Source organism: Thalassospira sp. MCCC 1A03138 (assembly GCF_002115785.1).
Taxonomy (GTDB): Bacteria; Pseudomonadota; Alphaproteobacteria; order Rhodospirillales; family Thalassospiraceae; genus Thalassospira.
Genome location: NZ_JFJY01000002.1, coordinates 1 through 57146, shown reverse-complemented (window position 1 = coordinate 57146; position 57146 = coordinate 1). Strand labels below are relative to the sequence as shown.

Sequence of the window (57146 nt, the reverse complement as noted above, 5' to 3'; positions counted from 1 at the left end):
CACTGGGCCATCCGATTGGTGCGACCGGCGCGCGTCTGCTGGTGACTTTGATCCATGCACTTAAAGCCCATGGTGGAACCAAGGGGGTGGCATCACTTTGCATTGGTGGCGGCGAAGCAACCGCGGTCGCCATAGAGCTTTTGTGAGGCAGATTAAAGTTGTTCTAAAAATCGGTGATTGGGGCTACCAACTTGCGCGAATTCACCCTATTTTGTCGCCAGAGTGATTGACGAGGATGAGGGAATTCGCGTGATGTCAAAACCGACAGTCGACCGGATGCTTGCCGGATTTAAAAGCTTCAAGGCGATGTATTACGAGCAACGCCCTGAACGCGTAGAAGATTTGGTCAATATGGGCCAAAAGCCGGAAGTTCTGCTGATTGCCTGTTCGGATTCACGTGTCGATCCGGCCATTCTGACCAATGCAGAGCCGGGCGAGATGTTCGTGATCCGTAACGTTGCAAACCTTGTTCCGCCTTATGAACCCGATGAAAATTATCACGGGACGTCGTCGGCGATCGAGTTCGCGGTTCGTGACCTCAGGGTCAAGGATATCGTGATTCTGGGGCATTCGGCGTGCGGCGGCATGCAGGCACTGGTCGAACATGGTGAAGCGGGCAAGGTGCCCGATCGTGATTTTATCGGCGAATGGGTCAGCATTGCGAAATGCTGCCTCCATCACGGGCCGGATGTGGACAAGGTGTCGCGGCATTCGATCCGTAATTCGCTTGAAAATCTTATGACTTTCCCGTTCATCAAGGAACGGGTCGATGCCGGTGACCTTAACCTGCACGGGTGGTGGTACGGCATGAAAGAAGGAATCCTGTGGCGCTTTGATGCCGAGCAGGACAAATTTGTTCAGGGCGAAGAATAGGCCCGGCCTGACGAAACGATCTTCTGATCGCATGGCTGGTGCATCGCCCAATTGGGAGGGTGACCGCCATGCGGTTGGAAGAACATCAGATCATGGTGCGCGATACCGCGCGCGAGTTCGCCGAAAATGAACTCAAACCTCATGCCGCAAAATGGGACATCCACCATACCTTTCCGGCCGAAGCGATTGCCGGATTGGGAGAACTTGGCTTTTTGGGCATGCTGGTGCCCGAAGAATATGGCGGGGCGGGCATGGATCACGTCGCCTATGCGCTGGCACTCGAAGAAATAGCTGCTGGCGATGGGGCAACATCGACCATCATGTCGGTGCATAATTCGGTCGGGTGTATGCCGATCCTGAAATTCGGTACCGAAGATCAGAAAGAAAAATATCTGGTCCCGATGGCGCGTGGCGAAAAGATCGGCGCATTTTGCCTGACCGAGCCGCAAGCCGGATCGGATGCAAGTTCCTTGCGGACGCGTGCCGTGCGCGACGGAGATGACTGGATTATCAACGGCTCCAAACAATTCATCACGTCTGGCAGTGAGGGTGATGTGGCGATTGTCTTTGCCGTTACAGACCCGGAAGCAGGTAAACGCGGTATTTCGGCCTTCATCGTGCCAACCGATACGCCGGGCTATGTCGTTTCGCGGGTCGAGGAAAAGCTTGGCCAGAATGCATCGGACACCTGCCAGATCACCCTTGTCGAATGCCGGGTGTCCGGTGAAAACATGCTGGGTGAAGAAGGGCAGGGCTATAAAATCGCGCTGGCGAACCTTGAAGGTGGGCGCATCGGCATTGCCGCCCAGTCTGTCGGCATGGCGCGTGCCGCATTTGAAGCCGCTCGCGACTACGCCAATGAGCGCGAGACGTTCGGCAAAAAGATCATCGAACATCAGGCGGTGGCATTTCGCCTTGTCGATATGGCCACCAAGATTGATGCCGCCAGGCTTTTGGTCCATCGCGCTGCCGAACTTCGCGACGATCACAAGCCCTGTTTGACCGAGGCCTGCATGGCCAAGATGTTCGCATCCGAAATCGCTGAAGAAGTGTGCTCGTCGGCAATTCAGATTCATGGCGGTTATGGCTACCTTAAAGACTTTCCGGTGGAGCGCATTTACCGTGATGTGCGTGTGTGTCAGATTTACGAAGGCACGTCCGACATTCAACGCATGGTGATTGCAAGGTCGCTTGCCGATTGATGGCAAACCAGCAATAAAGGGGTACGCAAAAGTACCCCTTTTCAGGATTAAACAGTGTCGCAATCAGAACTGATATTGCAGTCCAATCATGAACTCATGTGCCCGTAGGTCAAACCGGGCAGGCTCCACGCTGGTCGCCGTCCCCACCGAATTAATAAATTTGTCGCCACCGCGAGCTTCGCCCATGTCAAGGAAGCGGTAGGACATGTCGAGCGTCCATTGGTCGGAAATCGCGTACCCGACACCCGCACCAATCTGCCAGGCCAAATCGTTATGCGTGTCGCCGGTAGTGTAACTATCATTGTCGTTTACAAAGAACATTTTTTCCGTCTTGTTCCGGGCCAAGCCGATACCGCCTTGCACGTAGGGTGAAAAGGCACCGAGATCAACGCCAGCAATACTTAATGGGTCAACATAAACGTTCACCATTGTCGTCCAGTTGGATGTTTCGAAAGCACCGTCATTTAGCTTGTTGCCTGATTTGTTCGGGATGCCATCCGCGTCACGATAGTCATCTGCTGCGGACAGTCGATTACCATGAGATACCGTGATGTCGGTTCGCAGATAGTCCGTGAGCTTGAGCCCCGCACCGATCTGGTAGCGCGATCCTTTATAGCTTGTCATTTCGATCGAATCGCGTTCAACCGGGTCGTCAAATTCGGCTCTATCGTCAACCGTGATGGAATACCCCAGATCGGCCCGCAGATAGGGTGCGAACAACCAGTCATCTTCCGCATGTGCCGTGCTCGGCGGCAAGGTGGGGAAGAGAAAAGCTGGGATGAGTAAAACGCAGATCGTGCGGCAGAGACGAACCATCGGAGATTTCATCATGGCGGGGCTCATTGGTTTTGACCTGCATTATTTTGAGATAATATTAGAAATTTAACTTACAATTTCATCGTGCTGTCAAAATGGCAACTTGAATCAATCATTGGCCGCTACGCTGCGGAGCTCAGGACATCTGATCGCGTATGTGACCCGGCAAGTCTTCTGTTCGGGAAACAACGCTCGGCGATGCTTGCGCACATGAAAACGGCGGGCAGTGGGCTTGGGGCGGACGTCACTAAGAAGCGCTCTGGCTCGGTTGCCTTGGGGGCGACGAAAACCGATCCAGAAAACGTCGTGCACGCGGCAGCGCATCGTGCAGGAATTGTTGCGGTTCACGGAGCCATAATCCGTCAAATTCGCGGGATTTGTGTTCCGATATCAGAACGTCACGTGGGAGTGGTATTATGTCGGCATCCCACCCCGGCCAACGTTGTCGGGCGCGTCGGAAGCAATGATCCATGAGGCGCTTGTGGTTGCTGTATCCGTGATAGTCAAAGACCCAATCTCCGCCTGAGACGATGATGTGATTGCCGGGAAGGTTATCTTTCGGATGGAACCAGATTGGAGTGAGTTCGCCGGTCGCGTCAAAGCGTTCGATGAATGCGTGGGCAAGGATATGGCAGGCACCACACGCAAAGAATACTCTGTCAGGCAGGTTCCAGCGCATTGCCGGGTCGCTCTTGCGATAGTTTGGGGTGCGGGGCTGATACATGCTTATGGTCCTGAGCGCCCCGGCAGCAGATCGTATTTTTCCAGAAGTCGACGGAACTGATGGTAGTTCAGATCAAGCGCCTTGGCGGCTTCGGTCTGGTTATTCGCGTTTCGACGCAGGGCGCTTTCAAGCAGTTTGATTTCAAATTCTGCAACCTGAGATTTGAAATCTGTTGTGCCGGTGGGGGCAGGTTCTTCGGGTGTGCCTGCTGTGGTAGGTGGTGCATCACGGTTGGTTTCGGTCCAGATGCCTTCGAATGGGTCGAGTACGATATGCGCAAGCGGATTTTCATCATCTTCAGCCAGATAAAGGCTGCGTTCGACCGCATTGCGCAACTCGCGGACATTGCCGGGCCAGGAATGGCTGAGGAGTTGGCGCGCCGCTGTTGGTGTGAAGCCGGCAAAAACCTGTCGTGACAGGCGTTTAGTCATTTCGAGCGCGAACTGTTCGGCAAGTGGCAAGATATCATCAGACCTTTGGCGCAGCGGCGGAACAGCGATCACGTCAAAGGCGAGGCGGTCGAGTAGGTCGGCGCGAAACTTCCCGGTTTTGGCCAGTTCGCGCAGGTTTTCATTTGTCACACCAATGACGCGGGCATCAACTTCGATCACTTCGGAGCCGCCAACACGTTCAATCTCGCCATATTCAACAACGCGCAGGAGTTTTTCCTGCACCACCGGGCTGGCGGTGGCGATTTCATCGAGAATGATGGTGCCGCCATGCGCGCGTTCAAATCGCCCGACATGACGTTTGGTTGCCCCGGTAAAGGCCCCGGCCTCGTGCCCGAACAGTTCGGTATCAAGCAGGGTTTCAGGTAGGGCCGCGCAATTGACCTTGACCAGCGGGCCTCCCCAGCGTCGGGAGAGGTAATGCAGGCGTGATGCAATCAGTTCCTTGCCCGATCCTCGCTCCCCGATCACAAGGCATGGCCGTTCGATCGGTGCCAGACGTGAAACATGTTCAAGGGCGGCCAGAAAAACGGGGTCTTCGCCCAATATCGGTTGCAAGCTATCCATTTCGCGAAAAACGTTATCGAAAAAAGACAAAATTGTCGCGATAAAAGTTAACTGGATAAGGTCGATAATTCTAAGTCATTGATTTTATTAGATGTCAAAACTGGCACGGCATTTGAAATAGAGAGATCAGAATTTTTACGTCCCCCGTATTTTTAAGGAGATCAGACAATGGGCGTGTTTTCGCGTTTGTCCGATATCGTAAATGCCAATATCAACTCGCTTCTGGATCGTGCCGAAGATCCGGAGAAAATGGTTCGGTTGATGATCCAGGAAATGGAAGATACCCTGGTTGAAGTCCGTTCCGCCGCGGTCAAGGCGATTGCCGACAAGAAAGAAGTCGAGCGCAAGCTCAAGAAGCTTCATGACGGTCAGCTTGAGTGGGAAGGCAAAGCGGAATTTGCCATTTCCAAAGGCCGTGACGATCTGGCGAAAGGTGCGCTGATGGCGCGTCGCCGTCTGGCCGATCAGAGCATCGTGCTGGAGCGCGAGCTTGAAGTGATCGAGGAAACGCTTGGCAAGTTTGACGATGACTTGAACAAGCTTCAGAACAAGCTTAACGAAGCCAAGGGCAAGCAGCGTGCGGTTGAAATCCGCATGCAGACTGCCGAAAAGCGTGTCAAGATGCGCGAAAAGCTGCATTCGGGTCAGATCGATGAAGCATTGCTGCGCTATGAGCAGATGGAACGCCGCATTGACGAGCTTGAGGCCGGTGCGGACTCCTGGGATCTTGGTCGCGGGCAGAGCCTTGGAGAACAGTTCGAAGACCTTGAAGCCGAGCTTGGGATCGAGGACGATCTGAAAGAGCTTAAAGCACGGGTCAAGAAAGACAAATAATCAGCGGTTCGCGTGTTTCGATGCGATAAGCTGCAACAAAGGTTGAGCTGACAAAGATGTGGGCGATTGCTGTACCGTTAATTGTGTTTGTTGTCGTTGTCGGCCCGGTTTGGGTTGTGTTTCACTACATAACACTTTGGAAACGGATGAAAGCCGAACAGCAAAAATCCAGTCCGGAACAGGTGGCGAAGGAAAAGGAAATCGTCGTCACGCTCAAAGGCCGGGCAGAACGCCTTGAAAATCGTGTCGAAACACTTGAACGCCTGTTGGATGCCGAGGTTGCCGAATGGAGGAACAGGATATGACTGCACAGCAAGCTGCTGCCGGTGCCGGCTATCAGCGCGGTCACAAGAAACATCGTCATGGCGGTTGCCGCTTCCGGCGTGAGGGCCAGGACGGCAAGGAGTGCGGTGGCGTCATTCGCCGCACGACCCGGGGAATTGCCGAAAAGTTTGGTATCCCACGCAAAGGTGTGCTGATCGCCTTTATCCTGATCCTGATTTTCAGCTTCCCTGTTGGCGTGATGCTGTTTGCCCTTGCGTGGGCCTATGTGCATCATCCGGAATGGTTTGACGGTCTGCGCGGCAGGTTTCGCGGGGCCGGTCGGCCGGGATCATATAATGCCTCGACCGCGCATACAGACGCGCCAGAAGAGCGCCCGACCATGGGTGTCGATTTTGAAGAGCCCTGGATGGAAGACCTTCGCGAGAAATTCGATGACCTTGAACGTCGAACCGGTTCAATGGAAGGTTATGTTGCTTCCGGTGATTACCGGCTGGCCTCGGAACTTGAAAAGATGAAAAAAGACGATGCCAGCGGCAAGAAAGACGCCGATGGCAGTGACGATGATGCTTCGACCTCCCCCAACGATAAAGCGTAACCGATGCTGCGATGACATCGGTATCAATCCCCCCTGCTTCGCAGTGATATTGAGTTATCCCGCAGCTTCACCTTTCGAGCCGGACCTGTTTCTACGGGTTCGGTTTCTTTTTTGTGTTCATGTTCGTGATCGCAACTATTTGCTGAAAAATAACCAAATAGCATTTATCACTATACCTAATTTAAAGGTTTTCTGACTAGCTTGGTGTCCTCTGGTGATATCTGGCGGGAAAGCCTGCCAGCAAAACGGGGGGATATGGCGGCCATGATCGAGCATCCGGGCGAACAGGATTTTCTGCATCGGTTGATGCTTGATAATCCGTGGTGGGATGGCATCACCGATGATCTGGTTCATGATCTGCCGCAGCGTGCGTTTTTCAAACGGTTCTGGGCCGCAATTGAAAAAAACGACGGAACAAAGGCCGTTGTTTTAACCGGGCCGCGTGGGGTGGGTAAGACCGTCATGTTGCGTCAGGCCGTTGCCGAATTGCTTAATGCCGATACACCACGTCGACATGTTTGCTATATCTCGCTTGAGCACCCGCTGTTTCTTGAAATCGATTTGCCGCGACTGCCAAAAATACTCCGTTCCATGCGGGGCATATCGGCAGATTATCCGCTTTGGCTGTTTATCGACGAGGTGTCCTATCAGCGCGATTGGGAAGACCGGGTTGCAAAATTGCTGGTGGCGGACCCGATGTTGCGCGTGGTTGCGGTTAGTGCGTTGGCACCCAATCCAAACGCGCTTGGTCATATTCAAGGCCTGTTTTTACCGCCTTTCAGTTTCGCCGAATATCTTGAGCAGCGGGGGATCGCGCCGTCAGACGTCTTGCCGCAAACACCCAATGTCGGGCGCTATACCGCCGATATTCCCGATGGCCTGATCGAGCTTAACGACCTGTTCGAAGCCTATATTAACGAAGGCGGCTTCCATGATCGTGACGGCGAGGCGGGGGCAATCCATCGATCGCTTCATTCTGATCTTCCCGGGTTGCACGGCATTTCAAGTCCATCGGATTTGCACCGTCTGTTTGTGTTGCTGGCCTATAACACCGGTGCGGAATTCTCGATCGAGACCTTGGCGCGGGAACTTGATATCGCCAAAAATACGCTGCGCCGTTATCTTGAGTATCTTGAAAGTGCATGGCTGGTGCGCAGGCTGGAACGTGTCGATCAGGATGCAAAACCGTTTCAGCGCGCGGTGGCATTTAAGGTCCATCTGATTCACCCCGGGCTTCGTGCCGGATTGATCGGTGCCAAGGCCGCGGACAGTGGGACAATTACAAGACTGGCGGAAACCGCGATCCAGACCCAGTTCCTGACGTCAAGTGTCGGGCTTGAAAGCCTTTATTACGCGCGTTGGGGGCATTACGAGGTGCCTTTCGTTTTCCTTGACCGGCGAAGCGGAACACCGCTTTTTGCCTATCACTGCCTGTGGTGTGATGAAGGCATTCGAAAGCCCAAGGAAATCCGTGCATTGGTCAATTTCCGCACCAGTCATGCCTTGCCGCTAGGGGCATTCGTGCTGACCAAGGCGCAATGGCATGGCGGCAAAATCGGTGGCGTGCCAATGCGTTTTGAACCTGCGAGTGTCCTGGCACTTCGGATCGGGCTGGAATTCTCGCAGCTTTGAGCGGCGTCACAGTGCTGGGTTGATGGCGTCTGTTCCGGGCAGTATGCCGCAGCCCTGATGGTGGCGGCAGGAACTGCTAGGACAAGGCAAAGGAGGTCGTTTATGACGACACTTTCAAAGCTCTCCCATACTTTTGTCGCCGCGATCCTGCTGGTTTGGGGGCTGTTGATGATCAATGCCACATCCGCGATGGCTCAGGTCGTGTGCCCGGTCGGTACGATCACAAATGTGGGGCTGCCCGACATCAATGGCGATCACGTTTTCTGTGGCGAGATAAACAGCAAAGGCAAGGCTGTCGGTTTCCATTCCCGTCCCGGCGGAAACAACCCTGCGGGTGGGGGGATAACGAATGTCGTGATCACCCAGCCAGCGAATCCGATGGGAATTTACAACATATCCTTTCAAAAGAACGGGGTTCAGAAATCGATTTCGACAATGTTCCCGGACAGCTGTTCCCAGGATGAGGTTGTGAACTCCATTCTTTATGCCGAGGCCAATCAGGAAGCCTGTCCGGCCGGAGCACCCGGCTGGGTGGTGTGCGGGAAAAATCGACCGGATCCGGTGATGGCTACACAGGGGCCGTATTGCGAAGGTGACGACGATTCAAACCGTTTTTACATCGCGGTTGGGGTAAATGGCGGAAGCATCAACACCGCGTTCCCGCTGCGTTAACCTTGAAATGTGAGGCTTGAAAATGGCAGGCGGTGAAATGATGGTACCTGATTGGCCCGGCAGGATTGTTGGCGATGAAGGGCATGATCGCATCGCCGCCTGTCTTGTCATGGATATTCAGAATGCCCCGGAATGGGCGCAAATCGTGCTTGATCGGCTGGATGCAGTGATCAATAGCGGCGAAGGCCATTGGGAGATGGCAATGAATGCCTATATTTTGAAAGTGGATCCGGCCATTTGTGAAATTGCCCCGGCATATGAAGAGCACGGCGAAGAAATTGTCTGGGTGCCGTCTTCCGAATTTCGGACGGCACTGGTCACATGGATAAAACAGATGGATAAATCAACGGGTTAATCAGCCGATAAACAATTTCATCAATGCTGGTGCCAAATTTGACGTTTTGTGGGGACAAAGTCGTGACTTCAGGGTTTTGGCGGCGTTTGGTGCCGGTATTATTTCTGCTGCTTGTCGCAGTATCGGTGCCGTCGGCGGCATATGCCGAGGAAAAAAACGAGCCCGATGATCCGCTTGTCAAATTTTTGCGGCAATATGTCGAGCAGGCCGGTTTGCCGGGTGCAGTAATCGGCATTGGTTATGGTGACGGTCAGATGCGCTTTGCCGCAACCGGGTATGCATCGGTAAATCCCGACACAGGCATGACGCGCGAACGGCAGTTCTATATCGGGTCGCTGACCAAAATGATGACTGCGGTGGTTGTGTTGCAGTTGGCATCTGAAAAGCGGATCGACCTTTCCGATCCGATTGCCAAATGGATTCCTGCGGAATTCCGCGACAAGATTGCCAATGCCAATGTTGCGACCGTTCGTGATCTTTTGCGCAATAGTTCAGGCATTCCCGATTATCTGGATGGGGAATTTTTCTTTGAGCTGGTCGGGCGCGATCCCCAGCACGGCTGGCGCAATCGCGAATTGCTGCCGCTGATTGCGGGCCGTGAAGCACATTTCAAACCCGGTACCCAATATAACCCGTCCAACAGCAACTATATCCTGCTGGGGGTCCTGATAGAACAGGTCGAAGGCGATCACATCGAAGCGGTGTTCAATCGACGGATTTTTGAGCCAGCCGAAATGCGCAATACATCCTTTGGCCGGTATCCGCGCCCCGATGATCTTGCGCGCGGCTTTGATGACGCCAATGGGGATGGCAAGCTTGAGGATGTGACCGATTTTGATGTCGGCGATCAGCTTTCAGATGGTGGGGTGATTTCAACCGCAGAAGATCTTTTGAAATTTGGCCGGGCGCTGTTTGCGGATGGTATTTTGCTGGGCGCGAACGCGCTGGAGCGGGCCACGACGGATACATTGTTCGCCGGCGAAGGTTCCTATGGCTATGGCATGATGATCGGCAAAACCGATTGGGGACCTGTTTGGGGGCATGACGGGGTTTATTTCGGTTATTCCGCGGAATTTTCGTGGTTCCCCAAACAGGATGTCGCGATTGTTTTCTTGTCCAATGGGCGCGCGTTGAACGAGGTGCCACCTGTAACGGGCCTGCTGTTGTCGGGCCTGTTTGGCAAGGCGCAATAGCTCAGTACAATTTAAATAATTGAAAATAATAGATTAATTATTCATCGCGAGCATGCGGGCGGACATTCATGCTTACAGTGCATAACTGATAGGATTATAATAGTTAGAATTCTATCTAATTTCTCTGTTATGCTTTGCATCATGGAAAACAATGATCTTGATACCCCTTATCTGAGTCTTGGAAGCACGTTGATGCGTGTCGCGCGTTGCTGGCGTCGCGAGATCGACAGCACATTGCAATCGCACGGCTTGTCTCAAACCATGGTGATGCCCCTGATTGTTCTCAATCGGGCAGCCGGTCCTGTACGGCAAGGTTTGATTGCGGATGAAATCGGCGTCGAAGGCCCGTCTCTTGTGCGGGTTATTGATGCGCTGGAACGCGACGGACTTATTTCGCGTGTTTGCGATCTGAGCGACCGGCGCGCCAAAATGGTTGCACTAACGGCAGCAGGTAAAGACAAAGCGGCCGAGATCGAGATCATTCTTGCCGACATCCGCAACGAACTCACGGCCGATATCGACCCCGAAAATCTTGCAACTACTCTTGATGTCATGCAGCAATTGCTTGGCAAACTGGCGCAACGCGATGGCGACGCTTAGGGTGCGGGGGATAAGATGTTTGCAAATATTCTTGCCCTGCGTCCCAAAGGTGCTGACTGGCTGTTTTCGGCAAAAACGTTTGCCGCGGCGGTTCTTGCATTGTTCATTGCGCTGGCCTTTGATCTTGATCGGCCTGTCTGGGCGATGGCAACGGTCTATATCGTTGCCCATCCTTTGTCCGGTGTTCTGGCGTCCAAGGCACTTTATCGTGTGATCGGAACGATCATTGGGGCGGTTGCGGCGATTGTAATGGTGTCCAATCTTGTGAATGCGCCGGTTTTGCTATCGCTTGCGCTCGCACTTTGGGTTGGGGGCTGTCTTTATCTTTCCCGACTGGACAGGACTCCCAAAAGCTACCTTTTCATGCTGGCGGGCTATACCGCGGCGATTGTCGGTTTTCCGTGCGTAACGGACCCCGGGATTATTTTTGATACGGCCGTTGCGCGCGTTCAGGAAATTTCGCTTGGCATTATTTGTGCCACGCTGGTCAGTCATATCATTTTTCCCCGCCATGTCGGCCCGGTCGTTGCGGCACGGATTGATGGCTGGATGAGAGATATTGCCGACTTGGCAAAGCTAAGTTTTGATGCCGGTTCTGATCCTGAAAAGTTGCATCAGGACCGGACACGCATCGCGGCAGATATTGGCGAATTGCACGGGCTTTCTGTTCATCTGGGATATGAAAAGTCCCGATTTGCTGGGCGAACCCGCCAATTGCAGGCCCTGCAAAGCGCGATAGCCGCTCTTTTGCCTGTGCTTTTCGCCGTGCATGACAGAATAACCGCGCTTGTCGATTACAGTGGGAGCATCCCCAAAGATTTGCGGGCCATTCTTGATGATGTGGCGATCCATATGGCAACCGGCCACTACGATGGTTTATCAGCGCAGGCGCTTCATGCGCGAATTGCCGCATATGGTGCCGAGTTTTCGAATGCATCGGAATGGGATGGCCTGTTGCAGTTTAATCTTTGTAATCGTCTGCATCGGCTTTTGAATTTTTATTCCGATTGCTGCCGGTTGTGGGATGGGTTGCGTGTCGACAATGTTCCAGCCGACGTCGTGGATCGCTGGCGTGATAGTGCGCAGGAGCGGGCTTTGCATCGCGATTACGGTGTTGCGTTCCGGTCCGGCATGACGGCAGTGATTGCAACCTTGCTTGTATGCGGTTTCTGGATCATGACGGCATGGCCTGCAGGCGGGACGGCGGCGATGATGGCAGCAGTCGGCGCCAGTATCATGTCGTTCCTTGATAATCCGGTTCCGGCATTGAAAGGCTTCATCCGTTATACCGCGATGGCAATTGTTGTCGTGATTATCTACAGCCTTGCGATTCTGCCCGGCATTGATGGCTTCCCGCTTCTTGTTGTCGCGTTTGCACCCTATTTCCTTCTGCTGGGGGTGTTGATGACTTCCCCGCAGACATACGGGTTTGGTCTGGCGATGCTGGTCAATGTCGTGATGATCCTGAATGTCGATACCAGTTACAGCAGCAACTTTGCCACCCTGCTTGATAGCGGTCTGGCATCGCTTGCCGGTTTTGCTGTCGCGGCACTTGTTACGGCCTTTGTGCGCAGCGTGACAGTCGATGCCAGCATTCGGCGGCTGGTGATGTCAAACTGGCGCGACATTAGTGCTATTGCGCGCGGGACGCTCCGTTTGCCACGCATGGTCATGATCCGCCGTTTACTGGATCGGCAGGGTTTGATTTTGCCCAGATTGGCATTGGCACCAGACCATCGCGATACTTTGATCCGCTCAATGCCGGAGGTCTCGATTGCTGCCAGCATTTATGACCTGCATCGTTTCAAGGCGCTGGCGGATCAAAGGATCGCAACCAAGCTGGATGTGGTTTTGCGAAACATGGCGCGTCATTTTGACAATCGCCGTCGAGATTTTGGCGCACTGCCCGATCCTGTGATCCTTGATGAAGTCGATAATATCCTGCGTGAAGTTGTGGCAATTTCACCCACACCGCTTCGCGCTAAATTGCTGGTCCCGCTGATTGCGCTGCGCCGTGCCTTATGCCGCGCGGGCGCACCGGTGCTGAATCGTCAGGCAGATAAGGCATTCGTGCCCGATCTGCCATCCCTGATCGGAGAAACCGCATGATCAATCCGACGGTCGATATTTATGGCGTGTTTGTACCCGCCTTTCTGGTGATGGCGCTTGGCGCCTGGTTCTTTCTGAAAGTGCTGCATGTTGGTCTTGCGCGGATCGGTTTTTACAAGATAACCGCGCATCCAGCTTTAACGGATCTGGCCATGTTCGTGCTGATCCTGACGGCACTTTCGGTTCTGTTTGTTCAATAGGTGACGATATGAAACCGACTTTTGCCAATTCCCTTCGCGTTCTGGTGACGTTTGTTCTTGTTCTGACGGCATCTGCTGGCGGTTATCAGCTTTATGACTACTACATGAATTCTCCTTGGACCCGGGATGGACGGGTCAGTGCCGACGTTGTAGCAATTGCGCCGGATATCGCTGGTCTGGTCAGTGAGGTGCATGTTACCGATAACCAGATTGTTCACGCCGGGGATTTGCTGTTTTCCATTGATCCCGCCCGTTACCAGGTGGCCGTCGATCAGGCACAGGCGAAGCTTGAAAGTGCCATCGCCGCACGGGATCAGGCCCAGCGTGAAATGAAACGCTACAAGGGGCTTGATAGCGACGTTGTGTCGCGCCAGAAAAAAGAACAGGTTGCAACCAATCTCGCGACCGCACAGGCAGATATGGATCTGGCCAAGGCGGATCTTGATCTTGCCGTTTTGAATCTGGCACGCACCAAGGTTGTTGCCCCGGTTGATGGCATCCTGACGAATTTCTCGTTGCGTCGGGGGAACTATGTTGGTGCAGGGCAGGCGATTGCTGCTCTGGTCGATAGCCAGTCATTTTATGTCGCTGGCTATTTCGAAGAAACCAAACTGCCGCGTATCGCAATCGGCGATCAGGTTGAAGTCCGTCTGATGGGTGAAGATAACGCTATTTACGGCCATGTCGTCAGCATCGCAGGCGGTATTCAGGATAGTGAACGGTCGGGTGCAGGGGGAACCCTTGCAAATGTCAAACCGACCTTTAGCTGGGTTCGCCTGGCGCAACGTGTGCCGGTGCGCGTATCGCTTGATAACGTCCCTGAAAGTGTCCGCCTGGTTGCCGGGCGCAGTGCGACGGTGACGGTGATGGAGGCACGTGGTGCCACTTTCCCGAGCCTTTGATGGGTGGGATTTTTAGGCCGTTTTCTGATCGGCAATATTATGCCGCAGCGCAAAAGATGGCTTGCAGTGCAAAACAAGTTTCGGTAATTTTCGGAAACAATATTGATAATTATTGAACAAAAATTATCAAACGGGAGATGACAGATGGCTGCAATCGCACGTCCACGCCGCAGTGTTCTTTATATGCCGGGTTCAAACGCCCGGGCACTGGAAAAGGGGCGCAGTCTGCCTGCTGATGGCCTGATCCTTGATCTTGAGGATGCAGTGGCACCCGACGCAAAGGATGTTGCCCGCGATCAGATCGTTGCCACGCTGGCAGAAGGTGGTTATGGCAAACGTGAAATCCAGATCAGGACCAACGGATTAAACACCCCGTGGGGATATGCCGATATCGTGGCTGCGGCCAAAACATCGGCTGATGCCATTCTGCTGCCCAAGGTCGAAAGTGCCGATACGGTCCGGCAGGTCGCGACCATCATGGAGGCCGAAGGCGCGCACGCAGATATGCGTATCTGGTGCATGATGGAAACGCCACTTGCGATGCTTGATGCCAGGGAAATCGCAGGTGCTCACCCGCGTCTTGGTGGTTTTGTGATGGGAACATCCGATCTGGCGAAGGATCTGAACTGTGCCCATACGCCTGATCGTTTGCCGATGATCACAAGCCTTGGCCTTTGTCTGCTGGCAGCACGTGCCTATGGCCTTGCGATTCTTGATGGCGTTCATCTTGATCTTTCGGATGATGATGGTTTTGTTGCGTCCTGTAAGCAGGGGCGCGAAATGGGATTTGATGGCAAAACGCTGATCCATCCCAAAACCATTGCGGCTGCTAATACCGCATTCGCCCCAGCCGAAAGCGAGATTTCCTGGGCACGCAAAATCATTGCCGCCCATCAGGAAGCGGCACAAGAGAGCAAAGGCGTTGTCGTGGTCGATGGTAAACTGATCGAGAATTTGCATGTTGTTTCGGCCAAGCGTCTGGTCGCAATGGCAGATCAGATTGCGGAAATGGACGCGGCTTAAGCCCGGTCACATAGCCGGATAAAAAGCGCGAAAAGCGCCGGTTTCAAACCATCAGACCAAGCGCCATACATGCAGGGAGGCACCATGGCATCGAAAACAAATACAGGAAATTACTTTGAGGATTTCCGCATCGGTCAGGAAATGCGCCACGCAACACCGCGCACGATCACGAGTGGTGACGGTGCGCTTTATACCGGGCTTTATGGTTCCCGTTTTGCGGTGCAGTCGTCTGATGAGTTTGCCCGGCGGATCGGGTTTGATCGTGCGCCTGTGGATGATTTTCTGGCGTTTCATATCGTTTTTGGCAAAACCGTGCCGGATGTGTCGTTAAATGCGGTTGCCAATCTTGGTTATGCTGGTGGGGTGTTTGGCGTGCCGGTCTATCCGGGCGATACGGTCAGTACGGTATCGACCGTGATCGGGCTCAAGGAAAACTCGAACGGCAAGACCGGTGTGGTTTACGTCAATTCCGTCGGTCGTAATCAGCGTGGCGAGATGGTGCTGGATTACAATCGCTGGGTCATGGTGCGCAAACATGACGAAAGTGCCCGGGCACCTGAAACAGTTCTTCCTGAATTGCCAGGGGTTGTTGCGCCAGAGGCATTGCAGATCCCCAAAAGCCTTGATCTGTCGGCCTATGATTTTGAACTGGCCGGATCGCCCCATCGCTGGGATGATTATGCGATTGGCGAGAAAATCGATCACATTGATGGCATGACCATTGAGGAAGCCGAGCATCAGATCGCCACCCGGCTTTACCAGAACACTGCCAAGGTCCACTTTGATCAGGTCGCGGCATGTGCCGGGCGGTTTGGCAAGCGGCTGATTTATGGCGGGCACATCATTTCATTGGCACGGGCATTGTCCTTTAATGGGCTTGGCAACGGTTTCCGAATTGCCGCGATTAATGCGGGTGCGCATGCCAACCCGGCCTTTGCCGGGGATACGGTATTTGCCTGGTCCGAGGTGCTCGACAAGTTTGAAATTCCCGGCCGGCGTGACGTCGGGGCCCTTCGTTTGCGTCTAGTTGCGGTGCGGGATGGTCAGGCATCTGACTTTCCGTTACGTGACGCCGAAGGAAAATATGACTCCGGCGTTCTTCTGGACTTTGATTATACGGTTTTAATTCCCAGATAATCTGGCAGCTGTAGTCTTGCGTAATAAGGTCTAATTGTGCGATTGCTAAAAGCACGTTACGCCGTTTTCTGCGTAAAGGGGAAACCCTTGGCCTTCCCGCGGGTCGCAAACGGCATATGAGAGGTCAACCTACGTAGTTTAACCGAGGCGAAAACGGAATTTGATCGCGGATTTCTTTGGATTTCAAAGGTGTCTAGATTGACTCAATCCCGTTGCATGGGTAAATAAACCCTGCTTTCCCGCCAGCTACTTTGAGAAGAGGCAAATCCGCTATGAGCAAAGCCAATCGGCCGCTGTCTCCGCACTTGCAGGTGTACCGGCTTCCGATGGCAGCCAAGATGTCCATTTCGTTCCGTGCGATGGGTGTCGGTCTTGCCATTGGTTTCGTATTTCTGGCGTCCTGGCTGATTGGTGCCGGCGCTGGTCGTGACGCCTTTAACGGCTATCACGCATTTTTCACCTCGTGGTTTGGTCTGCTGCTGCTGTTCGGTTGGACGGCGGCATTTTATTACCATGCTTGCAACGGTGTCCGGCACCTTGTCTGGGATACCGGTCGCGGCCTGACGAATGAGGGCGCCAGAAAAGGCAACCCGATCGTCTTTGGCGCGGCAATCGTGCTGACCATTCTTACCTGGATTATCGGTCTGGCCTAAGGCCGGGCAAGAGGGGACAAACCTGTCATGAAAATGCAATCCGATCTGGGCCGTGTTCGCGGCCTCGGTTCTGCTAAAAGTGGCTCGTCGCACTGGTGGACCCAGCGCGTTACCGCTGTCGCAAACCTTCCGCTCGGCATCTGGTTCATCATATCGATCCTGTCTGGCCATACGGCCGACTATGATGCAGTCCGTGATTGGCTGAGTTCGTATTTCCATTCAACCATGATGATCCTGATGATCATCAGTGTTTCGGTGCACTTCACGCACGGCCTTCAGGTCGTGATCGAGGATTATGTGCACAACCGTAAAGCAGAAATCGTATCGCTGTTCCTGATCAAGGCTGTGGCCGCCTTCCTGTCGGTTGCCGCCATCGTGTCGGTCATGCGTATCGTTTTTGCCGGAGCCTGAACCAATGAGCGAATCATATAAAATCATCGACCATAACTACGACGTCGTTGTTATGGGCGCAGGCGGCGCCGGTCTTCGTGCGACGCTTGGTACGGTCGAAGCCGGACTGAAAACCGCCTGTATCACCAAGGTCTTCCCGACCCGCTCGCACACCGTTGCGGCGCAGGGCGGCATTGGTGCATCACTTGGCAACATGTCCGAAGATCACTGGCAGTGGCATATGTATGACACCGTCAAGGGCTCCGACTGGCTCGGTGACCAAGACGCGATCGAATATATGTGCCGTAATGCTGTTCCGGCTGTTCATGAACTTGAACATTACGGCATGCCGTTCTCGCGGACCGAAGATGGTAAAATCTATCAGCGCCCGTTCGGTGGTCATACCCGTGATCACGGTAAAGCGCCGGTCGAACGTGCCTGTGCTGCGGCTGACCGTACCGGTCATGCCATGCTGCACACCCTGTATCAGCAGTGCCTGAAACACAAAGCCGAATTCTTTGTCGAATATATCGCTCTTGATCTGATCATGGGTGAAGACGGATCGTGCAAAGGTCTGGTCGCCTGGGATCTTGACACCGGTGAAATCCATCGTTTCAACGCCAAAATGACCATTCTGGCGTCGGGCGGTTATGGTCGCGCATTCTTTAGCTGCACCTCGGCCCATACCTGCACCGGTGACGGTCATGGCATGGTCGCACGTGCAGGCCTTGGTCTTCAGGACATGGAATTCGTTCAGTTCCACCCGACCGGCATTTACGGTTCTGGCTGCCTGATCACCGAAGGTGCGCGTGGCGAGGGCGGTTATCTTACCAACTCCGAAGGCGAACGTTTCATGGAACGTTACGCACCGACCGTTAAGGACCTTGCATCACGTGACGTCGTTTCGCGCGGTATGGCACAGGAAATCCGTGATGGTCGCGGTGTTGGCGAACACGGTGAATACATCCACCTGCACCTTGAACATCTTGGTTCGGAAGTGCTGTGGGAACGTCTGCCGGGTATTACCGAAACCGCAAAAATCTTTGCCGGTGTTGATGCGACCAAGGAACCGATCCCGGTCCTGCCGACGGTCCATTACAACATGGGCGGCATTCCGACCAACTATAAGGGCGAAGTTCTGCGTCCGACCGCCGACAACCCGAACGCAATCGTTCCGGGTCTGATGGCGGCCGGCGAAGCGGCCTGCGTGTCGGTCCACGGTGCAAACCGTCTTGGCACCAACTCGTTGCTCGACCTTGTTGTTTTTGGTCGTGCATGTGGCTTGCACGCCGCCGAAGTCGTGGATGCCAAGGCATCCTACAAGGAACTCAAAACCACCGATGGCGACGAGGCTATTGCACGTTTCGACCGTCTGCGTTGGGCAAAGGGTTCTCGTCCGACCGCCGAAATCCGTCTGGAAATGCAGCGCGTCATGCAGGGCAATTGCGGCGTGTTCCGTACTGCCGAGATTCTCAAGGAAGGTGTCGACAAGCTTTCCGCGACCGCAGCAACGCTTCCTGATGTTGCCGTGTCGGATCGTTCGCTGATCTGGAACTCCGATCTCGTCGAAACGATGGAACTCGAAAACCTCATGGTCTGCGCTGCTGCAACCATGAATTCCGCCGAGGCCCGTCACGAATCACGCGGGGCACATGCCCACGAGGATTATCCGAAGCGTGATGACGAAGTCTGGATGAAGCACACGATTGCGACTGTCGATTGGGACAAAGGGTATGGCGTTGATCTGACCTATCGTCCGGTCAACAACTTCACCCTTACCGATGAAGTGTCGTATATCGAGCCGAAAGAGCGCGTCTATTAAGGCGCGGCAAGAGAGGATTTGAGAGATGGTAGAATTCAATCTTCCCGCCAATTCGGTCGTTAAAGAGGGCAAGTCGTTCTCTGCACCGGCTGACGCGAAAAACACCCGCAGCTTCAAGATCTATCGTTACGATCCTGACAGCGGTGATAACCCGCGTACCGACACTTACGATATTGACCTTGATAAGTGCGGTCCGATGGTTCTTGATGCGCTGATCAAGATCAAGAACGAGATCGACGCGACCCTGACATTCCGTCGTTCTTGCCGCGAAGGCATTTGCGGTTCGTGCGCGATGAATATCGACGGTCGCAACACGCTTGCGTGTCTGAAACCGATCGAGGACATCAAGGACGAGGTCAAAATCTATCCGCTGCCGCATATGCCGGTGGTCAAGGATCTGGTGCCCGATCTGTCGCAGCCTTATGCACAGCTCGCCTCAATCGAGCCGTGGCTGAAGGCCGATAGCCCGACTCCGCCCGATGGTGAACGTCTGCAGTCTCGTGAAGAACGCGCGAAGCTTGACGGTCTGTGGGAATGCATCCTGTGCTTCTCCTGCTCGACCGCGTGCCCGTCTTACTGGTGGAACTCCGACCGTTATCTCGGCCCGGCTGTTCTGTTGCAGGCTTATCGTTGGCTGGCTGACTCGCGTGATGAATATACCGGTGAACGTCTCGACGCGCTCGAAGATCCGTTCCGCCTGTATCGTTGCCACACGATCATGAACTGCACCAATACTTGCCCGAAAGGCCTGAACCCGGCATTGGCGATCACCGAAATCAAAAAGATGATCGCAGAACGCCGCGCCTGATCGGCTTAGACCATAAAAAAGTCTTTTTAAGACAAAAAGTTAAAGCCGCCGGAGATCGGATGATCCCGGCGGCTTTTTCTGTTTTAATACCTTTCATGAAGACAACCTGACCCGGATAATCGGGCACGAGCAAAGGCAAACCGATGAAAAAAGCGCATTGGCTGTTCCCCCTTAGCGGCGCGGCATATGGCTTCGCATTCTGGTATCTGATCGATTATCGCTGGGAGGATGACTATCTTCTGGCGAGTCTGATGACCTTTATTGCCGCACTGGCCTATTGCAGCTGGTTTGCCATTGGCGTGCGTCGTCTGCGTGATGATCTTGCGGTGAGTTTTGTTCTACCAACCCTCGCAGCCCTTCAGGTGCTGGCACTTCAGCATCTGGTCGGGTTCGACCATACCGATGATGCTGCTATTTTCGGTTTGCTCGCCTGTCAGGCGTTTTGGGTCGGGGGTGCTGTCGCCATATGGCGGATATGGGGGCCGTTGCAGACGACTGTTTTACCAAACTATCCGGATCGGGCGGCACTGGTGCCCGAAATCTGGTCAATCAAGCTGGCATTGGCATTTGGTTTGGTCGGGGTTGGTGTCGTCTGGCCCGTTCTTTATGCCTTGTCTTCGTTGTTTATGCTGGTGGGTATCGACCAGATTTGGGACCTGATCAGTGAGGCGTATGTTGCGATGCCCCTTTCGGGCGCGGCCTTTGCCACAGGTATCCTGATTGCCCGTGAAAAATCAGGGCTTCTGATCCCGGTTCGCCAGGTGATTGGCGGAATGTTCCGCATTCTTTATCCGATTCAGGCTCTGGGGCTTTTCCTGTTTCTGATTGCGGCGGCATTGGGTGGCTGGGAAGTTCTGCTGGATCAGGAATTTGGTGTCTGGTGGACCGTGATGGCCGCTGCAGCAGGGTTAAGTTACCTACTGTTTGGGGCGGTGCAGGCAGGCGAAGGTGTAACCTTGTTTGGCCGGATCGGTGATCGTGTCTTTCGCTTTACATTGTGGATGGCACCGATCTTTGCCCTGATTGCGATGGCAACGATTTATATCCGGGTGCGTGAATATGGACTGACCCCATCGCGGATTTATGCGATCTGGGCGGCGGTATTTGTCTTGATGGCGACGATATGGCTTTCGGTGGTGGCATTTGGCCGTCGCCAGTCAACCCCGGTATCGTTGCGCCGGGCTTTTGGTCATATTGCCATTTGCGGGACCCTGACGGCCTTTATCATACATCTGCCGTTGCTTGACCCGGTCAGCATTTCGGCGCGCAATCAGCAAAGCCGTCTTTTGTCGATGGCAGACTGGGATATGGCTGATCTTGCTTTCATTGCCCGAAATCTTGGAATGCCGGGTGAAGAAGCACTTGCCGAACTTGATGCCGCAAAGCCCGATATGGTGCCGCCACTTGCCGAATTGCGCAGCTATTTCGATCCTGATACCGGACGGGTGATGGTCGAAATTGACAGTATTCCGGTTTATCCTGTGGAATATCGCTTGCCTGGGGAAGCCGTAACCAGATTGCTTGAAGCACAGCTTGAATATGATCGCCGCTTTTGCCGCAAGGAAGGTTCAGGCACAGGAACCCCGGACCAGTGCGCATTGTTGCTGGTCGATCTTGACGGCGATGGAATGGAAGAAGCAGCCTTTTTCACGACGCGTGATTATGTTGATATCTATCGTTATGAGGTCGCGGATGATGATTGGCAGATTGTGACCAGTTTCTTCCATGGCCAGAACGAAATCGACCATGCTGCAATGTTACGTGATCTTGCCGATGGTAATTTCAAAGCGGTTTCGCCCCGTTATTCCGATCTTTTGATCGGTGGGGTGCCGTGGGGCCAGTATCGTTAACGCCTGCCTAATCGGGACAGGCTATGCTTTGTCATCACATGAAACAGCATCAGGGAATGACTGCTTTGTTGATCCGGACACATCATCTCATTGCGGGCCTCGCCCTTCTAACGCTGGCGGCCTGCGGCGATACCTCTGCGAAATGGGAACCCCAGGATATGTTCGCAAGCCCGGCGGAAAAGCCGGTTGACGAACGATACCGGGCGATGATTGATTTCAAGGCATTGTCGCGTGACGAGGCCGGGGTTGAATATGCCGCTGGACCGAGTGCCACCGTGCTGGGCGCTGTTGAGGAGTCTGTTGCTCTTTGTCAGGAAAAAGGTGGAAAGGGATGCAAGGCGGTCCGTGTTGGTCTGACATGGGTTGATGGTCTTGACAGCGATAGCATCAAGGCGGTGATGGAAACCTATCGCAACACCATGCTGGCAGAAGCAACGCAGGCATCGAATGCGGGGAATGCCGGTGCGGCGAACTGGCTTGCCTTCCATTATGCGGTTCGCGGGGAAAATTTGGGTGAAGCAGAACGTCTGATCAAGCGTGCCTTGCAGGTTGCACCCGATGATCCCGGTGCGCTCGATACCTACGGGCTGGTGCTTTATAAGCAGGGCAAATATCAGGAAGCAGAAGAGATATTTGTGGCTGTAAACAAGGCCATGCCGACGGCTGAACATCTTGCGCATTTTGCCGACAATGCCCTTGCGATGGGCAAAACCGAAATGGCACGCGCGGCTTATCAGCGCGCGCTTGAGGCGCAGCCAAGTGCGGTGCTGTCACAGGAAATCCAGAAACGGTTGCTTGCCCTTGATCTGGGTGGCGGCGCGGCAACACAATGATCAATCTTGTCATCTTTGATTGCGATGGGGTGCTGATCGATAGCGAAGTGCTGTCGTTTGCCGTCGATGTTCAGATACTTGCAGGCTATGGCATTGAAGTCTCATCGGATGATCTGGCGCGCCGTTTTGGCGGTGTGTCCTATGCCGGGATGGTCGACAGCCTGAATGATGAACATGCAACCGCGATTGACGCCGCGCAGTATCAGAAAGAATGTGAAGATTTGCTCGCACATCTTTTTGAAACCGATCTTCGGGCAATTAGCGGTATCGACACCTTGTTGAAATCGTTGAGCGTGCCGGTTTGTGTCGCATCAGGCAGCGATTTGGCGCGACTTGATATGTGTCTTGGGATTACGGGGCTGCTTGATTTCTTCGGGGCGCGGATTTTCTCGGTCGAGGAAGTGGAAAATGGCAAACCTGACCCGGATATCTTCCTGCATGCGGCGCGCGAATGCGGTGTCAAACCGGAAAACTGTCTTGTGATCGAAGACAGCCCCGCTGGGATTATTGCCGCCGGGGCGGCCGGGATGCGATCCGTCGGATTTCTTGGTGGCGGCCATCGCAATCCGCAAGATGCCGAAATGTTGATGCAAGCCGGTGCCGAGGATGTCGTCGGCGATGCCAGCGAACTGCACCGATATCTTGCAAATCTGCGTTTGGCAAACCGACCCTGATCGAAATCGATCAGGGTGCGATGTCTTGGTGATGCGATATCAGGTCTGCGGCCAGTCAAGTGTGACGGTGGTGCCATTGACCATCGGCAGATCAACCTCATTCAGGTTGTTGCCCGGCCCGCTGCGATCCACGATCAGAAAGTCGCTTTCTGGTTCAAGCACCAGAAGCGGGTGGTGCCAGACATTCTTGGCATAGGTCACACCCTGCGATCCATCCGAGATAAAGGCACGCAGATTTTCGGGGACGGGGGTGTCTGAACCGTCTGCCACAACGATCAGGAACTTCTGACCGCTTAGTGGCATAAAGGCCTGCGAGCCCAGCGGGTGGCGTTCCATCATTTTGATTTCAATCGGCATCGGGCGCGGTGTACCACGAAAAATGCTGATGATTGGTGCACCACCTTCATCCCCGACATCAACGCGCGATATATCGTGAAACCGCGTCGTTGTGCCCAGATTGATCTTGTATTCGTCCCGAGCTGTGGCGGTGGATATCACCTCGCCAAATGGGGCAAAGGACGCCGGTGTTAGCGGTTCGACTTTCAGTTTCATCGTTCTTATCGCTTTGCCGGTTTACCAAGAATGCGTAGGCGGCTGATCCCGCCATCGGGAATGGAATTGACGCGCAAATGCGATACCGGGCCAAGCTTTGCGATCACTGACGCATCAAATTCGTGGATATGATCGGCCTGCATTTTCTGTTCGGGCAAAATGGTTTGCCAGAACATGGATCGTGCGCGCAGCGACTTGTCCTTTTCACCATCGACATAAGCGGCCTGAATGGAAACCCGGTCGGGATAGTTACCCTTGAAATGGCAGGTATCGACGATGATTTTTTCAATCTCGCCAGGATGGCCGAGTTCAACAATCAGCCATTCGTTACCGGGTTCCCGACGACGCCGGGTTTCCCAGCCATCACCCATATTGATGCCTCTGCCCGGGACCAGAATGGCATTCGGGTTGCCATAATGGGCATCCGACCATGTCAGGACCACACCACCATTAATCATGGCTGCCAGATCAACCTGATCGGCACTGCTTGCCATTTTTGACCAGTCGCGATCCGGGCGTCCATAAACGCGTAGGCGGGCAATACCGCCATCGGGATAGATATGCAGGCGCACATGGGTGAAAACGCCCTCTGCCGTGACTTCGGCATAATGGTGGGCTTCTGCACCAACACCGGCACGTAGCCCGATCGGGGCGACGATTTCGGTCCAGGTCGCATCATCTGCGGGATCGCCATCCGGGCAATAGCATGCCTCAAGCGATGCGGCGGGCGGGAAGTTGCCGGTGAAGTGGCTGGTATCAATATCGACACCATAAATCCGGCCCGATGTTGCCAGCCGCACCACACAGTAGTCATGACCTTCCACACGTTTCCGGCGGCTTTCCCAGCCATCCATCCACTTGCCATTGTCATCGTATTTGTCCGGATAGAAAATGGCATCGGTGGTTTGCAGCATGCGTTGCTTGTCGGCAAAGAAATCATCGGTTGCAAAGATTGCCTCTGCGCCCAGACGTTCATCTGCCAGATTGACAAAACGCCGGGTAAATTCCGGGGCATCATGGTTTGTGTGGTGGCTCATGGCTTTTAAATCCTGATTATTGGTTATTTTGTTCAGGTCGGTCATTGGCGATCAAAGGGCTTCGAGGCGCAGCTTGGCGATACGATGTACCTGATGGATGGCCTCGTTAAATTCGGTTTCAACATCGTTTTTAACGCGGCGTTCGAATGCGTTCAGGATGTCGGTCCGATGGAACCCTTTGACAGCAAAAATGAACGGGAAACCGAACTTCTTCTTATAGTCGTCATTCAATTGCGTAAAACGGGCAAGTTCGTCTGGCGTGCATTGATCAAGTCCGGCACCGGTTTGTTCATTCTGCGAGGAATGCGTCAGTTCCGCCAAGGCAAGCTTGCCTGCAAGATCAGGGTGGGCGCGAAGCAGTGTCAGTTTGTCATCGTCAACCGCGCCATTTACCACGGCTGCCATGGCGTCGGCGAGTGCATCGGGGGTATCAAGGGCAGACGTGATGCCGCGATCATAAAGCTGCTTTGCGATCCAGGGGGAATGTTCGTAAACCCCGCCATACAGCGAGACAAAGGCACTTTGTGCCAATGTGCTGGGTGGTCGGGTTTCGAACAATGATTTTTCAGGTTTGGTCATAACGGCCATTTCAGTTCTTGTTTTTCTTGATGCTTATTTGTTTTCGGTAAACGGATGATGTTCACGCCAGTGACGCGCAATATCGACGCGACGTGCAAACCAGACATCATCATGACCGCGCACATAATCGACAAAGCGTTTCAGGGCTGCAAACCGCCCCGGCCGGCCGACAAGACGGCAATGTAAACCAACCGATAGCATCCGCGGCGTTTCGGCACCTTCTTCGTAAAGCGTGTCGAAGCTGTCTTTCAGATACTGGAAATACTGTTCGCCGGAATTGAAGCCCTGTATGGCGGCAAAGCGCATGTCGTTGACGTCAAGCGTATAGGGAACGATCAGATGCGGTGTGTCTGTCTGAGTTGACCAGAAAGGCAGTTCGTCGCTGTAATCATCGGCGTCATATAGGAAGCCGCCTTCTTCGGCGACAAGCCGCCGGGTGTTCGGGCTTGTACGCCCGGTATACCAGCCAAGCGGGCGCTCCCCGGTCACATCCCTGATGATGTCGATGGCCTTGTGAAGATGTTCGCGTTCAAGTTCTTCCGGGAAGTATTGATAATCGATCCAGCGATAGCCGTGCGAGCAGATTTCATGACCATCGCGCATCGCGACTTCGCCAACCTTCGGGTGACGGGCCAGTGCCATGGCAACGGCAAAGATGGTGATCGGAATTTGCCGTTCGCGGAACAGGTTCAGGATGCGCCAGACACCGACGCGCGAACCATATTCGTAAATCGACTCCATGCTCATATGGCGAACGCCTTCGCGCATGTCGGCACCGATGATTTCCGACAGAAATGCCTCGGACGCGCGATCCCCGTGCAGGACGCAGTTTTCACCGCCTTCTTCGTAATTCAGCACGAATTGGACCGCAACACGGGCCTTGCCCGGCCAGTTGGCCTTTGGCGGATTGGGGCCATAACCAATCAGGTCGCGTGCATAATTTTGTTGGGTCATCTTTGGCCTCTCCTGATATCGCAACGCCCGGCTTTGTCATGCGGGCTGTTTGGTGTAGCATTAACCATAGGTCGCAGCGCAGCAAGGAAGAACTCCTGCGCGCTGATTGATGGATGATCATGCCGCACTATCAATATGACTTTGATAATGTTCCTGGACGGGAAATCGCTTTGGCCGGTTTTTTGTTGGCTTTTAAAAGCTTTTTATCCGGCTTTGATAGTATTCTGCACGAAGCTGTGGCAATCGTTTTTCAAAGAATTATTGATATAGTTTCACTTTATCACCTCTTTCCACGATCCGTGTCCTAATGCGACCTTTTTGAAACGCTATAAGTTCGTTCGGCATAAAACGATCAATCAGATAAGCCGACCAGGGAAGAAGCGACCGACCACCGCATGAGAGAGAAAATAGGAGGCCCGGCATGGGACGACTGACTACCCATGTTCTAGATACGGCAAAAGGTTGCCCGGCGGGCGGCATCCGGATCGAGCTGCACCGTTTTGGTGACGGCCATGATGATCTGGTCGCCGAAGCTGTAACCAATGCCGACGGGCGAACCGATGCGCCAATGCTTGATGGTGCCTCGTTCAAGCCGGGCGAGTATCAGCTTGTCTTTCATGCCGGTGCGTATTTCGATGCCATCGGTCTTGATCTGCCGGAACCGAAATTTCTTGATCAGGTTGTAATCCGGTTCGGTATTTCAGATGCGCAGGCGCATTATCATGTGCCGCTGCTGCTTTCGCCGTTTGGCTATTCCACCTATCGCGGTAGCTGAGGCCATCATGACCAAACCGGCCCTTGATAAGCGCGATGATATCCGGTTTCTGTTCGGAAACGAAGAACGCAGCCTGCGTGATATCGATCCGCAAATGACGGTTCTGAACTGGCTGCGCTTAAACGAGCGCAAGACCGGAACCAAGGAAGGCTGTGCCGAGGGCGATTGCGGTGCCTGCACGGTTATTCTGGGCGAACCGGATGGAATGGGCAGCATGCGTTACCGGACGGTCAATGCCTGTATCCAGTTTATGCCGACCCTTGATGGCAAGCAGCTTCTGACTGTGGAACATCTTAAATCCGATGATGGCAGCCTTCATCCGGTGCAGCAGGCCATGGTAGAAACCCACGGTTCGCAATGCGGTTTCTGTACGCCGGGTTTTGTCATGAGCCTCTATCAGCTTTGGCTGGATGGGGGCGAGGATGACCGGGGGGCCATCAATGACGCCCTTGCCGGGAACCTTTGCCGTTGCACCGGTTACGGGCCGATCATCGAGGCCGCTCGCAAGGCTGGTGGCATAAGCGCAACCGATCCGGTCGAACAAAAACGCCGTTCCGATATCGCGACCCGATTGACCGCTATGATCGAGGGTGCAGGCATGCTGGCACTCGAAATGCCGGTGGGTCGTTACTTCGCCCCGCGCAGCAGCGATGAACTGGCCGCACTTTTGGTGGCCCATCCCGATGCGACGGTGCTGGCGGGCGGAACGGATGTCGGGCTTTGGGTGACCAAGATGCTCAAGCGGATTGATCCGATCATTTATATCGGGGATGTCGCCGATCTTAAATCGGTCCGCGAAAAGGACGGTGCTCTGACCATCGGTGCCGGTGTGACTTATAGCGATGCTCATGCTGCGCTTGGCATGATTGCCGGTGATGTCGGGGAGCTGGTCCGCCGGATCGGGTCACGGCAAATCCGCAATGCGGGGACGGTTGGTGGCAATATCGCCAATGGATCGCCGATTGGCGATACACCGCCTGCCCTGATTGCGCTGGGCGCGCGGATTGTTTTGCGCATGGGCGATATCCGTCGCGAAGTTGCCCTTGAAGATTTCTTTATCACCTATGGCAAGCAGGACCGGGCTAAGGGCGAGTTCGTTGAAAGCATCATTGTTCCGAAACCGGACGCTGGGGTGCAGTTCAAGGCCTACAAGATTTCCAAGCGGTTTGATCAGGATATTACGGCGGTTCTTGCGGCCTTTGCCATTTGGGTTGACAGCGGCAAGGTGGTCGAGTTCCGAGCGGCATTTGGCGGCATGGCTGGAACACCGATGCGGGCCAAAAAGTGCGAGGCGGCCCTGATTGGTAAGGATTGGAACGAGGCCAGTCTGAACGCTGCGCAACTGGCCCTGACCAGGGATTTTGCACCGATGTCTGATATGCGGGCATCAAAAGAATACCGCATGCTGGTCGCGCAGAACCTTCTGACCAAACTGTTTATCGAAACAACGGCACCTGAAATTGCCACCCGTCTGGTTGGCAGGGAGGCCGCCCATGTCTGACAACGCATCCAAAGCCATCGATACCAAGGACCCGGGTGAGCTTCTAGCGCCGACACCGGGGCTTTCGGGTGGGGTTCGCTCCGCCAGCAAGCATGACAGCGGTCCGAAGCATGTCGCGGGCGAAGCGGTTTATGTTGACGATATTCTTGAACCGTTCGGCACTCTTCATCTGGCCCCCGGTGCGGCGACAATCGCACATGGCAGGATCACGAAGATGGATCTGTCAAAGGTGCGATCCGCCCCCGGTGTGGTTTGTGTTCTGACCGCTGATGATGTGCCGGGTGTCAATGACGTGTCGCCCGCCCATACCCATGATGATCCGGTTCTGCCCGACGGGATTGTTCAGTTTTACGGTCAGCCGGTTTTCTGTGTTGCCGCTGAAACCCGCGAACAGGCACGCAATGCTGTCAGGCTGGCCGAGATCGAATATGAAGAACTGCCCGCGATCCTGAGCGTCAAGGAAGCACTGGAAAAACAGCAATTCGTTGCACCACCCCATGTTATTGCGCAGGGTGACGCCAAATCGGCACTGGCACGTGCCAAACATCGTCGGTCCGGGGTGATGGAAATCGGCGGGCAGGACCATTTCTATCTCGAAGGTCAGATCACCTTTGCCATTCCGCAGGAAGACGGTGATGTGCTTTTGCATTGCTCGACCCAGCATCCGTCCGAGGTTCAGCACAATATCGCCAATGTCCTTGGTCGTCCCGCCAATGCGGTAACCGTCGAAGTGCGCCGTATGGGCGGTGGTTTCGGTGGCAAGGAAACGCAGGCATCACAATGGGCGGCACTGGCGGCGATTGTTGCGGTTAAAACCGGTCGCCCGGCGAAAATGCGTTTGGACCGCGATGATGACATGGTCATGACCGGCAAACGCCATGACTTTATCGTCGAATATGATGTCGGCTTTGATGATGATGGCCGGATTTGCGGGTTGGATATTCAATATGCTGCCAATTGCGGTTTCTCGGCTGATCTGTCGGCCGCGATCTGTGATCGCGCGATGTTCCATACCGACAATGCCTATTTCCTTGGCGATGTCGAAATCCGGTCCTATCGCTGCAAAACCAATCTGGTGTCCAATACCGCGTTTCGAGGCTTTGGCGGGCCGCAGGGCATGGTTGCGATTGAACGGATCATCGATGAAATCGCCATGATGATTGGCCGCGATCCGCTTGATGTGCGGATCGCCAACTATTACGGGACAACCGACCGCAACACGACGCCCTATCACATGACGGTCGAGGATAACGTCCTTTCGGAACTGACCGATGACATTCTGGCATCTTGCGATTATCGCAAGCGCCGCAAAGAAATCGACGCGTTCAATGCGCAAAGCCCGGTGATCAAGCGCGGCATTTCAATCACGCCGGTCAAGTTCGGCATTTCCTTTACCACGACCTTCCTTAATCAGGCCGGTGCGCTGGTCCATATTTATCAGGACGGATCGGTGCATCTGAACCATGGGGGGACGGAAATGGGGCAGGGTCTGTTTATCAAGGTCGCCCAGGTCGTGGCCGAGGAATTCCAGATTGATCTCGACCGGATCAAGATCACGGCAACCAATACTGGCAAGGTTCCCAACACATCGGCAACCGCAGCCTCAAGCGGCGCGGATATGAACGGCATGGCCGCGCGCGACGCCGCGATAACTATTAAATCCCGCCTGATTGCGTTTGCGGCTGAGAAATACGGTGTTGCCGAGGCTGCCGTCCGGTTTGTTCCGGACCGGGTGATTGTTGGTGATGTGACCGAACTGGAATTTGCCGATCTGGTCAAACAGGCTTATCTGGCGCGTGTTTCGCTTTCGGCTACGGGCTATTACGCAACACCGAAAATCCATTATGACCGTGAAACCGCATCGGGTCGGCCGTTCTATTACTTCGCCTATGGCATGGCCTGTTCCGAGGTGATGATCGATACCCTGACCGGTGAATACAAGGTGACCCGCGTTGACATCAGCCACGATGTCGGCCGGTCGCTGAACCCGGCGATTGACCGTGGTCAGATCGAAGGCGGCTTTATTCAAGGCATGGGATGGCTGACATCCGAGGAATTGTGGTGGGATGATGCAGGGCGTTTGCGCACGCATGCGCCGTCCACCTATAAAATTCCCGCATGTTCGGATCGTCCGGATGATTTCCGGCTTGAGTTATGGTCATCCGGAAGAAATGTTGAAAAAACCATTCACAGATCCAAGGCAGTTGGTGAGCCGCCCCTGATGCTGGCGATTTCAGTGCATCGTGCAATTGCTGATGCGATTGCATCGGTCGGGAATTACAAGGTGATCCCGATGCTCGATGCGCCGGCAACCCCCGAAGCCGTCCTGAATGCGGTCGCAAATGTGGCAAAGGGCATGATCGCCCAAAGTCATGATGCGGTTCCGGCGGCGGGGGAATAGCATCATGCGCCTGTCCCATGACGCCCATATTGCTGTGTTGCAGTCCCCTGATCCGGTGATGCTAATCAGTGTGGCGGCCATTCGCGGGTCCACCCCGCGGGAGGCTGGGGCGTTTATGCTGGTCAGCGAAAATGCCATTGCCGGAACGATTGGCGGCGGCAATCTGGAACATCAGGTCACATTGCGTGCCCGTCAAGCTCTTGCATCGCAGGGCGATATCATTGCGGAACTGGTTCCTTTCCCCTTGGGGCCGGGGCTTGGGCAATGTTGCGGGGGCGCTGTCGATATTACATTTCACCGGCTGAACCCGATGCAAAAGCATCAGCTGGCCACCGCAATAAGCAGCACACAAAACCGCGTCGGTACTGGTCATGGTGACTGGGTATTGTTGCCGATGGGCGAAAGCCGACATCTTGAAACTGCCAGTGCTGCGGATGCCGAAGCACTGGATCGTCTTTTTACAGGTGTGCGCGGCGGTTTGTCGGGAGCGGGCGAAGAACGGAAACTTTGCCTGCGGCTTGACGACGGTGCAACACCGCTTTGGCTGTTTGGTGCCGGGCACGTCGGGCAGGCGATTGTTCAGGCACTGGCACCCTTGCCATTCGATCTTCATCTGATCGATTCGCGTGATGAATACCTGACCCTGCCAGAAACAGCAAAACTGCATCTGCATCAAAGCGATAGGCCACAGGACGAGGTGGGCGACATGCCGCTTGGTGCCTTCGCGCTGATCCTGACGCACAGCCACGCGCAGGACTTTGATATCTGTCGGGCGGCTTTGATGCGGAATGATCTTGGTTTTGTCGGCATGATCGGAAGTCAGACCAAACGTGCGCGCTTTGTCCGGCGATTAAAAGATCGCGAGTTGGGGGATGCGGAAATCGGTCGTTTGACATGCCCGATTGGAATTCAGGGCATTAGCGGCAAACAGCCGGCAATCATTGCGGCATCGGTCGCGGTGCAATTGCTGTCCGTGCGTGAAGCACGTCTGGCGCAATATCCGGTGAACAGGGTCGCACAAGATGGCCTTGCCGGATGATAAGGCCTTCATTGCAAGGCATATAAATGATAAAGGGCCGCGCCAATAGCGGCCTGATCAGGAGGATCCGTTTACCGGATCAGGAGTTCATATAGGGAGATTTGGCTGTGTGTGATGCCAAGCATAAACACATGCTCCATGCCGTGAATTTGTCGCGGACGAAAATGGAAGAAGGCTGTGGCGGTCCGTTCGGGGCAATCATTGTCAAGGACGGCGAAGTCATGTCCGAAGGCTGGAACAAGGTAACATCCAGCAACGATCCGACCGCCCATGCCGAGGTCAGCGCCATCCGCGCGGCCTGCGAAAAGCTTGGTACCTTTAATCTTGCCGGATGCGAAATTTACACCAGTTGCGAGCCCTGCCCGATGTGCCTTGCGGCGATCTATTGGGCCCGTCTTGATCGAATCTATTATGCCAATTCCCGCGAAGATGCCGCGGCAATCGGCTTTGACGATCAATTCCTGTATGATGAAGTGGCAAAACCGATCCGGGATCGGAGCCTGCCGTGCGAACATCTGGATTTAGGGGAAGCGCGTGATGTCTTTGCGGCCTGGGATGCCAAAGAAGATAAAATCGCGTATTGAGACCGTTTGATTAGCAAACCGTGAACGGGTAATACCTTCGGTGTGCGTGATCGGATCGCAATTTAGGGGTGGCAGCAGTGACGTCGACGACCGGGAATACCGGATCAGATACAGGCTTGGCTATGACAGGCGGGTCAAAACCAGCGCAGCTTGAAGTGCGCGGTGTGACCAAGGCCTTTCCGGGCTGTCTGGCAAATGACGATATCAGTTTCCGTATCGAACCTGGTGAAATCCATGCCCTTCTGGGGGAAAATGGTGCGGGTAAAAGTACGCTTGTAAAAATCATCTATGGTGTGCTGCAGGCAGATCTGGGCGAATTGCTGTGGGAGGGCAAGCCAGTCACGATCCATAGCCCGCATGACGCGCGCGAAATGGGTGTTGGTCTGGTGTTCCAGCATTTCTCGCTGTTCGAAACCATGACGGTTCTGGAAAACATCGCACTGGCGATGAATGACGTGCGCGATATGGCCGCCCTGCGTCAGCAGGTGATCGAGGTCGAAAAGACCTATGGCCTGCCGCTTGATCCTGATCGCCATGTTTACACACTTTCGGTTGGCGAACGGCAGCGGATCGAAATCGTCAGATGTCTTCTGCAAAATCCCAAACTGCTTATCCTAGACGAGCCCACATCGGTTTTAACCCCACAGGAAGTCGAAAAGCTGTTTGAAACATTGCGCCGTCTTGCCGATGAAGGTTGCGCGATCCTGTACATCAGCCACAAACTGCACGAGGTCAAAGCACTGTGTCAGAAGGCGACGGTATTGCGCGGTGGCAAGGTTGTCGGCGGCTGTGACCCGCGCGAGGAAACGGCGAAATCCATGGCCGAAATGATGATTGGCCAGAAACTGACAGCACCCGATCGTAGCGGTACCCGCAAATTCGGTGATGTGCGTCTTGATATTTCCGATCTCTCACTGATCAGCGACGAACAGTTTGGCACAGACCTTAAGGGGATTGGCCTTAAGGTGCGGGGCGGCGAAATCATGGGCGTTGCCGGTGTTGCCGGAAATGGCCAGAACGAGCTGTTTCAGGCACTGGCTGGCGAAACCGAGATTATCGTCGCGCCGGACTGCATCAAGATTGATGGCAATCCGGTTGCACATTTTGGTCCGCGCCGCCGTCGTCGGCTTGGCGCGGCTTTTGTGCCCGAGGAACGCAACGGGCATGGAGCGGTCCCTGACATGAATCTTGCGGAAAACGGGTTTTTGACCGCGTTCCGGCGCATGGCGCTGTCTGCACGTGGTTTGATCCGCGAAGTCCCAACCCGTACATTTGCCGACAAGATCATCAAGACGTTTGATGTACGCACCACCGGTGCCTCTGCCGAGGCTGGAAGCCTGTCGGGGGGGAACCTTCAGAAGTTTATCGTCGGGCGTGAAATCCTTCAGGATCCAGGCGTGCTGGTGATTTCCCAACCGACCTGGGGTGTGGATGCCGGTGCGGCAAGTGCCATCCATCAGGCATTGCTTGATCTGGCGGCGAAGGGCACGGCGGTTCTGGTGATTTCGCAGGATCTGGACGAAATTTTCGCCATCTGTGATCAGGTGGTGGTGATGGCCGAAGGCAAGATGTCCGCCCCGCGGGCGATGGCCGACGTCAGTGTCGAGGAAATCGGTTTGTTGATGGGGGGACTTCACGATCTGGACGGCGACGTAACCCTGAAGACGAAAGAGCTTATCGAAGGAGATCGCGTTGGTCAGGCTTGAACCCCGTCGCCAGCATAGTCAGGCGATGGTCTATCTGTCGCCGGTTCTGGCAATTCTCATGACGCTGATAGTCGGCGGGATCATCTTTTCCTTTATGGGCAAGAACCCGTTTGATGCGCTTTACACATTTTTCATCCTGCCGATCAACAACAGCTATGGCATTTCTGAACTGTTTGTGAAGGCAACCCCGCTTGTGATCATCGCAATCGGGCTGTCGATGGGGTTCCGCGCCAATGTCTGGAACATCGGTGCCGAGGGGCAATTGACCATGGGCGCCATATTCGGCGGTGGTCTTGCGCTTTATTTTTATGACAGTGAAAGCATGTTCCTCCTGCCCGCAATGTTTGTTCTTGGGGCAATCGGCGGGGCGTTCTGGGGGGCGATACCGGCGCTTTTGCGCACCCGATTTAATGCCAACGAAATCCTGACCAGCCTGATGCTGACCTATGTCGCAACGCTGTTTCTAAGCTTCCTTGTGCATGGTCCGTGGCGTAACCCCGAAGGATTCAACTTCCCTGAATCCCGTCCGTTCCCGGATGCAGGTCTGCTGCCGGTGATTTATGACGGCACGCGCGTTCACCTTGGAACCGCCTTTGCGGTGCTGGTGGTGATTGCCGGTTGGATTTTACTGTCAAAATCCGTAATCGGGTTCCAGCTGCGCGTGGTGGGCAAGGCCCCACAGGCTGCCCGCCATGTCGGTTTCCGTCAGAAGCGCATGGTCTGGTTTACCCTGTTGCTGGGCGGCGCACTTTCCGGTCTTGCCGGTTTGTTCGAGGTCGCCGGGCCGATTGGTCAGTTGCAGCCCGCCATATCTCCCGGTTACGGGTTTACGGCAATTATCGTTGCCTTCCTTGGGCGGTTGCATCCGCTGGGTGTCCTGTTTGGCGGGCTGATTATGGCGCTGACCTATCTGGGCGGGGAATTGGCCCAGATTACGCTGGGGCTGCCAAATGCGGTGACCGGCCTGTTTCAGGGGATTTTGCTGTTCTTCCTGCTGGCCTGTGATGTTTTGACCAAGTACCGGGTTCGTTTCGGAACCCCGGCAGCCAAAGGGGAGGCCGCATAATGGATTGGCTCATTCCACTGATCCTGACCGTGATTACGGCATCGACCCCGCTTCTGCTGGCATCGACCGGCGAACTGATTACCGAAAAATCCGGGGTGCTTAACCTTGGTGTCGAAGGCATGATGCTGGTCGGTGCGATTTCCGGGTTTGCGGTCACCGCATCAAGCGGCTCTGCCATTCTGGGCATTCTGGCGGCGATCATTGCCGGGATGCTGATGTCGCTGATCTTCGCCTTTCTGACCCTGACCCTGATGGCCAATCAGGTCGCAACGGGTCTGGCGCTGACCATTTTCGGGGTGGGTTTTTCAGCCCTTGTTGGTTCCGGCTTTGTCGGCTTTGCGATCGAACCGCTCCCGGGGTTGCATATCCCGGTTCTAACCGATATTCCGCTGGTTGGCGAAATCCTGTTTGGTCAGGATTTTCTGGTTTATCTGTCGATTGTGATGGTGATTGCGGTTGGGTTCTTCCTGTCGCGTACGCGTGGGGGGCTGATCCTCAAGGCGGTTGGTGATTCGCATCATTCCGCGCATGCCATTGGTTATTCCGTGATCAAAATCCGCTATATGGCGACCATGTTTGGTGGGGCAATGGCGGGGCTTGCCGGGGCGTATCTGTCACTGTCATATACGCCGATGTGGGCCGAAAACATGACAGCCGGGCGCGGCTGGATCGCGTTGGCGCTTGTCGTGTTTGCAACCTGGCGTCCGGGGCGTTTGTTGGCGGGGGCCTATATGTTCGGGCTTATTTCGGTATTGCAGCTTCATGCGCAAAGTGCAGGCGTGCATGTGCCGTCGCAATTCATGTCGATGCTGCCATATCTTGCGACCGTGATTGTGCTGGTGATCATTTCCAGTGATCGCGCAAAGATCAGACTGAATGCACCTGCCTGTATCGGGCAGGCGTTCCGGCCCGCACAATAGGGCTGGTGAAACGGGATCGGGGTGCGTCAAAGGATACCCCGACCCGGTGGGAGGAAGTGCGTATCGGACCAACACTCAATCAAACCGGTCTTGTGTCATGCGGCCGGTTTGGCTGAGTCTTGGTCTGGACAAGAACACGTCATTGATTGCGTAAACAATTGGGTTTAAATCCTGATTAGCTGATTAACAGGGAGACCAGATAATGAATGCAAACCTCGTGAAGCGCACGCTTGCCGCCGTTGTGGCAACCGGTGCACTTGCACTCGGCATGGGTGCAGCCCAGGCTGAAGACGTCAAAGCCGGCTTTGTTTATGTCGGCCCGATTGGTGACCACGGCTGGTCCTATCGTCACGACATCGGTCGTCAGGCGATCGAGGCGGCCCTTGGTGACAATGCCACCACCAGTTACGTCGAAAGCGTTCCGGAAGGTGCCGATGCTGAACGTGTGATCCGTCAGCTGGCTCAGACCGGCCATAACCTGATTTTCACCACCTCGTTCGGTTTCATGAACCCGACTGTCAAGGTCGCCAAGCAGTTCCCGAATGTGAAATTCGAACATGCAACCGGTTACAAACGTGATGCAAACGTTTCGACCTATGCCGCGCGTTTCTATGAAGGTCGTTATGTTGCAGGCGTAATCGCTGGTAAAATGACCAAATCGAACATTGTCGGCTATGTCGGTTCGTTCCCGATCCCGGAAGTTGTTCGTGGCATTAACGCCTTCATGCTTGGTGCATGGTCGGTTAACCCGGACGTTAAAGTCAAAATCGTCTGGGCAAACACCTGGTACGATCCGGGCAAAGAAGGCGACGCAGCCAAGGCCCTGATTGATCAGGGTGCTGACATCATGGTCCAGCACACAGATAGCCCGGCTCCGCTTCAGGTTGCCGAGAACCGCGGTGTTGTTGGTTTTGGTCAGGCATCCGACATGATCAAATTCGCCCCGAAGGCACAGTTGACCGCGATTGTTGACCATTGGGATGAATATTATGTCGCACGCGCCAAGGCTGTCATGGATGGTACTTGGGAATCAATCGACACATGGGGCGGTATTGATTCCGGTATGGTGGACATGGCACCTTACACCAACATGCCGGACGACGTAAAAGCACTGGCCGAAGAAACCGAAGCCAAGATCGCATCGGGTGAAATTCACCCGTTCGCAGGCCCGATCTATGATCAGGCTGGCGAATTGCGGATCAAGGAAGGCGAAGATGCAACCGACGAAATGCTTCTGGGCATGGACTGGTACATCAAAGGCATCGATGCCGAACTGCCGAAATAATCACGATCTGCAAGCCTCTTGAGGGCTGCACGACGAACAACCCCGCATCTGGTGCGGGGTTGTTTCGTTTCAGGATTTCTTGATGCTTGTTTCCGGATCCCCCGGGCGGATGCGTTTCGGGCTGTCGTCGATTTTTTCGTAGGCGATCATTTCCATTTTCGGGTGCAGCAAGGCATAAAGTGCAGCGCGCCAGAATTTCAGTTTGACCTTGTGCTCGCGCGTCTTGCCAGCCCATCGTTCACGGAAAAGCTCCATATCCTCCCGCCGGGAAAAATAGATCACCAGATCGACGATGGGGGCGGATTGGGTCGCGCGCGGCAGTTCGATATTGCGAATGCCCATGGTCCATCTGTCGCTGCGGATATTCTTGTCCAGCCAGTCAAGCACGCCCTGGGCGGAGCGCTTTTCATGGATCACCACGCGAAATGGAAAGTCCCGAAGATCTTTTGTCATGTTGCTTCCCTGCAGACACCCCCTGATCAGAAGATCAAAAGGATGACCGCCTGACAAGACATGATCGTTGGTCGATCCTACTATTGTATGTTGGGATTGTGGGGGCCAATTATATTTATCTAATTTTTATCATCATGCTTAGTCTATGTATCACATGGATATTTTACATTTATCATTCGCGGATATATCGTTACATGGTATCCGGGCATTCAAACTGCTGTGATCTAAAATAGCAGGTAATCGGACAGAAAATCGGGGAAAGAAACGTGAGCCAAACGCCAGTCAGGGCCAAACCAACGGGCAAGGAACGTCATTTCGAGCCGGAAGAACTGATCGTCAGCAAAACTGATCTTAAAGGCCGGATTACATATGCTAACGAGGTTTTCCTGCGTCTATCTGACTACCATGAAAAGGAAGTTCTCGGGCAGCCTCATTCGCTTATTCGTCATCCAGATATGCCGCGCTGTGTTTTCAAATTGTTGTGGGATGAAATCGCCGCCGGTCACGAGATTTTCGCCTATGTCGTCAACATGTCAAAGAACGGCGATCATTACTGGGTGTACGCCCATATTACGCCCAGTCTTGACGCGAATGGCAAAATCATCGCCTACCACTCGAACCGTCGGGTGGCGGATCCAAAGGTTCTTAAAGACACGATCATCCCGCTTTATGCGGAACTCCGCCAGATCGAAGAAAGCACCGCCAACCGCAAGGACGGCATGATCGCCGCGGAAAAAGCTCTGGCGCAAAAGCTTTCAGATGCCGGTCTGGCATACGACAAATTCATTCAAAGCCTTTAGGCTGTTTGCTAATTCGAGGTTTCAAAATGTCGCTATTTGGTGGTTCTAGCAAATCGGGGATCAAAAAGGCACTGAACGTTGTTCTGGCCGCGGCCGAAGGGGATTACGAAGCGCGCATTACCAATGTCGACAGTCATCCCGACATGCGCGAACTTTTCATCGCGATCAACAGACTGATCGACCGCAATGACGCCTTCCTGCGGGAAAGTGCGGCATCGATGGGGGCTGTTTCTGAAAACCGGTATTATCGTCGGATTGTCGAAACCGGGCTTGTCGGGGCCTATCTGACTTCGGCACAGAAAATCAATGCGGCGACCGCGTCGATTGAGCAAAAACTGACCGGTTTCAATACCATCGTTGAAGAATTCAAAAGTGGTTCATTCGAAGCCGTTGATCAGATTGCCGAGGCCGCGGGCGCGCTTTCAAGCGCATCGGGTGACGCCAATCGTATTGCGCATGAAACCAGTTCGCGTTCGACAAACGTTGCCGCCGCGGCCCGTCAAACGGCGGCCAATGTCGCTGGCGTGTCCGAGGCATCCGAAGAACTCAATCAGTCGATCCGCACTGTTGCCGATCAGGCCCGTGAATCGGTAGAAATTGCCAATCGTGCAAATGGCCTGGCACGGGAAACGGATGGGCGTATCGGCCAGCTCGAAGCAGCTGCAGGCGAAATTGTCGAAGTCGTCAGCTTTATCCGCGATATCGCGGCACAGACCAACCTTCTGGCTCTGAACGCGACCATTGAGGCCGCCCGTGCAGGCGAGGCGGGCAAGGGATTTGCCGTGGTTGCAAATGAGGTCAAGGGCCTTGCCAATCAGACCAGCAAGGCAACGGAATCGATCGAGGAAAAAGTACAGGACATCCAGAATGCGATCGGAGCTTCTGTCAATTCGATCCGCGAGATTGCATCTGTCATTGATGATCTGGCCATCCGTTCGGATCTGATTTCTAATAATGTTGAAACCCAGACGGCATTGTCATCAAACATCACCCGCAATGTCGAACAGGCGTCCAGCGGCGCACAGGAAGTGACCGACAATATCACGGTGGTTTCGGAAATGGCCGGTCAGACTGGCGAGGCTGCCGATACCACCCGCGATATGGCGGGCAAACTGGCGCGGGAGTCTGAAAATCTGCGCAAGCAGCTGGGCGGGTTCCTCGATACCATCGCCGAACTGCTTTACAGCACCGCGCGCAAATAGCTACCTGTTAAGAACTTTCTGCTACGATAAGGGGATAGATGCCCCTTATCGCCTTTGCCGGAAAGGAAGTCAGTCATGCGTGTGTTTTTTAATTCCCGCCACGATGCCCATGACGGGAATGGTGAAATGCACCATGGGCGTTTGATTCCATGCTTTGAAAATTCCCGCCGTATGGCAATTATCCGTGATGCGGTGGCCCACTCGGTGCAGGCGCAACTTGTTGATCCGGCCGATCACGGCATGGCACCGATTGCCTCAATTCATGATGCGGATTATCTGGCCTTTCTTGAAAACGCATGGGCGGACTGGAATGCGGCGGGCAACGACCACGACGCTTTTCCCTATGTCTGGCCAACAGCCGGATTTTCAGGCGGCAAACCCGCCCATATCAGCGCGCGTCTTGGACAATATGCCATTTCGTCCGACACCCCGATTACCAAGGGAACGTGGAAGGCGGCCTATTGGGGCGCGCAAACCGTGGTATCGGCGGCCGATGCTGTCTGGAACGATGGCGAGGCATCCTTTGCCCTGACCCGCCCGCCGGGACATCATGCGCATGCCAATCGTTATGGCGGATATTGCTTCCTCAATAACTCGGCCATTGCTGCCCAGCAGATGATTGCCAAGGGTGCTAGAAAGGTTGCGATACTTGATATCGATTACCATCATGGCAACGGAACGCAGGATATTTTCTATGACCGTGGTGATGTTCTGACTGTCTCGATCCATGCCGACCCGAAACACCAGTTTCCGTTCTTCATGGGCTATGAAAACGAAACCGGTCGTCTGGACGGGCACGGGGCGAACCTGAATATCGTGCTTCCCGGCGGATCGGATTTTGGGCCGTGGTCACAAGGTTTTTCAAAGGCCATTCAGAAAATCATCACATGGCAGCCCGAAGCCCTGGTGATCGCCCTTGGCGTTGACGCTCACGAAGCGGAAACGCTGTGCGATTTCAGACTGCAAACCGATGATTTCAAACGGATCGGACAAATGATCGGGCGATTGGGATTGAAAACCGTCTTTGTCATGGAAGGTGGTTATGCCCATGACGTCATCGGGTTTAATGTCGCGGCTGTTCTGGGTGGGTATCTGTCGGAAATCAAAAAGTAATACAAACAAGAGCCGCAAAACGCCTTGCATCTATTGGGGCGTTTTGTGGATATACGGATTTGTATTAGCTCTTGTCCCATGGCGGTGTCCCGCCAAACTCGCTTACCAGAAAATCGACAAAGGCCCGCACACGTGTTGGCAGGTAACGGTTTTCGGGATAAAGCGCGTAAACCGCATGGGCTGGCGGCGTGTAATCGGGCAGAACCACCTGAAGCTGGCCGTTGCGGATATATTCGCCGACTTCCCAGTAGGATTTAAGGGCGATGCCATGCCCGTCAAGGCACCAGCGGGTCAGCACTTCACCATTGTCTGAATCCATGGATCCCGAAACCGACAGGGTCACCGGGCCTTCTTCCTGTGAGCCGAGCAGGGTCCATTGATATTGACGTGATCCCGGAAATCGCAGCAACAGGCAGTTATGATGCAACAAGTCGCCCGGCGCCTTGGGAATGCCATGTCGTTTCAGATAGGCTGGGCTTGCCACCAGCGTGCGTTTGTTGGCCGCAAGCTTGCGCACGATCAGCGAGCTTTCCTTTAACTCGGCAATGCGAATGGCAAGATCGACCTTGTCCTGAAGCAGGTCAAGCAACCGGTCGGAAAGGTGCAGCCTGATCTGCACATCGGGGTTCTTCTCAACAAATTTCGGGATGATCGGTGCGACATATTTATTGCCAAACGCAATCGGGCAGGTCAGCGTTACTGGGCCGCGCGTGGTGTTTTTCTGGTTGGCGATGGCGTTTTCGGCTTCCTGCATTTCAGCGAGAATTCGCAGGCAGTGTCGGTAATAAACATCGCCCTCGGTCGTCAGATTGACCCGGCGTGTGGTGCGGTTCAAAAGCCGTACACCTAGCCGTTCTTCAAGGCGTGCAATCCGGTTTGAAACAACCGCCGCCGAATGGCGCAGCTCGCGCCCGGCGGCAGACAGGTTTCCAAGTTCGGCTACGCGGACAAAAATCTGGATGTCCTCAAAGTCGGACATGGTGCGGGTGCTCCTGATATGGCGTTCTTGTTTTTGCTTTTTCGAATTTCAAAGCACTGTGCCATTTTAAAAAATAACTTGAAAGTCATTTCGATTATGCATCTGCCCTTAATAATAGAGCACCCGGATATGCTATGTTAGGACTCTGATTGGAATAATTCCGGATCAATGTGGTCAGATGTGTCGCATAACCGGCAAGGGGACAGCAGGGCAGTATGAGAGATGCCCTGCAAGACGGAGGTTTCAACGGGTGGATATTCTGTTTCAGGACTGGATCAATCTGATCCTGCGCTGGGCGCATTTGATTACCGGTATCGCGTGGATCGGTTCATCCTTTTACTTCGTCTGGCTGGATCTGAGCTTGCGCAAACGTCCGGGCATGGATGAAGGCGTTTATGGCGAAGCTTGGATGGTCCATGGCGGCGGGTTTTACCATGTCAATAAATGGATGGTTGCGCCGAAATCCATGCCGCCAGAACTGCACTGGTTCAAGTATGAGGCTTATTTCACTTGGCTGACCGGTTTTGCGCTTCTGGTGACAATGTATTACTGGAGTGCCGAAAGCTATCTGATCGACCCGAATGTCATGCCGCTTGGCAAATGGGATGCGATCCTGATCGGGCTTGCCAGCCTGTTTGCCGGTTGGGTGATCTATGACATCATCTGCAAAAGTGCGATTGGTAAAAGTACCGGCAAGCTTGCGTTTGCATTGTTCATCCTGATCATGGCAGCGAGTTATCTGTTTACCCATGTCTTCAGCGGTCGCGGGGCGTTTATTCATGTCGGTGCGATGATTGGCACGATCATGGCCGCCAACGTGTTTCGCATCATCATTCCCAACCAGAAAAAGGTCGTCGCTAGCCTGATGGCGGGCGAAAAACCCGATCCGGCATTGGGATTGCAGGCCAAGCAGCGATCCACGCATAACAACTATCTGACTCTTCCGGTCTTGCTGATGATGATCAGCAACCATTATTCGATGCTGTTTTCCCATGATCAGTCGTGGCTGATTGTCGGCCTGATCCTGATCATTGGCGGGTTGGTGCGCCATTTCTTCAACACGCGTAATGCCGGGGGCCGCGGTAAGGCGATTGCATGGCAACTGCCATCGGCTGCGGTGGGCATGGCGATCTTGGCGATGTTTGCATCCTATGATCCCGATGCCGCCAAGCTGGCCGATCAGGAAATCATCACCGGCGATCATGCGCTGGCGATTGTTCAGACCCGCTGCACGGCCTGTCATTCTGCCAACCCGACCGATGAAGGCTTTGACGAGGCGCCGATGGGCGTAATGTTTGATGACATCGCGCAAGTCAAAGCCAATGCGCAGCGTGTTCTGGCCCAGTCCGTTATCGGGCGTGCCATGCCGCTTGGCAACATGACCGAAATGACGGACGAGGAACGGGTACAGCTGGGGCAGTGGATCCGTGCCGGGATGCCGGAATAGCTGGTTTTGTCGAAAAAGGAAATCAAAGGGCGGCCTGCGTGACGCAGGTCGCCCTTTTTTCGTCTGGCGTCTTAAGCGCGGGTTGGGGAAGTTGGATCAGACGTCAGCGCGATAGTTCATCGGCACCCAGTCAAACATCGTGCTGTCTTCGATGACATGCCCAATACCCGGGAAGGCGATATGGCACCCGGCAACCAGATATTTTTCTGATACGGCTTCGGCAAAGGCAGCCTCGCGGGTGGTTATGGCCTGATCTGGATCGACATCAAACGCAATCGAGACGCCCGGTTCGTCAAACTGGATGACATCGCCATGGGTGATGTCGCCCCAATAAACGAACTTTTCACCTTTGCTTTCAAACCAAAGTGCACTGTGGCCCGGTGTATGACCCGGACGATGCGTTGAATTGATCAGACCTGGAACGGGTGATGCATTGACCTCGTAAGTCGAAAGCGTACCACTTTCGCTATAAAGCTTTGTCGATAAGACGGCCTGATCAAAATATTGCTTGGCACTTTCCGGGGCCTTGTTGCGATTTTCCGTGCTTAGCCAGTATTCGGCATCAAGTTTCTGTACATGCACCGTGGCGTTGGGAAAGACTTTCTTGCCGTTAAACGTCAGTCCGCCAGTGTGGTCGGTATGAATGTGGGTAATCACCACATCATCGATTTGATCGGGGTGATAGCCCGACGCGATGATATTGGCCGGTAATTTGCCAAGGGCCGGTCCCAACAGGTCGCTGGTCCCGGCATCCAGCAGCACAAGACGATCGCCGAAGTTCATAAGATAGGCGTTCACGGATGTCGTTGTCGGCGTGCCCTGGAAAGCATTTGCAAGGGCCGTGCGTGCGTGTTCGGGGCTGGTATTCAGGTACAGATCGGCAAGCGGAAACTGCCCGGTGCCATCCGAAAGTGCGGTAACTTCTACGTCGCCCACCATCAGGCGGTAATATCCGGGGGCCTGAGTACCGACCAGTGGTGCCTTTGCGCTAGCGCGCAACGGTACAAAAACGGTGCTGGCCGTCGCCCCGATGGCAGCGGCAGCAAGCGAACCTTTAAGCATGTCTCTGCGTGACAGCATCAGAATATTCTCCCTCAATCAAATGCCGGGATTTAACCGGCGGCTTGTAACGCGATAGGGAAAGGCTATATTCCAATCAGTCAGTAATCAAATCGATGCGGGTCATGGATACTATTGATCATTTCAATTTAAGGTCATTTGACCTCAATCTCATGATTGCATTTGACGCAATGATGCAAGAGCTAAGTGTCACAAAATCTGCGGAAAAGTTGCGGATTGGGCAGTCCGCCATGAGCCACAATTTATCAACGCTCCGCATACTGTTGCAGGATGATCTTTTTGTCCGTGTCGGACAGAAAATGCAGCCAACCGCAAAGGCACGTGCATTGGCCGGGCCGGTTCGGGCCGCATTGACACAGGCACAAAGTGCTCTTCAGGCGACTGACAGTTTCGATCCGGACACGGCAGATCGCATTTTCCGGATCGGTATCACCGGCGAAATGGAAATGGTTCTGTTACCGGCATTGGTGCACCATTTGCAATCAACCGCACCCGGTGTGCGTCTGGTGAGTCGTTCGATTACTGTCGAGACGGTCGATCTGATGCTAAATGCCGGGGAAATCGATCTGGCAATCGGATGTAAGGAATCCCGCCAGATCGGCGAAGTGCTGTTTGAATCCAGTGTGGCCTGTTGCTTTAATCCCGATATTTGCAAACTGACACTGCCGTTATCTCGAGAGACATATCTGGGCGCGCGCCACGCGGTTCTGTCCCAGACGGGAAATGTCGAAGGCTGCGTTGGTGATGCTTTGCAGGCGATTGGCATTGATCTTGATGTCGTTCTGGCTGCGCCGGATTTCATGCCGTTGCTTGCCTCGGCCCGGAATGCCCCGATTGTCGCGACCGTGCCGCGCCGGATCGCAGTACAATATGCGCCGTTATTTGGTTTGGTGTTCTGTGAGATGCCCATTCCGCTGAATTTTCCGCCAGTGACCATGAACTGGCCGATCTGGGCGGATAAGGATGTCGGACTGGTCTGGCTGCGTAATCGGATCAGATCGGTGATCGGCGACATTTCAACCGATCTGCCTGCCATTGCGGCACAATGATTGACCCGTTTACTGCATATAAGCAACACCGCCGGCGAACCGGTGGGGCGGGATGCTTCGGCCTATGGGCATTGTGGTGCAATAACCGCAGAAAGGCGAAACTTCCGCCCCTCAGATAAGGGCTGTGAGGGTGTAGGTCAACGTGATTAAAAAATAATCAAATTTTAATTAATGATCGAAAAGTGATCATTGAAATCGCGTGTAGCGCAAATATTTTCCATTTTCTGCCTGTTAAATAGTTGGATATTGCGTTGAGTCACCGCGATTTCTGGCGCTGCAGCATAATATTCGGAATCTGGCACGATTTTAGCAAGCACCACTGCGGTGCAATAAACTCGCAGTGGAGGCAATAGAATGAATAAGAAGCTTCAGGCGCTTATGGGCGCTGGGGCCTTGGCTTGGTCGGCAATGACCATGTCAAATGCCCAGGCCGCTGATACGATTAAAGTCGGCGTTCTGCACTCTCTCTCTGGGACGATGGCTATTTCGGAAACCACGCTGAAGGATACGGTCCTGATGCTGGTGGATGATCTGAATAAAAATGGCGGCCTGTTGGGGAAACAGGTTGAGGCAGTTGTTGTCGATCCGGCTTCGGATTGGCCGCTTTTTGCCGAAAAAGCACGTGAGCTGATTGAAAAAGACAAGGTCGATGTCGTGTTCGGCTGCTGGACCTCGGTCTCGCGCAAGTCGGTACTGCCGGTCTTCGAAGAACTGAACAGCATGCTGTTCTATCCGGTTCAGTATGAAGGCGAGGAAAGCTCGCGCAACGTGTTCTATACCGGTGCCGCGCCGAACCAGCAGGCAATCCCGGCTGTTGACTACCTGATGAGCGAAGATGGCGGCGGTGCCGAGCGTATCGTTCTTCTGGGAACGGACTATGTCTATCCGCGCACGACCAACAAAATCCTGCGTTCCTATCTGAATGGCAAGGGTATCTCCGATGAAGACATCATGGAGAATTATACCCCGTTCGGTCATTCCGATTGGCAGTCTATTGTTGCCGATGTGAAGGCATTTGCATCCACCGGCAAGAAAACCGCCGTGGTTTCTACCATTAATGGTGATGCCAACGTGCCGTTCTACAAGGAACTCGCCAACCAGGGCATCAAAGCCGAAGACATTCCGGTTGTTGCCTTCTCGGTCGGTGAAGAAGAACTGGCTGGTATCGATACCGCGCCGCTGGTTGGTCATCTGGCTGCTTGGAACTACTTCCAGTCGGTTGAGTCCGATGCGAACTCGGCCTTCATCGAAAAATGGCATGCCTTTATCGGTGACGAGAAACGCGTAACCAACGATCCGATGGAAGCAACCTATATCGGCTTTAACATGTGGAAACAGGCTGTTGAACAGGCTGGTACCACCGATGTTGATGCCGTCCGTCAGGCCATGTATGGCCAGAAAGTTGCAAACCTGACCGGCGGTACCGCTGTCATGAACACCAACCATCACCTGTCCAAGCCGGTTCTGATCGGGGAAGTGCAGGACGATGGCCAGTTTGACATCGTTTGGGAAACCGAAGGCACCGTCGTTGGCGATGCATGGTCGGACTTCCTGCCCGAAAGCGCAAAGCTGACCGCCGACTGGACCTATCCGTGGGTCTGCGGCAACTGTGAAAAACCGATGTATTGATCGGGATTGGACAGGCTGGCTGTTGATACAGCCAGCCTGTTTTTCGTTGCCCTGATGATTGGGTAACCATTCTTTTTGTAATTTTCTGACATCCGATTTTCAAAGGCTTGGTGACCATGCGTACTGTCATGACCGCTGTCCTGTGCCGTTTCCGTGTCCGCGCGAACAACTCCGTGCCTGTCCTGTTTGCCCTGGCCGCAATTTTTGCGGTGATGGTGCTGGCATCGCCGCGATCGGCACACGCATTTAGCGACGAAGAACTGCGCAATGTAACGGAACAGCTCAACCATAAAAGTTCGACCAAAAAGGTTGAAGCAATCGAGGCCATGGCCGCCGATGGCGACCCCCGCGTCGCGCCGATCCTGAACGCGATGCTTGAAGGCAACCTGTTTGTCCGCGCCAGCGATGAGCACGTCGTGATTGGCGAGAAAAAGGGTAAGGTCTGGAACCATATCGACGTCGTCAGCGGCGAGGTTGTGGGTGAGAGCGGTTCCAAGGAACTCGACAAGATCAAGATCAACAACCGTCTGCGTGGCGCGCTGCGCGATGCGTTGGCCGCCCTTAACCTGTTTAGTCAGGATATCGGCATCCGTACTGCCGCCGTCGAGCAGGTCATGGACGCCCGCGATCCGTCGATGTTGCCATTGCTGATCCGCGCGATCGAGCGTGAGGAAGATGCGACGCTTCTGGCGCGGATGGAACTTGCACGGGCGACCATGGCGCTGGCGGCCGGTGAAACCACCGAGGAGCGTCTGACCGCCATCGAAGTGCTGGCCAGCGAAACCACACCGCAAATCCGTGCGGTATTGTCGCAATTCGTTGCCAGTGCCGAAGCCGAAGGTTACCAGCCCGAAGTTGTTGCTGCGGCCAAAGATGCGCTTGCCGAGGTCGAGGGTCGGCTTTCGATGTGGCAGACGCTGGGGGATGTATATCGCGGCATCAGTCTTGGATCCGTGCTGTTGCTTGCCGCGGTTGGCCTTGCCATCACCTTTGGCGTGATGGGCGTGATCAATATGGCGCACGGCGAAATGATAATGATCGGTGCCTATACCACCTTTGTCGTGCAGCAGATTTTTTCATCTGTCATTCCGTCGGGGTCGCCATGGTCTTTGGTGATTGCGGTGCCTGCGGCATTCGTTGTTGCCGGTCTGGTCGGCATCGTGATCGAACGCTGCGTGATCCGGTTCCTGTATGGTCGTCCACTTGAAACGCTTCTGGCGACTTGGGGTGTCAGCCTTGTCTTGCAGCAGGCGATCCGAAGCCTGTTTGGCGCAACCAACCAGCAGGTTACCGCCCCTGATTTCATGAGTGGCGCGCTTGAGCTTTCAAGCGGTCTGGTGCTGACCTACAACCGGCTGTGGATCATCCTGTTCAGTCTGATTGTGGTGGGTGGGATTGCGATAGTGCTGCGCTATACCGCCTTTGGCCTTCAGATGCGCGCCGTCACCCAGAACCGCCGCATGGCCGGATCGGTCGGCATTCGCACCGGGTATGTCGATGCCCTGACTTTCGGGCTTGGTTCCGGGATTGCCGGGATTGCCGGTGTCGCACTCAGCCAGATTTCAAACGTAAGCCCAAATCTTGGCCAAGCCTACATCATCGACAGTTTCATGGTCGTGGTGTTTGGCGGGGTTGGCAACCTTTGGGGCACGGTCCTTGGTGCATTCAGCCTTGGCATCGTGAACAAGTTTCTTGAACCGGTGGCCGGTGCGGTGCTGGCGAAAATCTTTGTTCTGATTGCGCTGATCCTGTTCATTCAGAAACGACCAAAGGGGCTGTTTGCCCTTAAGGGTCGCGCGGTGGAGGCCTGATACATGACCGACTATCGCACGAAATACCAAATGACGCCGGTGATCGGGTGGCTGTTGCGTGATCGCGGCGGGATGATCCTGCTTGCGATCCTGATTGCGGCCTCCATCCTGATCCCGGTCGGCAATCTGCTCGTGCCCGAAGGATCGGCCTTTCATGTTCCGACATGGATGATGAGCCTGCTTGGCAAGTACCTTTGCTATGCGTTGCTGGCGCTTTCGGTCGATCTTATCTGGGGGTTCTGCGGGATTCTAAGCCTTGGTCACGGGGCGTTCTTTGCGCTTGGCGGTTATGCCATGGGCATGTATCTGATGCGCCAGATCGGGGACCGCGGGGTTTATGGCAACCCGGAACTGCCAGACTTCATGGTGTTCCTGAACTGGACCGAATTGCCGTGGTACTGGTACGGCTTTGACATGTTCTGGTTTGCCATTGTGATGGCGATGTTCGTGCCGGGGCTTCTGGCCCTTGTGTTTGGCTTCCTTGCCTTCCGGTCCCGGGTGACGGGGGTGTATCTTTCGATCATCACGCAGGCGATGACCTATGCGCTGTTGCTGGCATTCTTCCGCAACGATATGGGATTTGGCGGCAATAACGGCCTGACCGATTTCAAGGATCTGCTTGGTTTCTCGTTGCAGGCCGATGGAACGCGGGCGGCCCTGTTCATTGCATCCTGTGTGATGCTGGGCATCTGTTATGTCGTGGCGCGCTGCATTACCAATTCGCGTCTGGGCAAGGTTCTGATTGCGATCCGCGATGCCGAGGCGCGTGTGCGGTTTACCGGTTACCGGGTCGAATATTACAAGCTGTTCGTCTTTACCGTATCGGCCGTGATGGCCGGGATTGCCGGATCGCTTTATGTGCCGCAGGTCGGCATCATCAATCCGGGTGAATTTGCCCCGGCCCTGTCGATTGAAATCGTCATCTGGGTGGCGGTTGGCGGGCGTGGCACGCTGTATGGTGCGGTGCTGGGAGCGTTCATTGTGAACTATGCCAAGACCTTCTTTACCGGTGTGATGCCTGATTTCTGGCTGTTCTTCCTTGGCGGGTTGTTCATTGCCGTGACCCTGTTCCTGCCAAAGGGCGTGATTGGTGCGGTGCCGGCATTTGGGGCACCCGACCGGCAATCGGCGTTTAGCACCCTGCGCAAGCGTTTCCTGAACGGGCGTGCAAACGAAGGAGGCAAGGCATGAGCGAGGCAGCCGCAATCGAGATTGAAAAGGCCGAACGCAAGGCCGCCAAAGCCAATACCATCCTTTATGTCGATGGGGTTTCCGTCACTTTTGACGGGTTCCGGGCGCTCAATAGCCTGTCCTTTTATGTCGAGCCGGGCGAACTTCGCGCGATTATTGGGCCGAACGGCGCGGGCAAGACGACGATGATGGACATCATCACCGGTAAAACCCGGCCCGATACCGGCGATGTGATGTTCCGAAGCGAAGTCGATCTGACGAAGCTTGATGAGGCCGAGATCGCGAACCTTGGCATCGGGCGCAAGTTCCAGAAACCGACCGTGTTTGAAAGCCATACGGTGTTTGACAATCTGCTGCTGGCCTGTTCGGGCGGGCGCGGCGTGTTTCAGGCGCTTTTCCATCGTTTGGGCAATGCTGAGAAGCTTCGCATTGAGCAGACGCTTGAAACCATCATGCTGACCGACAAGCGGGGCGAGACGGCAGCCAACCTGTCGCACGGGCAAAAACAGTGGCTTGAGATTGGCATGCTGCTGATGCAGGAGCCGGAATTGCTTCTGGTGGATGAACCGGTCGCGGGCATGACGGATTCCGAAACCGAGCAGACCGCGAAATTGCTGCGATCCATTGCAACGGATCGGTCGGTTGTGGTGGTCGAACATGACATGGAATTTGTTCGCGACCTTGATTGCAAGGTGACGGTCCTGCACGAAGGGTCGGTTCTGGCCGAAGGCCGCCTTGACCATGTTCAGAAAGACCCGCGGGTCATCGAAGTATATTTGGGGCGCTGATCATGCTGGATGTAGCCAATATCGATCTGTTTTATGGCGCGTCGCATGCGCTTCGCAAGGTGTCGCTTAGTGCGGAAACCGGCAAGGTCACGGCGGTTCTGGGGCGTAACGGCGTGGGGAAAACATCGCTGATGCGCGCCGTTGTCGGGCAACATCCGATTGCCGATGGCGACATCACGTGGGAAGGCAAAAACATTTCGCGTGATCCGGCGTGGAAACGATCAGCCTCGGGGATCGCGATTGTCCCCCAGGGGCGCGAGATTTTCCCGCTTCTGACCGTGAAGGAAAACCTTGAAACCGGGTTTGCCGCCCTTCCGCGCGCCCTTCGTCATATTCCCGACGAAATTTTTGAACTGTTCCCGGTCCTGCGCGACATGCTGGGCCGTCGTGGTGGCGATCTTTCGGGCGGGCAGCAGCAGCAGCTTGCCATTGGACGGGCGTTGGTCACACGTCCGCGGCTTCTTGTGCTTGACGAGCCGACGGAAGGCATTCAGCCATCAATCATCAAGGATATCCAGCGCGTCATCAAACAGTTGGCGGATCGTGGCGATATGGCGATCCTTCTGGTCGAACAGTATTTTGATTTCGCCCATGAACTGGCCGACGAGATCGTCGTGCTGGAACGTGGCGAGGTGGTGCTGGCGGGGTCCAAGGATGCGTTGGATCGCGAAAAGGTGCGGTCGTATCTGACTGTTTGATCAGCATTTGCCAAAATTTTGCGCATGGGTGAATTGGGGCCGGTGCGGTAAATGGCGCGATTGCGGGCTGTGCGGTTTGGCCCGCATCTTGCTGTGTTTGCCGATGGGCCAGCCGGTCTGACCGCGGGTTAACCGGTTGTGCGACTGAAATATTCAGGTGGCTTTGTGCAGCTTCGCAAACTCGAAAACCCGGTCCGCAGCGATTTGAAGGCGGAACCGCAAATGTCAGACGCTTCCAACCCGATCGTCACCGACGGCCGGGCCGAGGTCGCGTTCAAGCCGGGCCCTGAGTCTGCGGATAAACCGGGTTTTGCGGCCCTTGATCATCTTTATTACCGCGATCCGATGAAAATCCTGTTCCCGCGTCCGATGGCCGGGGATCTGGTGACTGCCGTTCTGGTGACGACATCGGGTGGCATGGTGGGTGGCGATCATCTGGCATTTGAAGGCCGGGTCAAGGCAGGGGCATCCGCCCTGTTTACCGCTCAGGCCGCAGAAAAGATTTACCGTTCCGCCGGGCCGGATTGCGTGATGTCGGTTGAGCTGGCGGCCGAAGATAACGGCTGGCTGGAATGGTTGCCCCATGAAACCATCCTGTTTGATCAGGCGCGTCTGCGCCGCAAGACGAAGGTTTCCGTTGCCGGTTCCGGGCAGGTGATGGCCGGTGAAATCATGGTGTTTGGCCGCCTTGCGCGCGGCGAGGTTTTCACAACCGGTCTGGCACGCGATGCGTGGGATGTGTCGATTGACGGGCGGCCTGTCTGGCGCGATGCGCTGCATCTGGAAGGCGATGTTTTGCGCATGCTGGATCATCCCGCAGCCTTTGATGGGGCGCGGGCGGCGGCGACCGCCATTCTGGTCGGGCAGGGTGCCGAAGAAAAACTTGATATTGCACGCGATTGTCTGGCGCGCGCATCCGAGGGTTTGATGGATAGGGATGTGCTGTGCGCGGCAACCGCGATGAAGGGGGTTGTGATCACGCGTTTCATGGCGCGCGATCCGATGAAATTGCGCCGGGTTTACGGCGCGTGGTGGAAACAGTTCCGCCATGAAACACGGGGACTTCCGGCGCGCCTGCCGCGTCTTTGGGAAATTTAGGAGAACGGCATGAATCTGACGCCACGCGAAAAGGACAAATTGCTGGTTTCAATGGCCGCCATGGTGGCGCGACGCCGCCTTGAACGCGGTGTGAAACTGAACCATCCCGAAGCCATCGCCCTGATCACGGATTTTGTGGTCGAAGGCGCGCGCGATGGCAAATCGGTTGCCGATCTGATGCGTGACGGCGCGACCGTGATCACGCGCGACCAGGTGATGGATGGCATTGCCGAAATGATCCATGAAATTCAGGTCGAAGCGACATTTCCCGACGGGACCAAGCTTGTGACCGTTCACGAACCGATCCGCTAGGCAAAGGAAACAGGCCATGATTCCAGGTGAAATCATTACCAAAGAAGGCAGCCTGATCCTTAATCAGGATCGCGAAACCAAAACACTGACCGTCGCCAATACCGGGGATCGCCCGGTGCAGGTCGGATCCCACTATCATTTTTATGAAACCAATCCGGGCCTTGATTTTGATCGCGAGGCTGCACGTGGTTTCCGTCTTGATATCCCGGCCGGAACGGCTGTGCGGTTTGAACCGGGCCAGACGCGCGAGGTCAATCTGGTGAAATATGCCGGGTCGGGTGTGGTCTATGGCTTTAACGCCAAAATCAACGGCAAGCTGGGAGCGTAAAAATGGCTTATGAAATTGATCGCGCATCCTATGCCGCCATGTTTGGCCCGACCGTCGGCGACAAGGTTCGACTGGCTGATACCGAGCTTCTGATCGAGGTCGAACAGGATTTCACGATCCTTGGCGAGGAAGTCAAATTCGGTGGCGGCAAGGTCATTCGCGACGGTATGGGCCAGTCGCAGGCATCGCGCGACGAAGGATCGGTCGATACCGTGATCACCAACGCGCTGATCCTTGATTATACCGGCATCATCAAGGCCGATATTGGCATTCGCGATGGCCGAATTGCCGGGATCGGCAAGGCCGGGAACCCCGATGTGCAGCCCGGTGTCGACATCATCATCGGTCCGGGGACCGAGGTGATTGCCGGTGAGGGCAACATCATCACCGCAGGCGGTATTGACGCCCACATCCACTGGATTTGTCCGCAACAGGTCGAAGATGCGCTGTATTCCGGCGTAACCACGATGCTGGGCGGCGGGACCGGCCCGGCAGCGGGTACCAACGCCACCACCTGTACGCCCGGCCCGTGGCACATTGCCCGCATGTTGCAGGCAGCCGACGGATTGCCGATGAATATCGGTTTCTTTGGCAAGGGCAACGCGACCCTGCCGGGGTCATTGATCGAACAGGTCAAAGCCGGTGTTTGCGGGCTTAAATTGCATGAAGACTGGGGCACGACCCCGGCGTCGATTGATACCTGCCTGTCGGTGGCCGATGACCTTGACGTGCAGGTGATGATCCATACCGATACGCTGAATGAAAGCGGCTTTGTCGAACATACCCGTGCATCGTTCAAGGGCCGCACCATTCATACCTTCCACACCGAAGGGGCCGGTGGCGGCCATGCGCCCGATATCATCAAGCTGTGTGGGGAAGCGAACGTTCTGCCAAGTTCGACCAACCCGACACGTCCCTTTACGGTGAACACCATCGACGAGCATCTTGATATGCTGATGGTGTGCCATCACCTTGATCCGAAAATTCCCGAAGACGTCGCCTTTGCCGAAAGCCGCATCCGCCGCGAAACCATTGCGGCCGAGGATATCCTGCATGACCTTGGCGCGTTTTCGATCATTTCGTCGGACAGTCAGGCCATGGGCCGCGTGGGCGAGGTCATTTCGCGCACCTGGCAGACGGCGGACAAGATGAAAAAGCAGCGCGGCAACCTGTCGGAAGACGGGCCGGGGAATGATAATTTCCGTGCCAAGCGTTATGTCGCGAAATACACCATCAACCCGGCAATCGCACAGGGCATTGCATCCCATGTCGGATCGATCGAGGTCGGCAAGATTGCCGATATCGTGGTCTGGAAACCTATGTTCTTTGGCGTCAAACCCGACATGATCATCAAGGCGGGCATGATCATCGGGGCGGCGATGGGGGATCCGAATGCCTCGATCCCGACACCGCAGCCGGTTCATTATCGTCCGATGTTTGGCGCCTATGGTTCGGCATTGTCGAAATCGAGCTTCTCGTTCGTGTCCCAGGCCGGGATCGATGCCGGAATTGCCGCCGAGTTTGGTTTGGCAAAGCAGCTTCTGGCGGTTTCGAACACGCGCAATATCGGCAAAAAGGACATGAAACTGAACGATGCCCTGCCGAAAATGGAAGTCGATCCGGAAACCTATCAGGTGCGTGCCGATGGCGAACTTCTGACCTGTCAGCCGGTCGACCGTGTGCCGATGGCACAGCGTTATTTCCTGTTCTAGGAGCCCGGATCATGCGTCGCGCGATTGAACATATCCCGGTCAGCCAGTCCGACACTTCCGAGGTGCGCGGTACGGTAACACTTGCCTTTGCCGACCGTCACCGGCGGCGCATCCGGCTGATGGATGATGCCGGGGATGCGTTCCTGCTTGATCTGCCCCATGCGGTGCGGTTGGGCGATGGTGACCGGTTGCGTCTGGTTGATGGCGGGGTGATTGTGGTACGCGCGGTAGCCGAGGACGTCCTGACCATCACCTGTTCCGGCCCGATTGCGACGGCCAAAATGGCATGGCATATCGGCAACCGTCATACCCCGCTTCAGGTCCTGAAAGACGGGCGGCTTCGCATCATTGATGATCATGTCATGCGCGACATGGTTCAGGGGCTGGGTGGTGTTGTTTTTGCCGAAGTCGCCCCGTTCGATCCGCTAAACGGGGCCTATCACGGGCTGGGTGGCGATGGCGGTCATGGTCACGGCCACGGCAATGATCATTTCGAAGACCCGCATGATCATGACGATCACAATCATGACCACCGGCATGATCACGGCCATGACCATAGCCATGCGCATTCTCACGGGGATTCCCATTCTCATGCGCACGCCCATGCAATCGGGGAGCCGCATGACCACTGAACTTGATCCCCGTTCCCCCGCCAATCTGACGCCGGGTGGCCTGATGCGGTTGATGACATGGCTTAGCCCGTCATTCCCGGTCGGTGCCTATACCTATTCCCACGGTGTTGAATACGCGGTCGAGGATCGCCGGGTTATAAGTGCCGAAAGCCTGACAATCTGGATCGAAGGGGTTCTGGAATTCGGTGCGGGGCGGATTGATGCGGTGCTGTTTTGTGCCGCATGGCGCGCGGCACGTGCGGGGGATCTGGACGCGCTATTTGATATCGGGGTTGATGCCGATTGCTGGCGCGGGACGGCTGAAATGGCGTTGGAGGCAACCGCACAGGGGCGTGCCTTTGTCTCGACCGCGCAAAAGGTCTGGGGCGATGGCATTTTGACCCTTTGGGCCAAGCGAATGCGCGATGATGATCGTCTGCCATCCTATCCGGTTGCGGTTGGTATTGCCGCGGCCGAGGCGGATGTGCCGTTGCGTGATGCGCTGAGCGCGTTTTTGCACGCGATGGCGGCCAATCTGGTATCGAGTGCGGTGCGTCTGGTGCCGTTGGGGCAGACCGATGGCGTGCGGACCCTGGCGTCCCTTGACAAGGCGGTGGCGATGGCGACCGAAACCGCGATGAATACCGATCCGGTCAATCTGGGGGCGGCTGCCCCGATGGTTGACTGGACGTCGATGAAACACGAAACCCAATATACGAGGCTTTTCAGATCATGAGCTCACCCCTTCGCATTGGTATCGGTGGCCCGGTTGGTTCGGGCAAAACCGCCCTTCTGGAACGGCTGTGCAAGGCCATGCGCGACGAGTTCAATATCGCCGCGATCACCAACGATATTTACACCCGCGAGGATGCCGAATTCATGACCCGGTCGGGGGCATTGGCCGCGGACCGGATTGCCGGTGTTGAAACGGGTGGCTGCCCGCACACCGCCATTCGCGAAGACGCATCGATCAACCTTGCCGCGGTCGAGGATATGAGCGCCAAACATCCGGGGCTTGAAGCGATCTTTATTGAATCGGGTGGTGATAACCTGTCGGCGACATTTTCGCCGGAACTGGCCGATATCACCATCTATGTCATCGATGTTTCGGCGGGCGACAAAATCCCGCGCAAAGGGGGGCCTGGCATTACGCGGTCCGATCTGCTGGTGATCAACAAAACCGATCTGGCACCGCTTGTCGGGGCTGATCTGGGGGTGATGGACCGGGATGCCAAAAAAATGCGCGGC

Annotated in this window: 59 protein-coding genes (1 of these 59 running past the window's edge); 49 read left to right on the top strand and 10 right to left on the bottom strand. The window is 54.9% G+C overall.

The window, feature by feature from the left end; all coding sequences use genetic code 11:
- The 3 genes from TH468_RS05085 to TH468_RS05075 all read left to right on the top strand — a co-directional run.
- Positions 1-146, top strand: the final stretch of a protein-coding gene (locus TH468_RS05085; RefSeq protein ID WP_085642521.1) for an acetyl-CoA C-acyltransferase. The gene continues 1042 nt to the left of window position 1, outside the view; the window shows 146 of its 1188 coding nt (coding positions 1043-1188); its start codon lies off the left edge, out of view; it ends in the stop codon at positions 144-146.
- Positions 147-252: 106 nt separating this feature from the next.
- A complete protein-coding gene (locus TH468_RS05080; RefSeq protein WP_085642969.1) occupies positions 253-873 on the top strand; it encodes a carbonic anhydrase in 621 nt (206 codons plus the stop codon).
- Between the two features lie 68 nt (positions 874-941).
- A complete protein-coding gene (locus TH468_RS05075; RefSeq protein WP_085642520.1) occupies positions 942-2075 on the top strand; it encodes an acyl-CoA dehydrogenase in 1134 nt (377 codons plus the stop codon).
- Between the two features lie 63 nt (positions 2076-2138).
- Here the strand turns inward: TH468_RS05075 and TH468_RS05070 are convergent, their stop codons facing one another.
- From TH468_RS05070 to pspF, 3 genes are all read right to left on the bottom strand, one after another.
- The gene (locus TH468_RS05070) at positions 2139-2918 is read right to left on the bottom strand and encodes an outer membrane protein (protein ID WP_085642519.1); all 780 of its coding nucleotides are present in this window, start codon (positions 2916-2918) and stop codon (positions 2139-2141) included.
- Positions 2919-3138: 220 nt separating this feature from the next.
- Positions 3139-3615, bottom strand: a complete 477-nt coding sequence (locus tag TH468_RS05065; protein ID WP_168177084.1) for a hypothetical protein — start codon at positions 3613-3615, stop codon at positions 3139-3141.
- Between the two features lie 2 nt (positions 3616-3617).
- On the bottom strand, positions 3618-4631 hold the full coding sequence (gene pspF, locus TH468_RS05060; RefSeq protein ID WP_085642518.1) for a phage shock protein operon transcriptional activator: 1014 nt from the start codon (positions 4629-4631) through the stop codon (positions 3618-3620).
- A gap of 168 nt (positions 4632-4799) precedes the next feature.
- Between pspF and pspA the strand changes: the two genes are divergently transcribed.
- From pspA to TH468_RS04960, 20 genes are all read left to right on the top strand, one after another.
- Complete coding sequence (gene pspA, locus TH468_RS05055) at positions 4800-5465, top strand: phage shock protein PspA (RefSeq protein WP_085642517.1); 666 nt, start codon at positions 4800-4802, stop codon at positions 5463-5465.
- Between the two features lie 56 nt (positions 5466-5521).
- Positions 5522-5770 (top strand): envelope stress response membrane protein PspB, encoded by a 249-nt coding sequence (gene pspB / locus TH468_RS05050; protein WP_085642516.1) that lies wholly within the window; start codon positions 5522-5524, stop codon positions 5768-5770.
- Positions 5767-6345 carry a PspC domain-containing protein gene (locus tag TH468_RS05045; RefSeq protein ID WP_085642965.1) on the top strand — a complete coding sequence of 193 codons (579 nt, stop codon included), beginning with the start codon at positions 5767-5769 and terminating at the stop codon, positions 6343-6345. Before pspB ends, TH468_RS05045 begins: the two co-directional genes overlap by 4 nt.
- A 264-nt stretch (positions 6346-6609) precedes the next feature.
- A complete protein-coding gene (locus TH468_RS05040; RefSeq protein ID WP_246832216.1) occupies positions 6610-7977 on the top strand; it encodes an ATP-binding protein in 1368 nt (455 codons plus the stop codon).
- Positions 7978-8034: 57 nt separating this feature from the next.
- The gene (locus TH468_RS05035) at positions 8035-8649 is read left to right on the top strand and encodes an EndoU domain-containing protein (protein ID WP_085642514.1); all 615 of its coding nucleotides are present in this window, start codon (positions 8035-8037) and stop codon (positions 8647-8649) included.
- 37 nt (positions 8650-8686) lie between these two features.
- Positions 8687-9004 (top strand): hypothetical protein, encoded by a 318-nt coding sequence (locus TH468_RS05030; RefSeq protein WP_139834647.1) that lies wholly within the window; start codon positions 8687-8689, stop codon positions 9002-9004.
- Positions 9005-9093: 89 nt separating this feature from the next.
- Positions 9094-10197: a serine hydrolase gene (locus tag TH468_RS05025; protein WP_246832215.1), complete on the top strand. Its 1104-nt coding sequence runs from the start codon at positions 9094-9096 to the stop codon at positions 10195-10197.
- Positions 10198-10389: 192 nt separating this feature from the next.
- Entirely contained in the window at positions 10390-10797 is a 408-nt protein-coding gene (locus TH468_RS05020) for a MarR family winged helix-turn-helix transcriptional regulator (RefSeq protein ID WP_246832214.1), read from the top strand.
- A 15-nt stretch (positions 10798-10812) separates the two neighbouring features.
- Positions 10813-12906, top strand: a complete 2094-nt coding sequence (locus TH468_RS05015; RefSeq protein WP_085642510.1) for an FUSC family protein — start codon at positions 10813-10815, stop codon at positions 12904-12906.
- Entirely contained in the window at positions 12903-13106 is a 204-nt protein-coding gene (locus tag TH468_RS05010) for a DUF1656 domain-containing protein (RefSeq protein ID WP_085642509.1), read from the top strand. The genes TH468_RS05015 and TH468_RS05010 overlap by 4 nt, the downstream gene beginning before the upstream one ends.
- Before the next feature lie 8 nt (positions 13107-13114).
- Positions 13115-14008, top strand: a complete 894-nt coding sequence (locus tag TH468_RS05005) for an HlyD family secretion protein (RefSeq protein ID WP_085642508.1) — start codon at positions 13115-13117, stop codon at positions 14006-14008.
- 144 nt (positions 14009-14152) lie between these two features.
- Entirely contained in the window at positions 14153-15031 is an 879-nt protein-coding gene (locus TH468_RS05000) for a CoA ester lyase (protein ID WP_085642507.1), read from the top strand.
- A gap of 84 nt (positions 15032-15115) precedes the next feature.
- Positions 15116-16168 carry a MaoC family dehydratase gene (locus TH468_RS04995; protein ID WP_085642506.1) on the top strand — a complete coding sequence of 351 codons (1053 nt, stop codon included), beginning with the start codon at positions 15116-15118 and terminating at the stop codon, positions 16166-16168.
- Positions 16169-16440: 272 nt separating this feature from the next.
- Positions 16441-16821 (top strand): succinate dehydrogenase, cytochrome b556 subunit, encoded by a 381-nt coding sequence (sdhC, locus tag TH468_RS04990; RefSeq protein ID WP_085642505.1) that lies wholly within the window; start codon positions 16441-16443, stop codon positions 16819-16821.
- Between the two features lie 27 nt (positions 16822-16848).
- The gene (sdhD, locus tag TH468_RS04985) at positions 16849-17232 is read left to right on the top strand and encodes a succinate dehydrogenase, hydrophobic membrane anchor protein (RefSeq protein ID WP_007088830.1); all 384 of its coding nucleotides are present in this window, start codon (positions 16849-16851) and stop codon (positions 17230-17232) included.
- A gap of 4 nt (positions 17233-17236) precedes the next feature.
- Positions 17237-19033 (top strand): succinate dehydrogenase flavoprotein subunit, encoded by a 1797-nt coding sequence (sdhA, locus tag TH468_RS04980; RefSeq protein ID WP_085642504.1) that lies wholly within the window; start codon positions 17237-17239, stop codon positions 19031-19033.
- 25 nt (positions 19034-19058) lie between these two features.
- A complete protein-coding gene (locus TH468_RS04975) occupies positions 19059-19841 on the top strand; it encodes a succinate dehydrogenase iron-sulfur subunit (RefSeq protein ID WP_085642503.1) in 783 nt (260 codons plus the stop codon).
- A 143-nt stretch (positions 19842-19984) separates the two neighbouring features.
- On the top strand, positions 19985-21691 hold the full coding sequence (locus TH468_RS04970) for a DUF4153 domain-containing protein (protein ID WP_085642502.1): 1707 nt from the start codon (positions 19985-19987) through the stop codon (positions 21689-21691).
- A gap of 56 nt (positions 21692-21747) precedes the next feature.
- Positions 21748-22524 carry a tetratricopeptide repeat protein gene (locus tag TH468_RS04965; protein WP_246832213.1) on the top strand — a complete coding sequence of 259 codons (777 nt, stop codon included), beginning with the start codon at positions 21748-21750 and terminating at the stop codon, positions 22522-22524.
- On the top strand, positions 22521-23198 hold the full coding sequence (locus TH468_RS04960; RefSeq protein WP_085642500.1) for an HAD family phosphatase: 678 nt from the start codon (positions 22521-22523) through the stop codon (positions 23196-23198). The genes TH468_RS04965 and TH468_RS04960 overlap by 4 nt, the downstream gene beginning before the upstream one ends.
- 39 nt (positions 23199-23237) lie before the next feature.
- Here TH468_RS04960 and TH468_RS04955 read toward each other — a convergent pair whose 3' ends face one another.
- From TH468_RS04955 to puuE, 4 genes are read right to left on the bottom strand one after another with little or no spacing between them, the layout of a single operon-like run.
- A complete protein-coding gene (locus tag TH468_RS04955) occupies positions 23238-23750 on the bottom strand; it encodes an ureidoglycolate lyase (protein WP_085642499.1) in 513 nt (170 codons plus the stop codon).
- A 5-nt stretch (positions 23751-23755) separates the two neighbouring features.
- Positions 23756-24787: an allantoicase gene (gene alc, locus TH468_RS04950; RefSeq protein WP_085642963.1), complete on the bottom strand. Its 1032-nt coding sequence runs from the start codon at positions 24785-24787 to the stop codon at positions 23756-23758.
- Between the two features lie 51 nt (positions 24788-24838).
- On the bottom strand, positions 24839-25366 hold the full coding sequence (gene uraD, locus TH468_RS04945) for a 2-oxo-4-hydroxy-4-carboxy-5-ureidoimidazoline decarboxylase (RefSeq protein ID WP_168177083.1): 528 nt from the start codon (positions 25364-25366) through the stop codon (positions 24839-24841).
- A 33-nt stretch (positions 25367-25399) separates the two neighbouring features.
- Positions 25400-26320 carry an allantoinase PuuE gene (puuE, locus tag TH468_RS04940; RefSeq protein ID WP_085642497.1) on the bottom strand — a complete coding sequence of 307 codons (921 nt, stop codon included), beginning with the start codon at positions 26318-26320 and terminating at the stop codon, positions 25400-25402.
- Positions 26321-26741: 421 nt separating this feature from the next.
- On the opposite strand from puuE, the gene uraH reads away from it, so the two are divergent.
- The 9 genes from uraH (at position 26742) to TH468_RS04895 (ending at position 37597) form a co-directional block, all read left to right on the top strand.
- Entirely contained in the window at positions 26742-27095 is a 354-nt protein-coding gene (gene uraH, locus TH468_RS04935; RefSeq protein ID WP_085642496.1) for a hydroxyisourate hydrolase, read from the top strand.
- A 7-nt stretch (positions 27096-27102) separates the two neighbouring features.
- Positions 27103-28596 (top strand): xanthine dehydrogenase small subunit, encoded by a 1494-nt coding sequence (gene xdhA, locus TH468_RS04930; protein ID WP_085642495.1) that lies wholly within the window; start codon positions 27103-27105, stop codon positions 28594-28596.
- On the top strand, positions 28589-30997 hold the full coding sequence (gene xdhB, locus TH468_RS04925; RefSeq protein WP_085642494.1) for a xanthine dehydrogenase molybdopterin binding subunit: 2409 nt from the start codon (positions 28589-28591) through the stop codon (positions 30995-30997). The genes xdhA and xdhB overlap by 8 nt, the downstream gene beginning before the upstream one ends.
- A gap of 4 nt (positions 30998-31001) precedes the next feature.
- Entirely contained in the window at positions 31002-32036 is a 1035-nt protein-coding gene (gene xdhC / locus TH468_RS04920) for a xanthine dehydrogenase accessory protein XdhC (protein ID WP_085642961.1), read from the top strand.
- Between the two features lie 131 nt (positions 32037-32167).
- Entirely contained in the window at positions 32168-32620 is a 453-nt protein-coding gene (locus tag TH468_RS04915; protein ID WP_085642493.1) for a nucleoside deaminase, read from the top strand.
- Positions 32621-32742: 122 nt separating this feature from the next.
- On the top strand, positions 32743-34326 hold the full coding sequence (locus TH468_RS04910) for an ABC transporter ATP-binding protein (protein WP_085642492.1): 1584 nt from the start codon (positions 32743-32745) through the stop codon (positions 34324-34326).
- Positions 34313-35392, top strand: coding sequence for an ABC transporter permease (locus TH468_RS04905; protein ID WP_139834645.1), 1080 nt, complete (start codon positions 34313-34315; stop codon positions 35390-35392). Before TH468_RS04910 ends, TH468_RS04905 begins: the two co-directional genes overlap by 14 nt.
- Positions 35392-36312: an ABC transporter permease gene (locus TH468_RS04900; RefSeq protein WP_062960630.1), complete on the top strand. Its 921-nt coding sequence runs from the start codon at positions 35392-35394 to the stop codon at positions 36310-36312. The genes TH468_RS04905 and TH468_RS04900 overlap by 1 nt, the downstream gene beginning before the upstream one ends.
- A 202-nt stretch (positions 36313-36514) precedes the next feature.
- Positions 36515-37597: a BMP family ABC transporter substrate-binding protein gene (locus TH468_RS04895; protein ID WP_371268722.1), complete on the top strand. Its 1083-nt coding sequence runs from the start codon at positions 36515-36517 to the stop codon at positions 37595-37597.
- 69 nt (positions 37598-37666) lie between these two features.
- Here the strand turns inward: TH468_RS04895 and TH468_RS04890 are convergent, their stop codons facing one another.
- Complete coding sequence (locus tag TH468_RS04890; protein ID WP_085642491.1) at positions 37667-38050, bottom strand: hypothetical protein; 384 nt, start codon at positions 38048-38050, stop codon at positions 37667-37669.
- A gap of 266 nt (positions 38051-38316) precedes the next feature.
- Between TH468_RS04890 and TH468_RS04885 the strand changes: the two genes are divergently transcribed.
- The 3 genes from TH468_RS04885 to TH468_RS04875 all read left to right on the top strand — a co-directional run bounded on the left by TH468_RS04885 (position 38317) and on the right by TH468_RS04875 (position 41165).
- Positions 38317-38850, top strand: a complete 534-nt coding sequence (locus TH468_RS04885; RefSeq protein ID WP_085642490.1) for a PAS domain-containing protein — start codon at positions 38317-38319, stop codon at positions 38848-38850.
- Positions 38851-38876: 26 nt separating this feature from the next.
- Positions 38877-40052: a methyl-accepting chemotaxis protein gene (locus tag TH468_RS04880; RefSeq protein ID WP_085642489.1), complete on the top strand. Its 1176-nt coding sequence runs from the start codon at positions 38877-38879 to the stop codon at positions 40050-40052.
- 75 nt (positions 40053-40127) lie between these two features.
- Entirely contained in the window at positions 40128-41165 is a 1038-nt protein-coding gene (locus tag TH468_RS04875; protein ID WP_085642488.1) for a histone deacetylase family protein, read from the top strand.
- A gap of 64 nt (positions 41166-41229) precedes the next feature.
- Here TH468_RS04875 and TH468_RS04870 read toward each other — a convergent pair whose 3' ends face one another.
- Positions 41230-42144 (bottom strand): LysR family transcriptional regulator, encoded by a 915-nt coding sequence (locus TH468_RS04870; protein ID WP_085642487.1) that lies wholly within the window; start codon positions 42142-42144, stop codon positions 41230-41232.
- A 250-nt stretch (positions 42145-42394) separates the two neighbouring features.
- Here TH468_RS04870 and TH468_RS04865 point away from each other — a divergent pair, with 250 nt between their 5' ends.
- Entirely contained in the window at positions 42395-43591 is a 1197-nt protein-coding gene (locus TH468_RS04865) for a urate hydroxylase PuuD (protein ID WP_085642486.1), read from the top strand.
- 96 nt (positions 43592-43687) lie between these two features.
- On the opposite strand, the gene TH468_RS04860 is transcribed toward TH468_RS04865, so the two are convergent.
- Complete coding sequence (locus TH468_RS04860; protein WP_085642485.1) at positions 43688-44671, bottom strand: MBL fold metallo-hydrolase; 984 nt, start codon at positions 44669-44671, stop codon at positions 43688-43690.
- A gap of 95 nt (positions 44672-44766) precedes the next feature.
- Here TH468_RS04860 and TH468_RS04855 point away from each other — a divergent pair, with 95 nt between their 5' ends.
- The 13 genes from TH468_RS04855 to ureG all read left to right on the top strand — a co-directional run.
- Entirely contained in the window at positions 44767-45720 is a 954-nt protein-coding gene (locus TH468_RS04855; RefSeq protein WP_139834644.1) for a LysR family transcriptional regulator, read from the top strand.
- 354 nt (positions 45721-46074) lie between these two features.
- On the top strand, positions 46075-47349 hold the full coding sequence (urtA, locus tag TH468_RS04850) for an urea ABC transporter substrate-binding protein (protein ID WP_085642484.1): 1275 nt from the start codon (positions 46075-46077) through the stop codon (positions 47347-47349).
- A 116-nt stretch (positions 47350-47465) separates the two neighbouring features.
- The gene (urtB, locus tag TH468_RS04845) at positions 47466-49160 is read left to right on the top strand and encodes an urea ABC transporter permease subunit UrtB (RefSeq protein WP_139834643.1); all 1695 of its coding nucleotides are present in this window, start codon (positions 47466-47468) and stop codon (positions 49158-49160) included.
- A 3-nt stretch (positions 49161-49163) separates the two neighbouring features.
- Positions 49164-50351 carry an urea ABC transporter permease subunit UrtC gene (urtC, locus tag TH468_RS04840; RefSeq protein ID WP_085642483.1) on the top strand — a complete coding sequence of 396 codons (1188 nt, stop codon included), beginning with the start codon at positions 49164-49166 and terminating at the stop codon, positions 50349-50351.
- Entirely contained in the window at positions 50348-51139 is a 792-nt protein-coding gene (urtD, locus tag TH468_RS04835; protein ID WP_085642482.1) for an urea ABC transporter ATP-binding protein UrtD, read from the top strand. Before urtC ends, urtD begins: the two co-directional genes overlap by 4 nt.
- Positions 51140-51141: 2 nt before the next feature.
- Complete coding sequence (gene urtE, locus TH468_RS04830; RefSeq protein ID WP_085642481.1) at positions 51142-51837, top strand: urea ABC transporter ATP-binding subunit UrtE; 696 nt, start codon at positions 51142-51144, stop codon at positions 51835-51837.
- A 222-nt stretch (positions 51838-52059) separates the two neighbouring features.
- Entirely contained in the window at positions 52060-52935 is an 876-nt protein-coding gene (locus tag TH468_RS04825) for an urease accessory protein UreD (RefSeq protein ID WP_246832212.1), read from the top strand.
- Between the two features lie 9 nt (positions 52936-52944).
- Positions 52945-53247, top strand: coding sequence for an urease subunit gamma (locus tag TH468_RS04820; protein WP_007088863.1), 303 nt, complete (start codon positions 52945-52947; stop codon positions 53245-53247).
- 16 nt (positions 53248-53263) lie between these two features.
- Entirely contained in the window at positions 53264-53575 is a 312-nt protein-coding gene (locus TH468_RS04815) for an urease subunit beta (protein WP_007088864.1), read from the top strand.
- A gap of 2 nt (positions 53576-53577) precedes the next feature.
- A complete protein-coding gene (ureC, locus tag TH468_RS04810) occupies positions 53578-55287 on the top strand; it encodes an urease subunit alpha (protein WP_085642479.1) in 1710 nt (569 codons plus the stop codon).
- Between the two features lie 11 nt (positions 55288-55298).
- Complete coding sequence (locus TH468_RS04805) at positions 55299-55919, top strand: urease accessory protein UreE (RefSeq protein WP_085642478.1); 621 nt, start codon at positions 55299-55301, stop codon at positions 55917-55919.
- A complete protein-coding gene (locus TH468_RS04800) occupies positions 55909-56634 on the top strand; it encodes an urease accessory protein UreF (RefSeq protein ID WP_085642477.1) in 726 nt (241 codons plus the stop codon). The genes TH468_RS04805 and TH468_RS04800 overlap by 11 nt, the downstream gene beginning before the upstream one ends.
- On the top strand, positions 56631-57146 hold a 516-nt coding region (ureG, locus tag TH468_RS04795), incomplete at its 3' end, for an urease accessory protein UreG (protein ID WP_085642476.1). The genes TH468_RS04800 and ureG, both read left to right, overlap by 4 nt.

What these genes read in the sequence shown, in the direction of transcription:
- TH468_RS05080 (WP_085642969.1), top strand. Translation starts at nt 253, where the DNA reads ATGTCAAAACCGACAGTCGACCGGATGCTTGCCGGATTTAAAAGCTTC.
- TH468_RS05075 (WP_085642520.1), top strand. Translation starts at nt 942, where the DNA reads ATGCGGTTGGAAGAACATCAGATCATGGTGCGCGATACCGCGCGCGAG.
- TH468_RS05070 (WP_085642519.1), bottom strand. Translation starts at nt 2,918, where the DNA reads ATGAGCCCCGCCATGATGAAATCTCCGATGGTTCGTCTCTGCCGCACG.
- TH468_RS05065 (WP_168177084.1), bottom strand. Translation starts at nt 3,615, where the DNA reads ATGTATCAGCCCCGCACCCCAAACTATCGCAAGAGCGACCCGGCAATG.
- pspF (WP_085642518.1), bottom strand. Translation starts at nt 4,631, where the DNA reads ATGGATAGCTTGCAACCGATATTGGGCGAAGACCCCGTTTTTCTGGCC.
- pspA (WP_085642517.1), top strand. Translation starts at nt 4,800, where the DNA reads ATGGGCGTGTTTTCGCGTTTGTCCGATATCGTAAATGCCAATATCAAC.
- pspB (WP_085642516.1), top strand. Translation starts at nt 5,522, where the DNA reads ATGTGGGCGATTGCTGTACCGTTAATTGTGTTTGTTGTCGTTGTCGGC.
- TH468_RS05045 (WP_085642965.1), top strand. Translation starts at nt 5,767, where the DNA reads ATGACTGCACAGCAAGCTGCTGCCGGTGCCGGCTATCAGCGCGGTCAC.
- TH468_RS05040 (WP_246832216.1), top strand. Translation starts at nt 6,610, where the DNA reads ATGATCGAGCATCCGGGCGAACAGGATTTTCTGCATCGGTTGATGCTT.
- TH468_RS05035 (WP_085642514.1), top strand. Translation starts at nt 8,035, where the DNA reads ATGGTGGCGGCAGGAACTGCTAGGACAAGGCAAAGGAGGTCGTTTATG.
- TH468_RS05030 (WP_139834647.1), top strand. Translation starts at nt 8,687, where the DNA reads ATGATGGTACCTGATTGGCCCGGCAGGATTGTTGGCGATGAAGGGCAT.
- TH468_RS05020 (WP_246832214.1), top strand. Translation starts at nt 10,390, where the DNA reads ATGCGTGTCGCGCGTTGCTGGCGTCGCGAGATCGACAGCACATTGCAA.
- TH468_RS05015 (WP_085642510.1), top strand. Translation starts at nt 10,813, where the DNA reads ATGTTTGCAAATATTCTTGCCCTGCGTCCCAAAGGTGCTGACTGGCTG.
- TH468_RS05010 (WP_085642509.1), top strand. Translation starts at nt 12,903, where the DNA reads ATGATCAATCCGACGGTCGATATTTATGGCGTGTTTGTACCCGCCTTT.
- TH468_RS05005 (WP_085642508.1), top strand. Translation starts at nt 13,115, where the DNA reads ATGAAACCGACTTTTGCCAATTCCCTTCGCGTTCTGGTGACGTTTGTT.
- TH468_RS05000 (WP_085642507.1), top strand. Translation starts at nt 14,153, where the DNA reads ATGGCTGCAATCGCACGTCCACGCCGCAGTGTTCTTTATATGCCGGGT.
- TH468_RS04995 (WP_085642506.1), top strand. Translation starts at nt 15,116, where the DNA reads ATGGCATCGAAAACAAATACAGGAAATTACTTTGAGGATTTCCGCATC.
- sdhC (WP_085642505.1), top strand. Translation starts at nt 16,441, where the DNA reads ATGAGCAAAGCCAATCGGCCGCTGTCTCCGCACTTGCAGGTGTACCGG.
- sdhD (WP_007088830.1), top strand. Translation starts at nt 16,849, where the DNA reads ATGAAAATGCAATCCGATCTGGGCCGTGTTCGCGGCCTCGGTTCTGCT.
- sdhA (WP_085642504.1), top strand. Translation starts at nt 17,237, where the DNA reads ATGAGCGAATCATATAAAATCATCGACCATAACTACGACGTCGTTGTT.
- TH468_RS04975 (WP_085642503.1), top strand. Translation starts at nt 19,059, where the DNA reads ATGGTAGAATTCAATCTTCCCGCCAATTCGGTCGTTAAAGAGGGCAAG.
- TH468_RS04970 (WP_085642502.1), top strand. Translation starts at nt 19,985, where the DNA reads ATGAAAAAAGCGCATTGGCTGTTCCCCCTTAGCGGCGCGGCATATGGC.
- TH468_RS04965 (WP_246832213.1), top strand. Translation starts at nt 21,748, where the DNA reads ATGACTGCTTTGTTGATCCGGACACATCATCTCATTGCGGGCCTCGCC.
- TH468_RS04960 (WP_085642500.1), top strand. Translation starts at nt 22,521, where the DNA reads ATGATCAATCTTGTCATCTTTGATTGCGATGGGGTGCTGATCGATAGC.
- TH468_RS04955 (WP_085642499.1), bottom strand. Translation starts at nt 23,750, where the DNA reads ATGAAACTGAAAGTCGAACCGCTAACACCGGCGTCCTTTGCCCCATTT.
- alc (WP_085642963.1), bottom strand. Translation starts at nt 24,787, where the DNA reads ATGAGCCACCACACAAACCATGATGCCCCGGAATTTACCCGGCGTTTT.
- uraD (WP_168177083.1), bottom strand. Translation starts at nt 25,366, where the DNA reads ATGACCAAACCTGAAAAATCATTGTTCGAAACCCGACCACCCAGCACA.
- puuE (WP_085642497.1), bottom strand. Translation starts at nt 26,320, where the DNA reads ATGACCCAACAAAATTATGCACGCGACCTGATTGGTTATGGCCCCAAT.
- uraH (WP_085642496.1), top strand. Translation starts at nt 26,742, where the DNA reads ATGGGACGACTGACTACCCATGTTCTAGATACGGCAAAAGGTTGCCCG.
- xdhA (WP_085642495.1), top strand. Translation starts at nt 27,103, where the DNA reads ATGACCAAACCGGCCCTTGATAAGCGCGATGATATCCGGTTTCTGTTC.
- xdhB (WP_085642494.1), top strand. Translation starts at nt 28,589, where the DNA reads ATGTCTGACAACGCATCCAAAGCCATCGATACCAAGGACCCGGGTGAG.
- xdhC (WP_085642961.1), top strand. Translation starts at nt 31,002, where the DNA reads ATGCGCCTGTCCCATGACGCCCATATTGCTGTGTTGCAGTCCCCTGAT.
- TH468_RS04915 (WP_085642493.1), top strand. Translation starts at nt 32,168, where the DNA reads ATGCTCCATGCCGTGAATTTGTCGCGGACGAAAATGGAAGAAGGCTGT.
- TH468_RS04910 (WP_085642492.1), top strand. Translation starts at nt 32,743, where the DNA reads ATGACAGGCGGGTCAAAACCAGCGCAGCTTGAAGTGCGCGGTGTGACC.
- TH468_RS04900 (WP_062960630.1), top strand. Translation starts at nt 35,392, where the DNA reads ATGGATTGGCTCATTCCACTGATCCTGACCGTGATTACGGCATCGACC.
- TH468_RS04895 (WP_371268722.1), top strand. Translation starts at nt 36,515, where the DNA reads ATGAATGCAAACCTCGTGAAGCGCACGCTTGCCGCCGTTGTGGCAACC.
- TH468_RS04890 (WP_085642491.1), bottom strand. Translation starts at nt 38,050, where the DNA reads ATGACAAAAGATCTTCGGGACTTTCCATTTCGCGTGGTGATCCATGAA.
- TH468_RS04880 (WP_085642489.1), top strand. Translation starts at nt 38,877, where the DNA reads ATGTCGCTATTTGGTGGTTCTAGCAAATCGGGGATCAAAAAGGCACTG.
- TH468_RS04875 (WP_085642488.1), top strand. Translation starts at nt 40,128, where the DNA reads ATGCGTGTGTTTTTTAATTCCCGCCACGATGCCCATGACGGGAATGGT.
- TH468_RS04870 (WP_085642487.1), bottom strand. Translation starts at nt 42,144, where the DNA reads ATGTCCGACTTTGAGGACATCCAGATTTTTGTCCGCGTAGCCGAACTT.
- TH468_RS04860 (WP_085642485.1), bottom strand. Translation starts at nt 44,671, where the DNA reads ATGCTGTCACGCAGAGACATGCTTAAAGGTTCGCTTGCTGCCGCTGCC.
- TH468_RS04855 (WP_139834644.1), top strand. Translation starts at nt 44,767, where the DNA reads ATGCGGGTCATGGATACTATTGATCATTTCAATTTAAGGTCATTTGAC.
- urtA (WP_085642484.1), top strand. Translation starts at nt 46,075, where the DNA reads ATGAATAAGAAGCTTCAGGCGCTTATGGGCGCTGGGGCCTTGGCTTGG.
- urtB (WP_139834643.1), top strand. Translation starts at nt 47,466, where the DNA reads ATGCGTACTGTCATGACCGCTGTCCTGTGCCGTTTCCGTGTCCGCGCG.
- urtC (WP_085642483.1), top strand. Translation starts at nt 49,164, where the DNA reads ATGACCGACTATCGCACGAAATACCAAATGACGCCGGTGATCGGGTGG.
- urtD (WP_085642482.1), top strand. Translation starts at nt 50,348, where the DNA reads ATGAGCGAGGCAGCCGCAATCGAGATTGAAAAGGCCGAACGCAAGGCC.
- urtE (WP_085642481.1), top strand. Translation starts at nt 51,142, where the DNA reads ATGCTGGATGTAGCCAATATCGATCTGTTTTATGGCGCGTCGCATGCG.
- TH468_RS04825 (WP_246832212.1), top strand. Translation starts at nt 52,060, where the DNA reads ATGTCAGACGCTTCCAACCCGATCGTCACCGACGGCCGGGCCGAGGTC.
- TH468_RS04820 (WP_007088863.1), top strand. Translation starts at nt 52,945, where the DNA reads ATGAATCTGACGCCACGCGAAAAGGACAAATTGCTGGTTTCAATGGCC.
- TH468_RS04815 (WP_007088864.1), top strand. Translation starts at nt 53,264, where the DNA reads ATGATTCCAGGTGAAATCATTACCAAAGAAGGCAGCCTGATCCTTAAT.
- ureC (WP_085642479.1), top strand. Translation starts at nt 53,578, where the DNA reads ATGGCTTATGAAATTGATCGCGCATCCTATGCCGCCATGTTTGGCCCG.
- TH468_RS04805 (WP_085642478.1), top strand. Translation starts at nt 55,299, where the DNA reads ATGCGTCGCGCGATTGAACATATCCCGGTCAGCCAGTCCGACACTTCC.
- TH468_RS04800 (WP_085642477.1), top strand. Translation starts at nt 55,909, where the DNA reads ATGACCACTGAACTTGATCCCCGTTCCCCCGCCAATCTGACGCCGGGT.